Source organism: Gracilimonas sp. (assembly GCF_014762685.1).
Lineage (GTDB): Bacteria > Bacteroidota > Rhodothermia > Balneolales > Balneolaceae > Gracilimonas.
Map to the genome: position 1 here is coordinate 403,701 of NZ_JABURM010000005.1, position 57,671 is coordinate 461,371.

Sequence of the window (57,671 nt, forward strand, 5' to 3'; positions counted from 1 at the left end):
CCATATAAACATGAGTGCTATTATAAAGATGTAAGCACTTAATTTTGGTTTGTAGCTTTGTTGTGTCATTGATAACTAATTTTATTAAAGATTTGCTATAAGGCGGATACGATTAATGTATAAAAAAATACAGCGGGTCCGCGTAAAAAAATGTGAATGAAAATCACAGAAACAGATAGGCTGGTATTATATACAAAAAACCCCGGCTATTAAATGCCGGGGTTTTAAATTAATAGGCTGATTTACAGATTAATTGTAAGCAGAATTTTGCTCAAGGTTTTCATTCGCATCTATATCTCTGGATGGAATAGGAAAAACCTGGCGGCCGGCATCGGTAAGTGATACAGGATCTCCGTTTAGTCGGTCAATATTGGTAAGAGTATTTAGGGCATTTCCGGTGCGAACCAAGTTATACCAGCGATGGCCTTCCTGAATGAACTCAATACCGCGTTCATGCTCAATGGCTCCTAAGATTTCATTGGCATCCACACTGGTTACAAGTGTATCTGCAAGTCCTGCACGGTTTCTGATCTCATTAAGATCAGAAACGGCTCCTGAAAAATCAGGAGTAGCCTTACGTACGCGAGCTTCAGCCCTGTTCAGATACATTTCAGCAAGCCTGAGAATCTGAATATTATCATCACCACCGGCTTTTGAATATTTGGTAGAATAATAAGCGCCAACATTTGAGTCAAAACCGATAAGGTCTCCTCGCTCATCATCTGACCGCGAATTCACCATATTCACAAAATCTTCGTGCAATGCAATATCGCCACGACCACCACCACTTGAAGGGAAATACCAGAAACGGATATCGTTACCGTCAGTAGTATTATATGTTAATTCAAAGATGGCTTCAGCTGTATTTTCATTAGCGAAGATACTGGCAAAATCTTCAACAAGGTCGAATCCATAGTTTTCAATAACTTCTGTAGCGTAGCTTTCAGCTCCTTCAAAATCTTCAGTGTAAAGATCCAATCTTGAAAGTAAAGCTTTAACTGATGCATCAGAAGCACGATTAGGTGTGGAAAACCCTGCTGTTGCCAAAAGAGTTTCTGCTTCTTCAAGGTCATCTCGTACCTGTTGATATGAATCCGCAATGGAAGCTCGAGAAGGAAAACTGCTTTCGTCGATTTGACGAGAAGGAGTGGTTACAAGAGGTATTCCCTGCTCACCATAAACACCTTCAACACCACCAAAAGTACGAGTCAGATCAAAAAAGGCAAGAGCCCGAATAAAGTAGGCTTCACCAAGTATTTGATCACGTACGGTTTGTGGTATGTCATCAACGTTTGGTAATTCAGCAATGATATTATTTGCGTGATTTACTGTGGAATACATTTGCTCCCACATATTACGGACCTCCAGGTTACCGGCTGAGGTTACATAGGTATCCATTTCCCGGTAGAAATCCCAGGTACCAATACTTTGCGAGATGTCTGCAGAAACGTCACCCGAAATCTGCAGGTTACTCCCGTAATAATCAGTTGATTGAACTTGACTATAAAGACCGTTAAGAGCTGCTTGAGCACTTTTTTGATCCCTTATAGCAATTTCGTCCGATATTGCTGTTTGCGGTTGTTGATCTAATACATCACAACCTACCGCTGCCACCAATGTAATAAGTAGATATTTTTTAAAGTTTTTCATGATCAATAATATTTTCAATTAAAATGAGATGTTGATACCGCCCATGATAGACCGTGCCTGTGGCATGGTATAAAACTCAATACCCCGGGTTAAGGGCGAGGTAGCAGTTGCTGTAACTTCAGGATCTAAACCACTGTAGTTGGTAAAGGTCAACAGGTTTTGCCCGGTTACATATATTCGGGCACTTGAGATTCCTGCGCCTAGTTTGTCAAGTATCTCAACAGGAACTGAATAACCTAAAGTGGCATTTTTGAGCCTCATGTACGAACCATCTTCAACAAAACGTGAAGGGCGCAAGTTACCGGCATAGTTAGAACTTGTCATACGCGGAACCATTGTTTGGTCTCCGGGTTGTTGCCATCGATCTAACTGAGAGCTTAAGTAACCGGTATTACGAGTTCCTCCGTGCTCCTGGAAAAATCTGTTCCAGTGAAGCTGATCATTTCCGTAACTGTACTGGAAGAAGATGGAAAAATCGAATGCTTTGTAGTTAACTTTGTTGGTAATTCCTCCAAAGAAATCAGGATTTGCATCTCCAACGATCTTTCTGTCCACATTAGGATTGAAAGTACCGTCACCATCAACATCAGTGAAGATTGGTTCACCGGTATCGGGATCTACTCCGATCTGCTCATGGAAGTAGAAAGAATACATTGGAATTCCTTCCTCATAGCGATAGATGTCACGGTTATATACATTGAATGGCGCTGCAAGTTTGGTAATCTTATTACGATTACCTGCAATATTGAACATTACGTTCCAATTCATATCAGTATTTTGGATGATATCTGCGGCAATACCAAGTTCCATCCCTTTATTTTCTACTTCACCAAAGTTCTGCACAAGCTCACTGAAACCTGTAGACATTGGTACGGGTACGGCAAGCAACAAGTCTTCTGTTTTCTTGTCATAGTAGTCATAAACAATGTTTAGACGGTCATCAAATAACCCGATGTCAATACCGATATCAAGTTGTTTGGTTGTTTCCCATTTAAGATCAGGATTGGCAAGCTGGTCAGGACTTGTTCCGGGACTGTCGCCATAACTTTCTCCCCCCCAAAGGCCACGGGCCTGGAAGTTGTTAATGCCACTTTGATTACCGGTGATGCCGTAACTTGCACGAAGTTTCAGTTCAGAAATTTGGTCAATAGTGAAGAAATCTTCTTCAGAGACAACCCATCCCAAAGCTGCAGAGGGGAAAGTACCCCAGCGATTATTTTCACCGAATCGTGAAGAACCATCTCTACGAACAGTAAAAGTTGCAAGATACTTACCATCATACTCGTACTTCAAACGTCCGAATAAAGATGCAATTCCCCAACTTGTTCCTGATGAGGAAGCAGACTGCACTGCGGCATCCTGAACTCTTCTGAAGTCATTACTTGGAAATTGCTCACCTTCGGCAGTAGTTCGCTCAAAAGTGGATTCTTCAACACTGGTACCTAATAGGGCACTAAAGCTGTGGTTAGATCCAACGTCGAGCAGGTAGCTCAGCGTGTTTTCACCGGTCCATGTCTGAATTATAGCTACGGTTGAAAGAGCACTTCCGTTTACTGCAGATCCGTTATTCAGCAGTGTATTGTCATAGCGATCTTCTTTAATCTGGTTATAATCTAAACTCCAACTGGTTCTGAAAGTTAAACCTGGCACAAACTCATAATCTGCAAAAACATTACCGATGAGCCTGTTAACATCCATATTGAAATCTACTTCATTGGCTGCTGCAACAGGATTTTCAAAAATACTGAATTTAGTATAGTTACCATCATTGTCATACACAGGCAGATTTGTTGGTAAAAAATAAACTCCACCCAAAACACCTGTAATATTATCGTTATTACGAGCCCGATTACGGTTCGAGTAGGAATAGGTAGTGCTGGTTCCAAAAGTTAGTTTTTCAGAGGCGAGAATATCAAGGTTTAACCGGGCACTGTTTCTGGTATAAGTAGCCGGCTTTACAACTCCATCCTGATCAAATGCTGAACCAGATACAGAATATTTAATTGCTTCATTTCCGCCACTTACTGATATATCATAGTTTTGAACAATTCCCGTTCTGAAAACCTGGTTTGCCCAGTTAGTGTTGGTAGTATTGGATGGATTCGCATAAGGTTCAGGCTCTCCATTATTAGCTGCAGCTTCATTCATAAGCATTTCAAATTCCGATCCGCTTACGAGGTCAGGCATATTAACGGGCTCTTCAACTCCTCTGTACATGTTAATGTTCACACGAGGTTCTGTAAATCCGCCACGTTTTGTTGTTATTAAAACAACACCATTTGCTGCACGAGCTCCATATATAGAAGTAGCAGAGGCATCTTTCAATACTTCAATAGATTCAATATCTGATGGAGCAATATCGGCAAGGGCACTGGTTGTTTCACCACCAAGACCTAAACCAAAGTTACCGGTTTGGATTGGTATTCCGTCAACAACGTAAAGAGGATCGCTTCCACCTGAGATAGACGAGGTTCCGCGGATTTTTACAAAAATCCCTCCACCGGGGGTACCAGAATTGGCACTTACTTGTACACCTGCGGCTCGACCTTGCATGAGCTGATCGGTACTGGCCGAAGGAGTATTGGCAATATCTTCAGAAGAAATTGAAGAAACAGCACTTGTTAATGTTTTACGATCTTGTTCACCGTACCCCACAACAACGACATCTTCTAAGAGCTGTATATCTTCTGCGAGTTGCACATTAATGGTTTCTCGGTTACCAACTACAATTTCTTGAGTTTGAAAACTAATTGAGCTAAACACCAGTACAGCTTCAGAATTTGAAACTGCGATCTCATAGTTTCCGTTGGCGTCGGTGCTGGTACCATTATCGGTGCCTTTCTCCAGTATTGTTACACCGGGGAGAGGCTCTCCGTCAGAAACAGAAGTCACTGTTCCGTTAATAGTTATTTGAGCATATGAAACGGCGGTAATGCCGAACATAAATAAAAAAAGGCATGCTAATTGCCATACCCTGCTCACTACACTTAATAATTTGTTTTTCGAAGGAGACACAGCTTGCACCGTGTCCGGTTTGTATCTGTAGGTCATATAGTTCTTCCTTGTTGATTTTAATATTAATTCTAACATTCAAATACAGGTATGATAATTAGATAGTATTTGAATCTTATGAGATAGTTATGCTCTCTCGTTAATTGTGTATTTGATGATTAATACGTTTAGAAATTATATTTCTATTGTAAGAGCTCATTCAGACTACTTAATCAAAAGGTGAATTTCAATTCGATTTATTTTTTTGAAAAAAAAGATGCTCTTTCATCAAATCTTCATAAAACAGTAATCTATGAATAAAGATGTCAGAATGGATCTTAGGAATTACTGTTAATTGTTGTAAACCCATTTTTTGGGGTTGCAGATTATTTCCCGTAAATCATAAAAATGGTGGGGCGTTTGTGGAGATCCGGAAGTTTATCTGATGCCCATTCTGAAACATATTTAGAAATGATTTCTTCGGAGGGCAAGGTAATATCGGTAGCTGTACAAACTCTTGTTGTTGATGAACAGGTGGAAAGTATATCTTTTAAGAGTTCATTATTTCGATAGGGAGCTTCCATAAAGATTTGGGTTCGGTCATGCCGGCGGGATTCTCCTTCAAGTTGAGTGATCATGGATTTTCGTTTGTTTTGATCCATGGGCAAATATCCGTGAAAAGCAAAGTTTTGTCCGTTAAATCCGGAAGCCATTAAAGCCAGTAAAATAGAAGAAGGCCCTACTAAAGGAATTACTTTTATACCATTCTGATGAGCCATTTTAACCAATTTTGCTCCCGGATCTGCTACTGCAGGTGCACCGGCTTCAGAAAGAATACCCGCATTTTTGCCTTTTTTGATTGGCTTTAAAAAGGAATGAATTTCTTGGTCAGGGGTATTTTTATTGAGATGGTAAAACTCAATTTCGTACTCCGGAACCGTATCGCCGGCCCATTGCAAAAAAGAAGTGGCACTCCGGATGTTTTCGACCATTAATACATCCAGCGACCGAAGAATAGTTAAGGTATGTTCGGGGAGGGTGTTATTATCAGGAGTGTTGCCCAGTGTGGTGGGGATGAGGTATAAAGTACCAGCCATTAATCTACTCTTTCGATTTCAAATTTTTCGTCATTTTCATCTGCAACTTTACGGCGGATGTATCGGTTCACAAAAAAGCCAAATATCACGGTAACCGTAAACCCAATGAAAGCTACACTCATATTAAAAAAGGAAGTGCTTTTTTGAATCTGAAATGTAGGGTAGAGTACAATTTCCTGGAAATTCCCTTTTTTATAACGAATGGGAATATTGGAGCTTTCCATGAGTTCCTGAGCCATTTGAATTGAGAGGGAAAGCCGCCGTTCTATGACTTCCTCATCTACTTCAAACTTGATATCAACATATCCATTGCTTTGAGCTGCAATTTGTTTGATATCAAAGTCAGTAACCTCTGCCAGATAAGTGGTCCCATTTTCGTAGGTATCAATAGAACCCTGATAAACCAATCCCTGTTGTATAATTAGAAAAAGGAGATAGGCCGGAACCACCCAGTAGAGGGTTAAAAAACGGTATTTATTCATTGTTCATTCCTATTTTATCCAATGTGGTTTCGTAAAGGGCCGGATCCCAAATAAGACGTTGCTGATAATCTTCCTGCATGTGATTGGCTGACATATGTACCCAAAAGCCTACCGGCAGCTGATCAAAAAAGATAGCCTGTACAGAGGTATGACCGTCATAAATAGAGGTGCCGAAATCGATGCCGCCTAACAACCCCATACGATTATCATAAATGGCTCCGTAGTCTTCAAAACTCCGAGCAATCGGTTCTGACCCCATCGGCCATCGCAATTTTTGTTTTACTTGTTCAGAGACACTTTGAGATATAATGTTATTATCAAGCAGTTCAGCCATTAATGCAGTGAGTTGGTTTGTGGTAGCTCGGGGGAAATAAGCCAATGCATCTCGTTCCTGCATAAAGGTGATAGACAAGCGGTCATCTTTAAATTGTTCTTTAATTTTTTGATTGTAATCAGGATCGTTCTTCAGTTTCAAAGTTTCATCAATAGCTCTTTCTGCAAATGACGAAAAATTGCTTTCATCCAGCTTTGAAGTATCATTTAGAGAGGGATTGATGGTTATATACATTCCGCTGAATGGAAGTGGCCGGGAGGTTTCAGGCATATTCAGGGTATCCATGACCGCCCGTATATTTTCTTCTCCCAATCGAAACCAAAGATAATCAGCGGCTACCAAATCACTGTTTTGAAGCATGGCGAGAACTACATCATCGAGCGGAGCGGTTCCATCTTCAAATTCTTCCACTAGCTTCTGGTGATTATTTTCACTGATTTCAGGTAAGGCAAACTGCTTTATTTCTTCGAGATTTATAACCTCCGCCGGATCAAGCATTCCTTCCGCAACCTGTCGCTCATATTCTATCAGGAGAAATAAATTGGATGTTGCCCCCAAAGCTCTTGGCATTTCAGCCTGATAATATATTCCTGAATCAGGATTATTGACATTATAAGAAGTAATGGATACCCATTCCGGGTGCTCTCCGACAAATTGGGCAAGCCCTTTTAATGAATAAGTATTTTCAATGTATTGACTCCCTTCGGCCATACCTCTTTTATTTTCGAAAAGGGTTTTAAAGCCGGAATAATTAAGGCCAATGACCATCGCAAAAACAGCGGCTGCAGCAGTCAGAAAAACGAGTAGAAACTTGAGTGCTCTCTTCAATAATTGGAGAATTTAACAGGATTGAAATTTATGGTTCAAAGATACAAAGAAGAAAAGAGCTTATCCTCTGTTTGTTGGCGGTTATTTCTTATGAAAGTTAATCAACTTCAAATAAGGAAATAACCCGAGCAATCATCAATTTTAAAAGCCTGATACGATTCGCATCATCTCAGCACTTAGCCAGGCTCCATAGGTTCCGAGAGCATATCCCAAAACAGCTAGTAAAACCCCAACCGGAGCTAAGGCTGGATGAAATGCTGAAGCTACGATTGGAGCGGAAGCGGCACCGCCAACATTGGCCTGGCTTCCAACCGCAACAAAGAAGAACGGAGCTTTGATCACTTTCCCAACCAACAGTAATATGGTTACGTGAATAAGTATCCAAACGGCACCAATAACAAAATAACCGGGCGCATCCAGCATTGAGGCAATATTCATTTTCATCCCAATTGTCATTACTAAAATGTAGAGAAATAAGCTTCCGATTTTTGAAGCTCCGGCCCCTTCAAGGGTGCGTAATTTGGTAAATGAAGCGATGAGCCCGCCGGTAGTCGCGACTACAATAATCCAGAAAAAATTGGAGTTCAGGCTCAGGTCTGCCAGGGAAGGAGCATTGGCATCAATCCAGGGAGCAATGGAATCGCCTGCTAAATGACCAAGTGCTGTAAGTACAAAAGCCACAGCTATGATTTTAGTGAAATCAACAAGGGTAGGAATGCGGGCAATATTTGCCTGATAATCCGCAATCTTATTTTTTAATTCGGTAATGGCTGAAGCATCGGCTTTAAACCAGGTATCTACCCGGTCCGAGATTCCGGCTCCATATAACAGGAAGGCCATCCAAATGTTGGCTACAATGATGTCCACAGTCACCATGGCTCCAAAAAGGTCCGTGCTTGGTTCATAAATTTCCAGCATCGCGGTTTGATTGGCACCACCCCCAATCCAACTGCCGGCTACGGTTGCAAGCCCGCGCCAAACTTCATCGGCTCCTGTTCCTCCAATTATCTCAGGACTGATGGTTCCTACGATCAAAATTGCAATTGGACCACCAAGCATAATGCTGAAGGTTCCTGCCAAAAACATGATAATTGCTTTTGGGCCAAGATTCATGATTCCCTTCAGATCAATACTCAAAGTTAGCAGCACCAAACTTGCCGGCAGTAAATAACGGGATGCGATGTAATATAAATTTGAGTCTGCTTCGGAGACAACACCGAAAGTAGTTAGCAGTGAAGGCAAGAAATAGCACAGCAACAGTGAAGGGACAAACTTGTAGAATTTTTTCCATTTTGGATTGTCGCTGTGGGAGGTGATAAATATCCCGGCTAAAATAGCCATCAAAAGTCCAAAGGTGACTGCATCGCTTGTAATTAGTGCTGAGTCCATGAATGTAGAATGATTTCAGATTTCAAAGTCGTGTGAGAATACAAAATTCTAAGCAATGTGGCATTCCTGATTTTAGGCATTCAATATAAATTGCAACCTTGCTTCAATTTCGATGCTTAGGCCAATTTGAACAACAGTGACTTAAATCCAATCATAAAAGGATGTGAAAATCATCCTGATAAACTATTTAAATAAGGGATTGGGTGGATTTGTGTTTATTTTTGGCTCTCTCACTTCATCAATTCAATTATTTAATTAAAGAATGATCGTATCTAAATTTGGAGGCACCAGTGTCGGTACATACGAAGCCATGCAGCGAAGTGCCAAAATCGTGGCCGCTGATTCTGATCGCCGGTTAATTGTAATCAGTGCTACTTCAGGCACAACCAATGACTTGGTAGCTCTATCGGCAAGTCAACTTAATTCGACCATGCGGGAGGAGCTTCTTGGTAATATTGAGAAGCGTCATCTTGAGATTATAGGACATTGTAAGGATCAGGAGCACGTCAGGGATCGTTTTTATACTGAATTCTCCAAACTACGGGAACATTTGGATTTTGTGGGAAGGGATAAGCGCTGGAAAGATCAGTTATATGCTTATGGAGAGATGATGTCGACACGGATTTTTGTTGAAGTGTTGAAAGAAAATGGAGTGGATGCCGAATGGCTGGATGCCCGTGAAATTATGAAAACGGATTCTACTTTTGGAAATGCGGAACCCAATTTGGTCTCTATTAAGAAAAAGGCTGATAAGCTCCTTCAGAAAGAGAAAATATATTTAACTCAGGGCTTTATCGGTTCAGATGTATTTGGAAACACGACCACATTGGGACGCGGGGGGAGTGATTTCTCAGCCTCACTTTTTGCAGAGGTGGTGGGTGCAGATACACTTGAAATTTGGACTGATGTAGCCGGGGTATTTACCACGGATCCGCGCATCGTGCCAAATGCACACCCTATCTATGAAATTACTTTTGATGAAGCAGCTGAGCTGTCTGTGTTTGGTGGAAAAGTACTACATCCTGCCACATTAAAGCCGGCTATTCGGGGTGGGGTAAATGTGAGGGTGGCTTCAAGTTCAGATCCCGATAAACCTGGAACTTATATTGTAGAAGATGCAGAAAAAAAGCCGCCGATTCGAGCAATTTCGCTTCGAAAAGATCAAACGCTCCTTACCGTAAACAGCCTTGAAATGCTTCATCAGCATGGATTTTTGGCTCACTTGTTTAAGGTTTTAGCTGAACATAAAATCTCAGTAGATTTGGTAAGTACCAGTGAGGTAAGTGTAGCCCTTACATTGGATACAGCTGTTAATGCAGCTAATAAGGTTGAATTAACTGATGATGTATTGGATGAGCTGGGACATTTTGCAGAGATCATTGTTGAAAAGGATTTGGCACTTATAGCTTTAATCGGTAATAATCTTCAAAAAACGTCAGGTATTGGCGGGCCTTTATTTACTGCTCTTGAAAACTATAACGTGCGTTTAATTTGTCATGGAGCCAGTCCAAACAATTTGTGCTTCCTGATAGATCTTGATCAAGCAGAGGATGTTGTGCGTATGTTGCACGAAAAATTTATTACAGAATAAAAAAGAAACACATGAAAATTGCAGTTATTGGAACCGGGAAAACAGGTGGGAGAGTCGTAGAGTTGTTAGGTGATGAATTAGCCGAAGCTTTTGACAGCACGAACCCACCAACCGCAGATAAACTACGAAAAGCAGATGCGGTCATTATTTTTGTGCCGGGAGATGCAGTGCCTGAAATACTGGACACGGTGCTAGAATCAGGAATTCCGGCCGCTTGGGGAAGTACGGGTTACGATTGGCCGGATAACCTGGAAGATCGTTTGAAAGCCAATGATACGCAGTGGGTACTTGCTTCTAATTTCAGTTTAGGGATGAATATTATCCGAAAAAGTATTGAAGCTATATCCGCAGGATCGGCTATTTTGAAGAACCCAGAATTCCATATTCACGAAGTGCATCATATTCACAAAAAAGATGCCCCCAGCGGAACGGCTCTTTCATGGAAAGAATGGCTGGATAGAGAAGTGGAAGTTACCTCAGCTCGGGAAGGTGATGTGAAAGGAATTCACGAATTAACCCTCAAAACAGAAACAGAAGAAATAACTTTAAGACACAAAGCCCTGAACCGGGCTTTGTTTGCGGAAGGAGCCATTTGGGCAGCCAAACAGTTGGTTGAGCACTCGAAGATGGAAGCGGGAATTCGTACCTTTGGAGAGTTATTTGATCAAATTATAAAAGAACAGGAATAATGGAGAAATTTCCACTTTGGACCGCAATTGTTACCCCGATGAATGCAAACGGGAGCGTAGATTACGATAGTTTTGAATACATTCTGAGAAAACAAGAGGAAGCCGGAAATGGAGTTTTGGTGTTAGGGAGTACCGGTGAGGGATTAAACCTGAATGAAGAAGAAAAACGAGAAATTGTAGAGTTTACCAAAGGATTAAACCTGGATGTACCCATGATGGTAGGGATCGGTGGTTTTAACCTGCCGGCTCAGGCAGATTTCATTCACTTTTGCAATGAAATTCAACCCGATGTGTTGTTATTAGTGACCCCGCTTTATGCTAAACCCGGCGCTGAGGGGCAATTTGAATGGTTTAGTGAGCTGATGGCAGAAACAGATATACCATGCATGCTGTATAATGTACCATCCCGAACCGGCGTAAAAATGCATCCTTCTGTTCCGGCAAGACTAAAGCAGGAATTCGATCATCTGTTTGGTGTGAAAGAAGCAAGCGGAAGTGTAGAAGAATTTAAAGCATTCCGCCGGGAAGCTCCGGATGTGAAGTTCTATAGTGGTGATGACGGACTAACCCCCGCTTTTGCCAAAGAAGGGGCAGTGGGATTGGTTTCGGTCGCCTCAAATGTATGGCCGAAAGCTACTCATAGATATACTGAAATGTGTATAGAAGGGAATTCAGATAATCTGTTCCCCCTTTGGAAAAATGCTACGGATGTTCTATTTAAAGCTCCAAATCCGGTTCCTGCTAAAGTGTTGCTTAATCGAAAGGACTGGATCACCAATGATACCGTTCGGTTGCCATTATCACTGGGTGATATTTCCGATAAAGTAGAGCAAGAGCTTCTCAAAGCAGACAAAGAGATCAGTAATTGGCTGGAAGATCAGCAATGATTACTAGAAAGTCATTTTGAGCTAAAGTGAAGAATCTTCACAGAGTTATCTGAGCAGATCCTTCAGAAGTATCCTCAGGATGACACAATTAATGAATTCAATAATCAAAAACACAGAATGAATTACGAAGACGTTTTAGACCAATTAGAAGAAGGAACCTTACGAGCCTCGAATAAGACGGAGAATGGCTGGAAAGCAAATGTTGAAGTGAAGGAAGCGATCCTTGCTTCCTTCAAAAGTGGGGAGAATACATCTTATGAAGGTATTTACGAGGGGTTTGTGGATAAACACAATTTGCCGCCCCGATTTTTTGCTCCCGAAGACGGTGTACGTTTAGTGCCCGGTGGGTCTTCTGTACGTCGGGGAGCCTATGTAGCATCCGGTGTAATTATTATGCCACCTGCTTATATCAATGTTGGAGCATATGTAGATGAAGGCTCAATGGTGGATAGTCATGCTTTAGTAGGTTCTTGTGCCCAGATAGGGAAAAATGTGCATCTTTCAGCCGGAGTTCAAATTGGTGGGGTTTTAGAGCCGGTTGGCATGAACCCGGTAATTATTGAGGATGATTGTTTTATCGGCGCAGGTGCTGTTATTGTGGAAGGGATTTTGGTTAAGAAAGGAGCGGTGATTGCACCCGGTGTAACGCTGTCTAAAGCTGTTCCTGTTTATGATATCGTAAATCAAAAAATGCTGGATCGCGGAGCCGATATCCCTGAAAATGCAGTGGTGATTCCGGGTACCCGACCGGTTAATAACGATTGGGCTAAAGAAAAAGGCCTAAGCATGGCATGCCCGATTATTGTGAAGTATCGAGATGAAGGAAGCAATGCCTCGCTTGAGTTAGAAAATGCTCTTAGATAAGTGATGATTAATGAAGTGATGAAGTAATCTTAGAAAACTACTTCATCACTTTTCACTTTATCAGCCTTCAAACCGCCAGAGCCTTATTAGCTACGGCAAGTCCTTTCACAAACGCTTGTATTACTGCTTCCAACGTATCAGGGGAGGCTCCTTTGGAAGTAAATTTGTGGCCTTCTTTTTCCATAGTAAGTGTAACGACTACCAAAGAATCCGTATCAGGGCTTAGAATTTCTACTTCGTGATTGGTTACTTCAAGGGGGATAAAGGAATCAGTTTCAGCTTTTATAGCTGTAAGTATAGCATCAATAGGGCCAACACCCTGGTCTAGTGAGATTACTTCATCACCGCCATTGATTCGCAGTTTTACAGCAGCACTCACAAGGCCGTGTTTGCGCATGGTCAATTTGTAATCAACTACTTCCACAGGATATTCAAGATCAGCGTCTTCGTTATACACTAAAGACCTCAATACTCTGATTTCTTCTTCTTTTAAGGTCTTTCCCTTCCGGTTGATGTTATGCACGTATTCATCATACAGTTTTGTATGGCCTTCATCCATATTTACGTTTTCAAACCCGGTATTGCGTGTTTGTCCCCAGCTATTTTTCTGCATATCCACAAAGCCGGATTCAATGTACTGCTGAACACGGTCCAGGTTGGGAGGGAGTACCGGAGAGGAAAGGGAATATTTGGCCACAATGTGGGAACTCTTAAGTCCGGTTCCCGTCAACACAAATAAACACTTTTTCCCTTTAAATTGGTCGAGGTTGTTTTTGAATGTCGCTAATGGAATGGCACAGGCAGGTTCAGTAAAATAGCCTTCCTCAACGGTCATCTCTTTCATGGAATCAAGGAGCTCATTTTCGGTAGCGGTAAAAGCAAGTCCGTCTGTTTCTTCAATGCCCCTCAATACCTTATAGAAATCAAAGGGGTCACTGACTGCGACAGCATCAGCCATGGTATTCACGTGATCTTTGACAATTTTTTCTTTCTTGAAAATACCCTCAACTACCGGAGAACTTTGTTCGGGCTGAACTGCCACAAATTTTGGGATCATATCGATCATCCCGGAGGCTTTCATTTCCTTATAACCCTTATAAATGGCAGCGAAATTAGTTCCTGCACCGATCGGAACAAATATATAATCGAATTCTGTATCTCCTTGCTCATAAAGCTCATAAGAGAATGATTTTTGGCCTTCTTGCCGGAATACATAATCTCCGGCCAGGTAATAATTCCCTGATTTGGCGAATTCCCTGCAAAGTTTTTCGCAGGCTGTAAAATCTCCTTTTATTTTGAGAATGGTGGCATCGTAGATGGTAGCCTGAGCTAATTTTACCTCCGGCGTTTTTTCAGGTACAAAAACGAAACAAGGTATTTTAAAATAACATGCATAAGCAGCCACCGAGGCTGCCATGTTTCCGGTTGAAGCCAGGCAAATGGCATCCGCACCCAACTCGAGGGCTTTCTGAACTTCAATATAACTTCCACGATCTTTAAAACAACCGGTGGGGTGTTCAAATTCAAGTTTTCCATATAATTCAGCTTCATATTTTTCCGAAAGCCGGTTTAGTCTTTTTAAAGGGGTAAAATGATTTTTCAGGGGATCCGGCAGTATTTTTTTGAGAGGATACTGTATATTTTTTCCCGATTGATGGTATTCTATTTCAAGCACTCCTCCGCAGTGGGTACAATAGGTACTCGTCTCTCTCTCGTCATTTTCCCGGCCGCACATGATGCAGCTCATAGTATATCCGGAATTAGTTGCTTTCATTATAGAGTATGATTGAAGATTCACTCAAATTTTATGAGTCTGAAGTTATCAAAAAATTAAGAAAAAAGCGCTTTTTTAGCACTCCTGATTATAATGGGAGAAGAATAATTTCCTCAAAATCAAGATCTAATTCAGAGAGAATTGGTTCAGCTATTTCTTCAATTTCCTCTTCGCTGTAATCATTCAGGCCTTCCAGTTTTACATATAGAATCTCATTTTGCTCGTCAATGAAAAATTCAACATCATCTGATTCAAAACTATCTTTAAGTGTATGTATCAGGAATTCGACATCTTCTATAAATGCCTTAATTTCGTCTTCGGTAGGTTCACTCATTTTGTGTAGGTTCTTACTTAAATGTTTAGCTTGAAACTATGAATAAATACATAGCAAAACTCCGGGAAATTTCAGGAAAACCGGAACGACTTATTCTTGGTCTAATGTCCGGAACTTCCCTTGATGGACTCGATATTTCGCTCTGCAAAGTATCTGGAACCGGCCGATCCATAGATATCGAAGTAATTCATTTTACGACCATTGAGTACGATACCGAATTGAGGGAAAAACTTTTTGCCATTCAATCCAATGATAAGACCGATACACGATTATTGACTTATCTTCATTCTGAATTGGGTGATCTGTATGGAGGGTGGATCCTGAATTCTCTGGACGATTGGGGAGTCAACACGGGAGATGTTGACCTGATCGCCAGCCATGGGCAGACGGTTTACCATGCTCCGGCTGAAACTGGAGGCAGTCTGAACGCGACTTTTCAAATAGTTGATGGAGATCATATTGCCCAAAGTACCGGAATCATTACTATATCAGATTTTCGCCAAAAACATACAGCGGTTGGAGGGGAAGGTGCTCCGCTTGCAGGCATTTTTGATGAAATGATATTTCAGTCAGAATCTGAAAACCGAATGCTGTTAAACCTTGGAGGGATTGCAAATTTCACTTGGCTGCCCTCTAAGAACAATGGGGGTAAAATAATTACAGGTGACACCGGTCCGGCTAATACGCTCATCAACGAAGCCATGAAAAAGTATTTTGAACGTCCGTATGACGAAGGTGGTAAGGTTGCGGCCAAAGGAACGGTTCACTCCGAATTGGTTCGATACGTGCTTCTTGAGCCTTATTTTCGCAAACCTTTTCCAAAAACAACCGGACAGGAAGATTTCCGGCTGACATACATTGAAGAATTAATGGAGGGGCATCAAATTAAATTAACCCCGGAAGATCTGGTGACTTCTCTGACAGCCATAACTTCCCAAAGCATTAGCAGAGCGGCAGATGAAGTTGTCGGAGATCAAGATTTCGAATGCTATGTAAGCGGTGGCGGAGTCCATAACAAAACTTTGATGGATGATCTGCAAAAAAGATTATCACAGGCCGAATTCAAATCCTTTGACGAATTAGGAATCCCCGCCGATGCCAAAGAAGCCGCTATGATGGCCTTTTTTGCTAATGAGTTGGTAGCGGGTGAGGGGTTTCCCATACCTGAGATTACGGATGAAAAAATACATTTAGGGAAGATTAGTTTGCCGTTTTAGAGAATTTAAAATTCAAGATTTAAAATGAAAAATTGGGGGCTTAAATCTTGAATAGTTTTCTTAACAAAGATCACAGCATATCAAGAAGATAACACCCCTGAAAGGCTGAACTATAATTAACTGGATGAAAGGATTAACATGGTTATTTAATCAGTGGCGACCGGAAACATCTGCGTCATCCGCGTTCCATTACTCAGTTTGATTTAAGGATAATACCAACACTTCAACCACCCGCTCAATTTGTTCTCTGGTGATGACAAGCGGGGGCAGGAATCTAACTACGGTCCCGTGTGCGGCATTACCCAATACTTTATGTTCAAACATCTTATCTACGACCGGGCGAGCAGGACGGTTAAGCTCTACTCCGATCATAAGCCCAAGTCCGCGGATATCTTTTACTGAGGGGTTTCCGGCTAAATTCTTTTTCAGTAACTCCATCATAAAAACTCCCTTTTCGGCGGCCTGCTCCACAATATTTTCTTCTTCAATTGCATCGAGAGCTGCATTTGCTACATGAGTCGCGAAGGGGTTTCCACCGAATGTAGTTCCATGATCACCGAACCCAAGGGCCGATGCCACTTCTTCCTTAGCCATAATGGCCCCAATCGGAATTCCGCCGGCCAGAGCTTTAGCGGTAGCCACGATATCCGGCAGCACATCAAAATGTTGGTAAGCGTAGAATTTACCGGATCGCCCAACTCCACATTGCACTTCATCAAGAATCATGAGGATATTGAGTTCATCACAAAGTTTTCGGGTTTTTTCCATGAACTCGGCATCAATTACGTTTACTCCGCCTGAACCCTGGATGGTTTCAAAAACGATGGCAATGGTATCTTTGGTAGCAGTCTTTTGCAGAGCCTTAAAATCGTTAAAAGGAACATGGTCGAAGCCGGTGGGCATTGGGTCAAATCCTTCACGGTAACTGGGCATTCCCATAGCGATGGTGGTTACGGAACGCCCGTGAAAGCCTTCACTCAGCGTAATGATATTCCCGGATTTTCCGTTTTTTTTACCCCATTTTCGAGCCAGTTTTACACAACCTTCCATGGCCTCAACGCCGCTGTTGCAAAAAAATACCCGATCTAATCCGGAAACTTTAGAAAGCTTTTCGGCCAGTAAACTCTGTGGCTCGTTATAAAAGAAATTAGAGGCATGCAGTAACTTCTCTGACTGCTCTTTAATGGCTTCCACAATTCGCGGGTGGCAATGTCCGAGATTATTAACCGCTAATCCCCCAAAAGCATCCAGATATTCATTTCCTTCGGTATCCCATAGGAGTGCTCCTTTTCCATGCGATAAGGTAACCGGCAGGCGATTGTACACCTGGAAGTGATATTTTTTTTCGAGTTGCTGCGCTTTGTCCATTTTTTGCTAAATAAAGTTAGTAAGTCATTCTGAGCGAAAGCGAAGAATCTTCAAGAGTTAAATCTGTATAGATCCTTCGGAGGTATCTTCAGGATGACTCTCAAGTTAAACTAATTTGAGGCCAATCCGTCCTCGTTCCAAATCTAAGGTAATAATTTCGATGTTGATAATATCACCAACACCAACCACATCATGGGGATCTTCAATTTTTCTATTTTCAGCCATGTTTGAGATATGAAGCAGCCCGTCTTGTTTTACGCCGATATCGACAAAAGCTCCAAAGTCAACAACGTTCCGAACCGTTCCTTCCAGTTTTTGGCCTTCTTTCAGGTCTTCCATTTTCATAACATCGGTTCGAAGCAGAGGTTTTTGGAGCGACTCACGAGGATCGCGACCGGGCTTTTGCAGGTTCTCAATGATAAGTTCTAAAGTCGGAAGCCCTACGCCAATTTGCTCAGCCGTTTCTTTCAGGTTGATACCCTTAAACTTAGAGACAATCTTATCTTTTTCGGCCGACAGATTCTCGAGATTAATCCCAAACAGGTTGCAGAGTTTTTCCGCAGCTTCGTAACTCTCGGGGTGAATAGCAGTATTGTCCAGCGGGTTTTTGGATTCGGGGATACGCATAAAGCCGGCGGCTTGCTGGAAGCGGAAGTCACCCACTCCATCAATGCTTTTAATTTGCTCACGATCCATGAAAATACCTTGTTCTTCGCGACGCTTCACAATGTTTTGAGCAACTTTTTTACTCAATCCAGAGATATGAGCAAGCAGGGGGGCGCTGGCGGTATTCAAATTTACTCCAACTTCATTCACGCAGCTTTCCACCACATCATCCAGCTTTCCGGCCAATTGGTTTTGGTTTACATCATGCTGATACAATCCCACACCAATCGATTTTGGGTCTATTTTAACCAATTCTGCCAAAGGATCCTGTACACGACGTGCAATAGAGATATTTCCGCGCTGAGGCGCATCAAGTTCAGGGAATTCTTCACGTGCAACGGACGAAGCAGAATAAACGGAAGCTCCGGCTTCGTTCACGATCATATAATGAAGCTCTTCATCAGGATGTTTTTCTTTTCGCTTTTGAAGAAATTCAGCTACAATTTGCTCCGTTTCACGACTTGCCGTTCCATTCCCGATAGCTATTAAGCTGACACCATATTTATCAATCAATTTTTCGAAAATCGCTTCAGCTTCAGCCACCTTCTTTTGGGGAGGGGTAGGATAGGTCGTCGTGCCCTCCAGATACTTCCCGGTTTCGTCCACTACGGCTACTTTACAACCTGAACGGAAGGCAGGATCAAGTCCCATAACTACCTTTTTGTCCAAAGGAGGCTGCATCAGCAGGTTGCTGAGGTTGGTGGCGAAGGTTTCGATGGCATGTTGATCAGCCCGGTCGGTAAGTTCATTTCGTAGCTCCCGCTCCAAAGAAGGAAAGAGCAGACGTTTGTAGGCATCTTCTACGGCATCCTGTAAATGTTCGGTAAAAATACTGCGGTCATTTTTTATGATAACGTCGTCTATATTTTCGAGTGTGCGCTCTTCCCACAGCTCTGTGTTCACAAATAAAATATTCTCTCGCTCACCACGATTGATAGCCAAAATCTGATACGGTTTTAGCTTATTGGCTTTATATGAGAACTCGTAATAATCTTCAAAATTGGTACGCTCTTTCACCGTAGGATTTTTCTTTGTGGTGATATTAGCGTGCTCAGAAAATACCTTTCTTAACATTTCCCGCACTTCAAGATGTTCGTTGATCCATTCTGCAACAATATCGGTTGCGCCTGCATAAACGTCTTCCAGCGATTCTACTTCTTTCTCGGAATCAATGTATTCCTTGGCGTACTCATCCGGATCGCCTTCGTTAATTTCCTGATCCCAGATTAGTTGGGCCAGGGGTTCCAATCCTTTTTCTTTGGCCTTGTCTCCGCGGGTTTTCCGTTTTTGTTTGTAGGGGAGATAGATATCCTCCAGGGTGGTAAGGTCGGTGCAGGCTTTAATTTGAGCTTCCAGTTCAGGAGTCAGTTTTTCTTGGTCTTTGATGGATTTTAAGATAGTCTCTTTACGAGACTCCAGTGTTCTTTGCGCTTCCAGTCCGTCACGGATGGCACGTATCTGGACTTCATCCAACCCGCCGGTGGCTTCCTGTCGGTAACGGGCCATGAATGGAACGGTTGCCCCTTCATCTAAAAACCCGGCTACGGTACTAATTTGTTTAGGAGAAAAATTGAGTTGGCTGGCTAAATAGCTAAAAATCTTGGTTTCGCTCATTGATGATATTCGGTTCAAATTTGAAAGTTGAAAATAAGGAAGGTTGCGGGAAAAATTGAGTTTTATATGAGGAAATTTTGAATGGGTTTGTTATTAGTTTAATCGTACTTCGTTAATGGTAAGCTCTATTATTTAATAATCATTAACGATCAACAAAAAAAATTGTAACCTTTTCCCATCTTATCAGTGTATAAGGGTGAAAACACAAAACCCGGGAAAATTAAGGTGGATTCAACTTCGGATAAGGCATTAATGATGAAAGTGAAAAACGGGGATCTGGATAAGCTGGGTCTTCTTTTTGAGCGATATAATCGACCATTATTCAGTTTTTTCTACAGGATGTGCAAAGAACCCGAGGTGAGTGAGGATCTTGTTCAATCCGTTTTTGAGCGAATCCTGAAGTATCGTAATACTTATACCGGAAGTGGAAATTTCAGTACTTGGTTATTCAGTATTGCACGAAATGCACATATTGATCATTACCGAAAGCAAAAGAGAAATGGCATACCAATCGAAATTGATGAAGAACGGTTGGAAGTTGAAGAGCCTGAATCAAAAGGGTTGATCAATAAAAGAGAAAAGAAAGAGTTGCTGGAAATGGCACTCGACCGCCTGGATGAAGATAAGAGAGAAATTGTGATTTTAAGCCGTTATGAAGGTCTAAAATACAAGGAAATTGCTGAAATTCTGGATACCTCAGAAGGAGCAATTAAAGTGAAAATGTTTAGGGCCATGAAAGAGTTAAAAGATTTGGTAATCACGTTAAGTGAGGAATGCAGCTATGAATGAAAAACATGAACAATTGATTGCTGATTACCTGGCCGGAAGTTTAGATCCGGCAGGTAAAAAAGAAGTTGAAGAGTTAATTGCCGGCGGCGAAATTGATTTTATGGAATTTCGTGAACTGGAGAAGATGCATGAAGATTTGGGGGCTATTTCAGTGCCTAAACCGGGCAAAGCGTTGAGCCCGCGCTTTTATGCGATGCTGGAAGAGGAAAAGAAATCCATGAGAGCATCATGGTTCCAAACTGTAACAGAGCAACTGAGAAAAGTGGCTTCTGAACTCACGATGCCACGCTTGGCTTATGCGTTTATGTTGTTGATTGTCGGTGGTTTTATCGGTTCACAACTGAATGGAAATCAGTCAGAAATTGAACAGCTAAGCCAGGAAATGCAGACAATGAAAGAATTGATGATGGTGAATATGCTTGAAGGAGCTTCGGCTGCCGATCGCCTGAAAGCAGTAAATATAAGCTCTGAGCTTCCAAGGGCTGATACAGAAGCAATTCACGCTTTGCTCTTTACTTTAAATAATGACCCAAGTGTAAACGTTCGTGTACAAGCTATTGAAGCCCTGAAGCGTTGGGCGGAAAATGAGCGAGTGAGGGAAGGATTGGTTCAGTCTATTGCAAAGCAAGAATCCCCGATTGTGATCATCGAGCTGGCTGATGCAATGATTGAACTGGAACTCAAAAACTCCGCTCCGGAGTTTGAGCGGCTATTGGAAGAGCGGGAACTCGACTTTACCGTACAACAGAAATTACAAAGCAGCATTGCTGTATTAATGTAACAGATTCATGAAAACTATCCTTTTTATTTTAATTTTGGTTTTAAATACGGGTATTCAGGCCCAAACACCGGTCGTTTCTCAGCGGACAAATGAAGAAGTAAAAATGCGTATACCTGCTTCCGAGTTTAATGCGCAAACGATTTTTCATTTGAACAATATCAATGGTGATTTGAATGCAGAGGGTTACGATGGAAATGAAATCCTGATTACCGGTACTAAAATAGTAAAGAGTAAACCGGCGGCTTTGGGTGATTTTGATCCGGATGAAATCTACCTGGATCGACTGGAAGGAGAAAACAGTCTTTTTGTATTTGTAAGGCATCCCGGCGTTGTTGCGGAAGTAAGGAACGATGAACTGCACTATACCTCAACCCGACAAAGCAGGAAGAAGTCTTGGGAGGATAATCAGCTTGAGTTTGAATTCAACCTGCAACTGAAAATCCCTCATTATCTGATGGCGCATATTTCAACGATTAATGGAGGAGAAGTAGTGGTAGGGGGAATGAGTAACGGAACTGAGGCTACCAATGTTAACGGAAGCGTATTTATCAATAATGTGAAAGGAGCGGTTACTGCTCAAACCGTTAATGGTAATATTCGGGTAGAGTATGATGAGAGACCTACTGAAGGGGCTGATTTTCATACCGTTAATGGCACTATTGAAGTATATGCACCAAAGAATTTATCCGCTGTTGTAACCTTTAAAAGTTTACACGGTGAATTATATACCGACTTCGAACAAATCAAGTATCTGCGGAATCGAGTTAGAAAAAATTCGGATGGGATGAACCGATTAAGCATAGAGAATTCAACTCCGATACAATTTGGCGAAGGCGGCCCTGAAATGCGGATCCAGCTTTTAAATGGAAACGCCTATATCAAACAAAGAAAATCATAAAATAAATACCATGAAAATATTTAAAATTCATTTACTGCCGATAATAATATTGATCCTTTTATCCATCCCTGTAGTTGCACAGAATAACAATATAGAAGTACCACTCTCAAATCCCGGAGAACCCGGTAAGTTGATTGTCAGTGCCATGTTTTCAGATGATATCGAAATTCGAAGCCACAACAAGGAAAATGTAATTGTTAATTATGATGGGGAGGATATCAGAGATGATGACAAGGATGCCATGAAAAACGGCATGCGCCGGATATCCAGCGGAGGGCTTGGTTTAGAGGTAACGGAAGATAATAATGAAGTGCGGATTTCTACCGGCCCAATGCCTAATCAGGATTTTGAAATGGTGGTATATGTGCCGCGTAATTTTTCATTGAAATTGAATACCATGCAAGGAGATGTAAAAGTTTCGGGACTGGCCGGTGAGCTTGAAATAAGCGCCGTTAATGGGGACATCGAACTGGTTGATATCACCGGAACCGTATTGGTGAACAGTGTGAATGGAGATATGGAAATTGATTTCACCCAAATAAATCCCAATTCCCCGATGTCGTTTACAGGGGTAAATGGAGATATCGAAGTCTCTTTTCCTGCGAATGCCAAATTTACAGCTAAAATGAAAACTGAATGGGGCGATGTGTATACCAATTTTGATATGGATATTGATCGCAACAGCTCCCGCTCAGAGTCTGGTGATAATGATGGTACTTTTAAAGTAGCGGTTAACAGATGGATTATTGGTGAGGTCAATGGTGGCGGCCCCGAGTTTCTCTTCAAAACCCTGCATGGAGATATTTCAATTCGTAAAAAATAAATAAAAGGGTAACTTTTTCTTTTGCTTTTCGTGTAAAGAGAAACAAAAAAAAAGGAGCTGTAACCACAAGCCTAATATATGGTTACAGGGATAGGACTCCTTCAATAAAAAAGGAAAATACGATGAGAAGAATATTACTAACCCTGCTATATCTATGTCTTGTAACGAGTGTTAATGCCCAAAATTCCTATAAGAAGAAAGGGGATACGATCTCAATTAAAACAGCTGATATTCGGCCCGGCACGTCGGATCAGCCAACCATGGAAGCTATACGACTAGCTGCATCCAATGAAGTAAAATTAGACGGAAAATTGTCAGAATCAATTTGGATGGATGCACCGGCAGCAACACAATTTACCCAGCGTTTCCCAAATGACGGAAGCAAGCCAACGCAAAGAACAGAAGTTAGGTTACTATACACCGATTCCCATATTTATGTTGGGGTGATCGCATTTGAGTCAAACCCCGATTCCATTAAAGCTCCATTATTCAGGAGAGATGGGGGACAGGCAAGTGATTGGGTTTACGTAAGTTTTGATAGTTATAATGATCAAAGAACCGCCTTTACATTTGCAGTAAATCCAAAAGGAGTGCAAAAAGATGTTCTATATTTTGATGATACTGGTGAGGATATTCTATGGGATGCCGTTTGGGAAGCAAAAACTCATATAGGAGAAAATGGGTGGACAGCGGAGATTAAGATCCCGTTATCGCAGCTGCGATACAGCTCTAAAAATTCTGAACAAGAATGGGGGATAAATTTTCAAAGACGATTATCAAGAAATGGCGAGATATCCATGTGGGCACCTGTATCGCAAAATGAGAATGCCATGGTTTCAAAATATGGTCGATTAGAAGGAATTCATGACCTGTCAAGTTCGAAACGCCTGGAAATTACTCCCTATATTTCGGGAGATGTAACACGGGCTCCCAAGCCGGGAACCGGCAATCCTTATTACAGTCAAAACCAATTTGCCGGTAATGTCGGGGGAGATATTAAATATGGAGTTACATCAGACCTTACCCTGACGGCAACCATTAACCCGGATTTTGGGCAGGTTGAAGCTGATCCCGCCGTAATCAACCTGACTGCCAATGAAAACTTCTTCTCCGAAAAACGACCATTTTTTCTTGAAGGCAATGATATATTTCAATTTGGAAATACCAAATCGTTTAGCCCAATGGGGAATCCGGTTACCTTTTATTCCAGAAGGATCGGACGAACTCCTCAGGGCAGCGCTAACCGTGCCGGGGTAAATGCCGAATTTGTGGATAGACCTGACTTTACCACCATTGCTACTGCTGCAAAACTGAGCGGTAAAACCAAAAATGGCTGGTCTATTGGTTTTTTGGATGCTTATACCCTTAAAGAAGGAGCACAGTATTCAACACCCGGTGGAGCTGAAAACACGTTCGCTATAGAGCCGACTACAAATTATATGGTGGCGCGTACCAAAAAGGATATAAACTCAGGAAACACCTATTTTGGCGGATTCGCAAGTGCCGTGAACAGGAATATTGAAGACAGTTATTTTGAAGATTTTCTTCGTACGTCCGCTTATTTGGGAGGCGTTGATTTTGAGCACAGCTTTAATAATCGAAACTGGGTCACCAGCGGTGTGATCTCATTGAGCACCATTAATGGAAGTAAAGAAGCTATTGAACTAGCCCAGCGTTCTCCGGTTAGGTATTACAATCGTGTAGATTCAGAAAAGTTAACAGTTGATCCCGACAAGACGAGTTTATCAGGTTTTGCTACGGAATTAAGTATTCAGAAAAGAGGCGGTGATGATAACTGGATGACTTCACTGACCTATTCCGAAGTCAGTCCTGGCTATGAAACCAACGATCTCGGTTTCCAAAATAGAGCAGATTACCGATCCATAAACGGTGTACTTATCTATCGCGAAACAGACCCGAGTTGGTTGCGTTCCTACGAATTTTTTGTCTTCCATGCACATGCCTGGAACTACGATGGTAATGTAATCAAAAACGGATATGTACATGGCGGATTTATGCGTTTTGATAACTTGTGGAACATCAATTACAATATAAACTACGGTAGTGGTAATCAATATTCAGATCGTTTTACAAGAGGCGGACCAATTCTTAAGACTCCTCAAAGTTTAGGTTTTAACATGAACGTTCACTCGAACCCTAATAAGAGAGTATCTTTCAATGTGGGAACGTTTCAGAAGAAAGATGCATCCGGAGAATTTGACAATAATATATGGGTTGGGTTGAATCTTAATCCGGTTCCATATCTGCAGATCAATATATCACCACAATATAGTCATCAGAAAGATACAGATCAGTTTGTAACGTCTGCAGCCGATGCCAATGCTTCGAATACATACGGCCGACGATATGTATTTGCAAATATCAAACAGCATACTTTAAGTACTAGTTTCCGACTTAACTGGACGTTCTCACCAACGATGAGTCTGCAAACCTATGTCCGACCTTTTATCTCTACCGGGTCATATAAAAACTTTAAGGAATTTGCCAAGCCGGGAACTTTTGATTTTGATATCTACGGTGAAGATCGAGGAAATATTTACAAAGCAAACGGTGTATATACGGTAGATCCTGACGGTAGCGGAACATCACCTGAGATTAGTTTTTCTGATCCTGATTTCAATTTCCGCGCAGTGCAGGGCAATGCCGTTTTCCGATGGGAATATATGCCCGGATCTACGCTATATTTCGTGTGGCAGCAGCAGCGCAATGATTTTGCAGATATGGGAGATTTTGATTTCACCCGCGACCTAAAAGGATTATTCCAATCCAAGCCTACCAATGTATTCTTGGTGAAGGTGAGCTATTGGTTTGGGGGGTAATAACAACTAGTGTAAGTGATAATAAGTAAGGGTGTACTGTATCGCCCTTGCTTTATCATCCAATTGTGATAATGCAAATTCGCTGAGAAACTTACACCGAAAGGTCTGCTTTATTATTCTACTGAAGTTTTACACGTACTTAACCCAAAAGGGGCGTAAAGCGGGCAAAAACTAATCAGGCTTGTCAAAACAAAAACTCCGGCCAATACCAATAATACAACTCCCCATGTTCCGACTACCGTGCCGGTAAAGTATAAAGCCACAAAAATGGCGGCTAAAATAAAGCGAATGATTTTATCAGTGGATCCCATATTTTTTTTCATAACAACCTCGTTATATTTATTGAAAATCTATTCAATCAAAAAATGCCAAAAATGTAATTATTAGTTTATAAAGTGCACAAACGGGTATTACTTTTGGTATTTTCACCACACAATAAACATGGTTCATGAAGGTTTAGTGAATTTGTAGTCGCAGGAAAAATTTTCAATCTAAATTATTATCAAAAAGAAAAAATGAATACACAGCATTTAACGGCAGAACAGGTTAAGTCTATCCAGGTTGGTTTTATTAACAAAGTATATGGCTGGATGGCTTTAGCGCTGGCTATTACCGGGTTTGTGGCATTACGCACTGCCAATTCAGGGCTGATCGATGTGATTGCAGGAAATCAGATCCTGTTCTTTGGAATTATTATTGCTGAACTGGGACTTGTAGTATGGCTTTCAAGCAGAATTGAGAGCATGAATGCTACCAAGGCTATTTCTTTATTTCTATTATATTCGGCATTGAATGGACTCACTTTTTCAATCCTGTTTCTGGTATATACTGCAGGATCTATCGCTTCTACTTTCTTCATTACTGCCGGGACATTCGGGGTGATGAGTGCCTACGGTTATTTCACCAAAACTGATTTGACCAGTATTGGTAACATTGCGTTCATGGGTTTAATTGGTATCATCATTGCCAGTGTGGTGAATATGTTTTGGCATAATGAAACCCTCTACTGGGGCATTACTTACATTGGGGTGTTGGTGTTTGTAGGCTTGACAGCCTATGACACTCAAAAAATTAAAAAAATGAGCTTGGAAATGGATATCAATTCAGAAGAGGGCAGCAAAGGTGCAATCATGGGGGCTTTAGCGCTATATCTGGATTTCATCAACCTGTTTATTATGCTGTTGCGTATTTTCGGTAACCGAAAGTAAATTTCATAATTGTAGTGGTATCTATTGGTATGGCACTGTAGTTGAATTTACTTTTTTGATTTTAATAAGCTGAAATTCACAAGTACCGGGAGATGATCGGAAGGAGTTCGGTTGTCCTTTATTTCATTGACAACGGTGTATTTCCGAATCTCTACATTCTTGCTTACAAAGATATAGTCTATTCGCTTGTCTAATGGATGAGAAACATCGAAACCATTAAATGTTCCTTCCGGACCGATGGGTGGAGTGGAACTGACAGTTCTTGCATCCCTCAAGTATTCAGTTAGATAAAGGATAGGTTTGGAGTCCGGCTCTGCATTAAAATCACCCATCAATAAGACAGGGTAATTTTTAGTATTCAACTTTTGAATATAGGATCGAATCAATTTTAGAGACTCTATGCGGGATTCTGTTCCCATATGATCCAGGTGGGCATTAAACACCCAAAGATGAGCATTGTTGGAAGGATCAAAAAGGAGGGTATAACTACAGATACGGATGTTAGCGGCATCCCACCCAATAGAGACACTATCCGGGGTTTCTGATAGCCAGAAAGTTCCTTGATCTATGTTTATGAATTTCTCAGTATTAAAGAAAATAGCTGCATATTCTCCGGCATGGATTCCATCTTTACGACCAACGCCCACATAATCGTAAGAAGTCAAAGTACTATCGAGGTAAGTGATTTGATTATGTAATCCTTCCTGAGTTCCAATAATATCCGGAGAATATTTTTGAAGTTGATTAGTAAGCCATTCCTTGCGATGGTCCCAGCGGTTAATCCCATCACTTTCCAGGTTAAGACGCACGTTATAGGTAGCTGCTGAATAATTTTGGCAAAATCCAGCAGTAGAAAAAACGATCAAAAATAAAAAAGCAGAATAGAATTTCATGACGATATTTTGTGGAATATAGCCTCTTAGGTTTAAAAATACTTGTCATTGATAAACTAATACAAGCTTTTAGTTCTATTGGTTGAGGTAGAACAAATACAGATTATAATCTCATAGCTATTCTAAAAATTTTTTACCTTTGGTGTTCTGTAAAATTCACTAACTACACGACGTTTCTAAATATATAGATGAGCATCAAAAACGAGCAAGACAAAGGGTTTTGGGACAGGATGGGCATAGGCCTGTCCGGTTTATGTGCTATTCATTGTCTGTTGGTACCGGTATTTGTATCCTTAATCCCTTTATGGCCTGCCTTAGAAGAATTTCATGAATACACCCATTTGGTTTTTTTTCTGGCTATTGCTCCGGCCGTAATTTTGTCCATAAAAAATAGAAAAGACCTGAAATCGGTTTCCGGCTACTTATATATTGGGTTGGGTATTATTTTCCTGGCTTGGATTTTCAACAATCAACTGGGTGAATATGGAGAGGCTGGGGTAACTTTAATCGGCAGTACTTTGCTTATTCGCGGACACTGGCTGAACTACAAATCAAAAATGGGATTTAGCTAAAAAGCCTCTTCCAGGAGATCGGCTGCTTTTAAGGCGCAACCCCAGCTAAGTGTTACACCAGCTCCACCGTGGCCATAATTATGTATAATCAGTTTATCATTGATCTCTTCAGTTTCAAGCCGTAATCCATCTTTAGTTTTTCGGATATAACGGTAACCCAGTTTGGATTTTATATTAGAGTAATTACCTGGGTTTATTCCGAATGTATTTTGAATAATCTTAGAATTGAGTTCAAGGATTTGGGAAGGAACTTTCATCCCATTAATTTCAGAAACGGGTTCAATATTCACTTCACCAGTCCAGTTTCCTGACCAATCCAGTTCACCCTGTTGCCGGCTGCCTCCCAAAACCCAGCCATTGCTTCGCGGGTAACAGTAGACATCTTGCTGATTTCCAGCCTCGCTTTGATAAACATCAGCTCCCGGAGAGAAATTATAGGAAACGGTTTTACCCTCAGGATTTAAAAGCAGGGGAGCATCAATAACATTCAAAATATGCCCTCGCTGAATGAGGTTATCATCATCCTGAAAAAGCTTCATGGAGCCCAATTCAGAACAATTGATAATATATTCAAAGGGTAATTGAAGTAAGTTACCTGGGGATAAATCCTCAATATGAAGTTTGGCTCCATTTGCAAGTACCCGTTCAATTAACGCCGGAAAATACAGGGTCCAGTCCGCAAAGAAGCACTCAAATTTCCACCCGCTTTGAATAGTTATATCAGGGTGAAATGGATGAAACCCGGATCTAAAATCATCTAAAGACTGAAAGTTATTCATCATTGATGCATATTGAGGAAAAGACCGTTTGTCAGCAAAGAGCTCGAAATGTTCATGCACTTTTAGCCCGGGGAATCTTTGCTCAAAAAGGTGGTTAAAGTATTGTCTGCTTTGCATAAAAATTTCATGCAGCGCATCATAATAAATAGAATGAGGTATTATTGATGCAGCAGGAAACAGGCTGCAGAAATCCGGTTTTAATATAGTTTCCCGGGGTTTGTCTTTGGAATACAGGGTTACATCCCAGCCTCGTTCCTGCAAGAGGTGAGCGGTAGATAAACCACTTACGCCGCAACCGATGATACATACCGTTTTTCTTTTTGCCATGCTAAAATATAAAAGCTTTAAGCTTAGAAAAAACTAATATAAGAGAGGCTGATTTACATTGTATCAGGGTTCTATTTTTGGTAGTTTTATTTTAACCAGACAGACTACAACAACGTGCAAAAAAACACTTTACTTGTAATATTATTGGGTACTTTTTTCGGCATGTTTTCATGCGATTTGCTTACCATTAGTGATGAAGCCCTGGAATATCCCACCAAATATCCTCAGCTTGAAATTGGTGAATTAGAATCTTTGAATGCGGAGTACCAAAGTGTAAATAACGGACGTTTATGTTCTACATTAAATGAGTACGGTTTTACCGGTTTCAGTGAAATATTATTTGAAAATGGGGAGAATCCCTGTGAGAGAACTAACCGGGGAGATGATGTAGTACGGGTAGAGATGGACAATCCGGATACTTTGGCCTCTGCAGCTAAAAAAATATTACTTAAAAACAGCAAATATACCGGCGTTCAGGATACCAATAAATTGGTTTTAAACGAATTACTTCCACAGCCCGGATGTATTAATTGCGGCCGACCCGATGAGTATAGTGCCAACATTGAATGGAAACTCACTTTTAAAAATCAGGTTATTGATTCTGCTGAGGTATTAGGAACAGAAATCACTGTTTTTGTAGATGCAGAGGGAGTTAATCGAATTTGGGGTAATTGGTATCCTGATTTTAAGATACCTGACTTTGTAAACTTTGGATACTTAGATGTGATGCAGGGCATGGTTGGCTGGAAAATTCATATGAGTGATTATACGGGAGAGGACAGCACTTATACCGTGCAGGAAGAAGATATAACAGAAATACCTGAGAAAGTCCATTTACCAATTGTTGATGAAAACAGCAATGACCTGGAAATAAGGACTTGTTGGGCCGTACCCATATTGAAAAGCAAAGATGAGAACTTTTCAGGCTGGATTGCATATATAGATATTGAGGAAGGTTTTTTAGTGGATTTAGTTTCCATGCAAGAGATAGCTCTTAAAGAAAATTCACAAATTGATCATAAAATTGTAACATTTTAGGTTTTGGATACTCTTGGTTGTCAGGGTAAGTAAAATTTAATCTCAAGCTGAAAAGGACATATCATTGGCAGAACCAGTAATGAAAGTACTTATAGTTGAAGACGACATGATTATTTCATTAGTCGTCGAAAATATGATAAATAAATTAGGACATAATTTAGTTGGTAAGGCAGCTTCCGGGGATGAAGCCATTGAGCTGGCAAAAGAACATAAGCCCGATATTATCCTGATGGATATCCGTTTAAAAGGGGAAATGGATGGGATTGAAGCCGTAATTGAGATCAAAAAACATATCGAAACAGCTGTGATTTATTTGACCGGAAACTCAGATAAAGTGAATTACGATCGAGCTAAGGCTACCGAATGTGTTGATTTGATTTCTAAGCCTTTTACCATTGGAGAACTTACCCGATCCTTAGATTTGGTTTCCTAAGTATTTTGCATCTTTCTTGGGAGAATAACGTAGGTTATACCCTATATCAAAAAATGGGCAATAGCTATGAGTACAAAATTTAAAAACCTGAGAAATGACTTAGAAGACCTTGAACAAGAAGGACAGTTTGATATTGGTGAAAGTTCAACGGGTTCCGGTGGCACTACAACCTCAAAGTTGGCGAACTATATTCTGCTTTTTGCATTTATAACTACGCTTACCTTTTATGCCGGCTCAAAACTGAATTTTTCAAGTATCCAGTTAAACCCAATCGAAAATTTTGTGCAGGAACTCAGCCAGCCAAATGAAGATCTGTTGAATAGAATGGGAGCCTGGATGGAAGAAATGGGTTACGGAACCCTTACTCACGAACAGCTTACCGAATTAAGAGAGGAAGGAGTAACGGCAACCTATACTTCCCAAATTAGAGAAGCAGGTTATACTAATGTAACTTTGGAGGAATTGGTAGACCTGCAAAATGCTGATGTAAGCGGTACTTTTGCCCGAATGATGCGGGAATTGGGATACGAGTTTACAGTTCAGGATTTAGTTGATATAAGACGGGCAGGGGTAACAGCTTTCTTTACCAGTAATATGATGGATTTAGGGTATACTTTAGAAGAACTTACCAAAGAGAGCCTCATTCGGATGCGCAATATTGGGGTCACACATCAGCAGGCCGAACGATTAATTGAAGAAAGAGGGGCAAAACCTACTGTAGATGAACTTATACGTGACAGAATCAGTAACCAGTAGTAAGATTTTTTTCGGAACATAAAGTGATTTAATGATTTACAAGTAGTGAACTTAAATAAACATATAACTTATAATGAGAAAATTAATCACTTTTATATCTGTAATAGCCATCACGGCACTTTTCAGCCAGGCAAATGCCCAGCAATATATGATTGAAAATGCTTCGGGTATTGGGCCCAAAGTGGGTTTCTATAAAGCTCCTGACGCTGAGGATGGAACCATGTTTATCGGCCTTCAATCTCGAACCAAAGGAAAATATGTTGGGGCTGAATTCAGTCTGGAATACCGTGGTGAGCAGGGCTACACTACTTCCGGTGGAAGTGAACTAACTGTAAGGCAAGTTCCGGTAACCGGTTCACTGCTGCTCTTTGCGCCGCTCGCAGAAAATTTTGCTCCCTATGGACTGGCCGGCTTAGGTGCCTACTATACTTTTTATGACTACGACGGTGGCTTTGTAAATCCCGGCGACGACGCTGAAATAAAAATTGGATATCATTTAGGATTTGGGGCCGATGTAGCTTTTTCTGAGTCGGCTGCATTCAATATCGATTACCGTTATTTATTTCTTGACGGCAGCGAAGACCTTTCGGATAAGGAATTCAGCGGGAATGTAATTTCTGCCGGACTCACGTTTTATTTCTAAGTTAAAAAAGTCCTATTTTTAAATCCCGCGCTTTACGGTGCGGGATTTTTTTTGAACTAAATAACCTGAAAAACAAAAATGGCGGAAATAACTCTTCCTGAAGTTGAGCTAAACATCTACTCACCTAAAGACCCAACGGAAATAACAGTAGTTGAAAATTATATTTGTACAAAAGAAAGCAGTCCGAATTTTGTCCGGCACGTAACTTTTGATGTATCAGGAACGGATTTAGAAGGAAGAGTTCGAATCGGGCAGTCGATAGGTATTCTGCCTCCGGGAGAAAATGAAAGGGGCAGGCCGCATAAACTCAGATTGTATTCCATATCATCGCCAACAAAGGGGGAAGGGGGAAAGCCTCATCTGGTTTCCACTACGGTCAAAAGGACCATCGAAGAACTAGACGGGAAATTATATACTGGGGTATGCTCAAATTATTTGGCAGATTTAAAACCCGGAGATAAAGTGACGGTTACCGGTCCAAGTGGAAAACGGTTTCTGCTTCCTGAAAATGAAAAAGATTTTAATTATGTGTTTTTTGCTACAGGGACAGGAATAGCTCCGTTTCGAGGTATGATTATGGAGTTGCTGGAGTCTGATTATAAAGGAAAGGTGGTTTTGGTTTTTGGCGCAGCCTATCGTACCGATCTTATCTATTCAGATTTTTTTATGGAGATGGAAAAAAAGCATGATAATTTTCGTTATATCGCTAAAATATCCCGTGAAGATCGCCGTCCGGATGGCAGTAAGTATTATGTGCAAACGGCTATAGAAGATGAAGAGGAAATTTTAGACCCGCTTTTCAGTCAGGAAAATACATTGATCTATATCTGTGGTATCAAGGGAATGGAAGCCGGGATCTATAAAAGTCTTGCCAAAAAAGGATATCCTGAGTACCTGCTGCTAAAAGGAGATTATATGGATGTGGATCCTGATGAATGGGACTGGGAAGACATGCGCCGCAATGTAAAACCCGGCTCCCGGACCTTCGAAGAAGTATACTGACTGCAGGGTTTTTCCGGTACATCTATTATGAATAGGTTATTCAGGAATGAATTTTAGTAACTCCGCCTGATACAATAAACCGCATAAAGTTAGTCGTATCTGTTTTTATTGGCGTTATTTTGTCGCGCGGAACGATATACAGGTTTCCTGAGAAGTTGTAGGAATGGGGGCAATAAACGGCTACTTCTTCTTTAAGTCCGTAATGCTCCAGCGACTCTTCCGTGATAAATCCAAAACGCTTCATGCCTGCCGGTTCACTGAATTCAACGTAAACCGGTTTGGTGAATTTTTTTTTATCTCCCACAAACGCCTCTGTCAAATCTTTCAAAGACGAATAGACAATATTGACGAAGGGTGTTTTAGTCATCAATTTCTCAAAAAGAAAAACGATAGGTTTGGCAAAGGTTCGGGTCATCATAAAACCAAAAAGGGTTATTAATACAAACCCTGTAATAATGCCCAATCCGGGAATTTCATACTTAAACCAGCTAAATAGTAAGTTGTTGAAAAGATCATTCATCCAAATGAGGACCGAATAAATCAGGTAAATGGTAGCTGTTACCGGTAAGATGATCAGCATTCCTCGAAAAAAGTAGTTCAGAATCGTCTTCATTATCACATAATATTTGGGTTTCAATTTGTTTGAAATCTATTATTTAATACTGAAAGATGTGCAGTCCTTTGTTACAGGAGAATTGAAAGCAGAACAAGGAACATCCAATTTCCACCGCAGAAGTTTTTTTAATGTTCATTCCTGCAAAGGCAGAAATCTAATTCTTGGCTTTCCGACCCTGTAGGTATCAGACTTCCCAGCCTTTTCGATAAGTACGCCCAACAAACTGATTGGCTTCTTTGAGATTTGTGATCTCCATATTTTTACCATCCCAAAGTAGTTTTTTACGGCCATAGTATTCCATCCGCCCCTCGCTATTTTCTCTTCTCAATAAGTAGCTTCGGATAGCAAGATTTCCCATCAGCACGGTTTCGGTCATTGGCCCGGCATAATCAAATGATGAGGTTAAAGCCCGGTGTTCTTTACTGTCAAAACCGGCTTTACAGGCATCAATCCATTTTCTGTGATGCCCGTATTCGGGTTCTTCATTTTCTTCCGTTTCAGGGCCAAATTCTGTGGTACCATCATTCAGGTACAGTTTTGGCATAATGGGTGAGCTGTCATTGATATTGGTTGATATAACACCATTTTCTCCGATGATTAAAACACCGTTTGCACTGTTCGGGCCGCCCATATCATGATCGGCGGGTATAATCTCGGGACGGGACGGTTTGATACCTCCATCACTCCAGGTCATTTTAATAGGTGATTTTGTTTTATCAGTTGCTTCATAGTTCATGGTAATGAATGAGGAAGCGGGGCAGCCCTCGGGATGATAATCTGGAGTCCACATCTGTGTGTAAATAGTACCCACACTGCATTCCGCATCGGTGGGATAGGTGAGGCCCAGTGTTCGATATGGAATATCGATCAGGTGGCATCCCACATCTCCCAAAGCTCCGGTTCCGTAGTCCCACCATCCTCTCCAGTTGAAAGGATGTAAATTGGGGGTGTAAGGTCTGTATTCGGCAGGGCCCAGCCACAGATTCCAGTCTAAGGCGTCAGGTTTCTGACTTGGATCGGGTTCCGGCATGGCAAATCCCTGAGGCCAAACGGGTCGGTTCGTCCAAACTTTTACTTCTGATATATTTCCCAAGACTTCCGTATCGATCCAATCCTGCACCATATTGAGTAACGGGTTTGAGGCTCCTTGATTTCCCATTTGGGTCACTATTTTCTGTTCCCGAGCCATTTGCGTTAAGAGGCGTGCTTCTCTGATATTGTGCGTCATTGGCTTTTGGACATACACATGAATTCCACGTTCCATGGCATATTTAGCGGCAGGGGCATGGTTATGATCCGGAGTTGAAATGGTTACAGCATCCAGATCGGGCTCGGCCTCCAGCATTTCTCGATAGTCGCTGTATCTTTTTGCTTCCGGGAATGCTTCAACAGCACGTTGTGCCGACCCGGAAAAATCCACATCACATAAAGCAGCTACTCGCTCTCTTCCGTTTACGGAAGCATTTCGAATATCGCTGAATCCTTTTCCACCTGCCCCAATAGCGGCAATATTCAACTGATCGCTGGGTGCGGTATAGCCAACCCCTCCGAGTACATGCCGGGGTACAAAGAAGAAAGAAGAGGCAAGAGCACTTTTCTTAATAAAGGATTTGCGGGTTATAGACGAGGATTTTTTTTTGTCATTCTTCATAACTGAAAGGCTGTTTTTTTGAACACCATAAACAAAATGGCAATCAGTTGGTCTGTTGTCTTTGTTGCTCGGAATATTCAATAATTCAATCAATTTTAAAAATGGAAAGTTTAAAAAGGGAACTTTCGAACTTCGAACAAGGAACATCCAACATTCAACGCAGAAGTTTTTTAGTGGTCATTCCTGTGGTGGTGGGAATCTAATTGTTTGAACCGCGGATTTGGCTGTTTTTTTATACTGGTGTGTTAGATAATGGATTTATATTTAAAACCTAGTATTCAGGCCATCTTAAAATCACTATTCTGTTCGAAATAATTTTCGATTAACTGAGTTACGATTCACGATTAACGAATCTCAAACCACGGATGAGTTCAAACCATATTTTTCCTATCTTCAAGGCTCTGTAAAATTGAACACTCACACATCATATTAATGTCGCACAAGACTTCCGCCCAGATTCGTCAGGAATTTTTTGATTTCTTTGCTGAAAAAGATCATGCTATTGTTGACAGTGCTCCCGTAATTCCCAAGAATGATCCCACCTTGTTATTTACCAATGCGGGGATGAATCAGTTTAAATCCATTTTTCTTGGGGAAGAGGATGCCCTCAAACACGATGGAAAGCTCTGGAAACGTGCGGCTGATACCCAAAAATGTATTCGCGTTAGCGGTAAGCACAACGACCTGGAAGAAGTAGGCCATGATACCTATCACCATACCTTGTTTGAGATGCTGGGGAACTGGTCGTTTGGGGATTACTTCAAAAAAGAAGCCATTGGCTGGGCATGGGAGTTGCTGGTGGACAAATGGGGACTAGACCCCGACCGGTTATACGCCACCGTATTTGAAGGGGATGAAGCAGACGGACTGCCCGTAGATGACGAAGCCATTGAACTTTGGAAAAGCGAGACGTCAATCTCACACGATCACATACTGAAGTGCAGTAAGAAAGACAATTTCTGGGAGATGGGTGAAACCGGACCGTGCGGACCTTGTTCAGAAGTTCACATTGACCTCCGTTCCGATGAAGAACGCAAAGAGAAACCCGGTCGGGATCTGGTGAATATGGATGATCCCCGTGTGATGGAGATCTGGAACCTGGTATTCATTCAGTTCAACCGAAAGCAAGATGCCAGTCTCGAAAAACTCCCTGCTCAACACGTAGATACCGGAATGGGTTTTGAGCGGGTTTGTGCGGTGCTGCAGGAAAAAACATCTAATTACGACACCGATGTCTTTACCCCGCTGCTAAACGAAATTGCCGATATGGCCGGACTGAAATATGGCGAGGAAGAAGAAAAAGACATCGCAATGCGGGTGATCGCGGATCATATTCGTGCGGTGACATTCTCCATTGCTGATGGAGCTTCTCCCGGAAATGACGGTCGCGGTTATGTGATTCGCAGGATTTTACGTCGTGCTATTCGTTACGGTTGGGATGTGCTGGATTTCAAAGAACCGTTCTTCTACAAGCTGGTAGATGTTTTGGCCGGGCAGTTCAAGGATGTATTCCCGGAGATCAAGGCACAGAAAGAGTATATCGTAAATGTGATTCGCTCCGAAGAAAAGAGTTTCCTGAAGACTTTGGGTCAAGGCATCGAGCTGTTCAACGAGATGGTAGAAGGGAAGAAAAAGCTGTCCGGTGAAGATGCTTTTAAACTCCATGATACCTACGGTTTTCCCATCGACCTAACGGAGTTGATGGCTCGCGAACAAGGGGTTGAAGTGGATGTAGATGGCTTCAACAAACACATGAAAGAGCAAAAAGATCGCGCCCGTGCCGCCGGTAAGTTTTCGGTGGATCAGAGTGATTCAAATAAATGGAATGTGATTAAGGAATCCGATGATTTTGAGTTTGTGGGCTATGATGATGCTGAAGCCGAAGTAGAAATTTTAGCCTATCGAAAAGAAGGCGAGCGATTTGCACTCCAGCTTTCCCAAACCCCGTTTTATGCAGAAAGTGGGGGGCAGGTTGCGGACACCGGGCTCATCACCAATGGCGATGAGTATATCAAAGTAGTGGATGTACAAAAAAATAATGGGCAGTTCATTCACTATGCAGATAAACTTCCCGAAGATCTTTCCGGAACATGGACAGCTTCCATTGATCTGGATAGAAGAATTGAAATTCAAAAACATCATTCCGCTACACATCTGGTTCACGCCGCACTGCGGGGAATTTTGGGAGATCATGTTGCCCAAAAAGGCTCGTTGGTGGATGAATATCACCTGCGTTTCGATTTCTCTCACTATGAAGCCATGACGGACGAACAGCTGGATGAAGTGGAGCAGTTGGTTAACGAGAAGATCCAGGAGAACATCCCACTACAGGAAGAGCGCGACGTTCCGATTGATGAAGCCAAAGAACGCGGTGCTATGATGCTTTTCGGTGAAAAATATGGGGAATCCGTACGCGTAATAACCTTTGATGAAGATTATTCAGTAGAGCTTTGCGGTGGAACTCACGTGGGAGCCACCGGCGAGATCGGTTATTTCCGGTTCACACAGGAAACATCCGTCGCTGCAGGAATTCGCCGGATCGAGGCTGTTTGCGGAACTCAGGCTGACAAACTTCTCCGTGATGAGAAACGACTATTACAACAGGTGAAAGGAGCTATCGGACAAACTCAAAACCTGGCAGCTGATGTACTGAAGCTGGTTGAAGAGAAGAAAGCCCTTGAGAAGGAACTCGAAAAAGTGCAGATGCAAAATACCGGCGCCAAATTGGATGAACTGATTCAAAATGCAGGTTCACTTGATTCGGGCATCAAACTGGTGAAAGGGGAAATTCTCGGCGCTGATATGGATGCATTGAAGCAATTGGGTTATGATGGCCTTCAAAAGACCAAAGAAAATACCGCTATTGTGCTGGGCAGTAAAGATGAGGAAGAAGGAAAAGTGTACCTGATGGTAGCTTTAACTGACGATCTCATAAAGGAAAAAGGACTCAAAGCCGGTGCATTAGTAGGTCAGCTTGGACGATTGGTTGGCGGAGGTGGAGGCGGTCAGCCGAACCTGGCTACAGCCGGCGGACGTCAGCCCGGAAAACTGCCTGAAGCCCTCGAAAAAGTGAATGAATTGATCGAGGAATTTATTGCTTAATCAGAGTAAGGAATAGAACGCGGATAGCACGGATTGTTCGGATAATCGCGGAAAGGTGTTGTGAGTCCTGTTTAATTCTAAATCAGTGACCATCCGCAGAATCAGCGTCATCCGCGTTCCATTCGGTCGCATATTAATGAGCGGAATCAAATAACAAAATCTTCATAAAAAATGGATATATTTGCGTCCCTTTTACAAAAAGTATGATCTCAACAAATAATTATGGCTAAAAAGAATACAGACGAAGTAAATTTTGCCCCTCGGGGAATCGGAGATGAAAAAGACGGTGCCGTACAGAAAGGCGTGGATCTTCCGGCTCCCACAAAAAAGAAACATAAATCCCTTGGTTTAAGTGAAGATGATCTCAAAGCCATGTATGAGCAGATGTACCTGCAGCGCCGTTTTGAAGAACGTGCCATGCAGCAGTACCAAAAAGGAAAATTTGGCGGATTCTTACACTTGTATATTGGGCAGGAGGCAGTTTCTACAGGAACCGTTTATGCATTGAATGACGATGATGATATTATCACAGCTTATCGTGACCACGGTTGGGGTTTGTGTCGTGGCATTACACCCAATGAAGGAATGGCAGAGCTATTCGGTAAGAAAACAGGGTGCTCAAAAGGGAAAGGCGGCTCCATGCATTTTGCCAAAACCGAGAATCACTTTTGGGGCGGATACGGAATTGTAGGTGGTCACATTCCTATTGGCGGCGGACTGGCATTTGCGAACAAATACAATCAGAATGGGCGTATCTCAGCCACCTTTTTTGGAGACGGAGCAGTAGATCAGGGAGCCCTTCATGAGACCTTTAATATTGCCAATCTTTGGGGATTACCGGCTATCTTTGCAGTGGAAAACAATGGCTATTCTATGGGTACCGCTGCCCGGCGCCACACGGTAAATGAAATTGTGGACCGTGCCAAGGGATATGGCATGAAGAGCAGAGTGGTTAACGGAATGGATGTATTCTCTGTTTATGAGGCTATGAAAGAAGTAGCTGAAGAGGTTCGCAAGAACTCTGAGCCTTACTTCCTTGAAATCAGAACCTATCGCTATCGTGGTCATTCTATGTCAGACCCTCAGAAATACCGAACTAAAGAGGAGTTGGAAAACTATCAGAAAAATGATCCAATTGAGCGTTTGAAAACTTATTTGAAGGACAATAAGATATTGAAAGACGATGGAATTCAGGAAATAGAAGAGAAGGTAGAGCAGGAAGTACTGGATGCCGTGGAGTTTGCGGATAATTCGGACTTCCCGGATGAGTCGGAACTTTACGATGACATGTTTGCCGAAGACGAACCTTATTTCCACAATTAATTTTAAAACTGACTACATAAAGTAATGGCTGAATTACAATTTAGAGAAGCAATACGAGAGGCAATTGACGAGGAAATGGCCCGTGAAGAGAAAGTCTTCATCATGGGTGAGGAAGTTGCCGAATATAATGGCGCATACAAAGCCACCGAAGGACTTTTAGACAAATACGGTTATAAACGTGTAATTGATACTCCAATTTCTGAGCTTGGTTTTGCGGGCATTGGAGTAGGGGCCGCGATGAACGGGCTTCGTCCCATTGTGGAATTTATGACCTTCAATTTTGCGGTTTTGGCGGCCGATCAGATCATCAATCACGCTTCCAAGGCAGGCTATATGACCGGCGGACAGATTTCCATGCCGATTGTATTTCGCGGGCCTAATGCCTCTGCAGGTCAGCTGGGAGCAACCCATTCCGTAGCATATGATTCTATGTACGCCCACTTTCCCGGACTGAAAGTGATCTACACTTCTGAGCCGGATGATGCCAAAGGCTTGTTGAAATCTGCCATCCGCGATGACAATCCTGTATTGTTCATGGAATCTGAGCAGATGTACGGAATGAAAGGCGAAGTTTCTGAGGAAGAAGATTATATCATACCGATCGGAAAAGGGAAGATTAAGCGGGAAGGAAGCGATGTTACGGTAGTAGCTCACGGAAAAATGTATCATGTGGCAAAACAAGCCGCTGCCCAACTTGAGAAAGACGGAGTAGATGTGGAAATTATCGATCCGAGAACGGTGAAGCCTTTGGATCTCCCGCTGATTGTGGAATCTATTAAAAAGACCAACCGCTGTGTGGTGGTGGATGAAGCGCATCCGTTTGCAGGATTTGCCGCCGAAATCGGATTTTTGATACAGCGTGAAGCATTTGACTATTTGGATGCCCCGGTTCAGCGTGTTACACTTCCGGATGTAAATGCACCGTTTGCCAAAAACCTGTTTGACGCATGGCTTCCGGATGCTAAAAATGTGATCGAAGCAGTTAACAAGGTTACTTACAGAAATTAATAACTCACTCAACAGAACAGATTAAGAATTATGGCGATTAAGATTGAAATGCCGAAGCTCAGCGACACCATGGAAGAAGGGGTGATTGCGTCGTGGAATGTGAAAGAAGGGGATAAGGTCTCTGCCGGTGATATTATTGCCGAAGTAGAAACCGACAAAGCCACGATGGAAGTGGAAGCCTTTGATGAGGGTACTGTCCTTAAAATTTTAGTAGATGAAGGCGATGCTGTTCCCCTGGGCGGACTGATGGCTGTTTTGGGTGAAGAAGGTGAAGATATTTCAGATATATTGGAAGGAGCCGGCAATGGTGATTCCGGGGAATCTGAAGAAAAAGCTGAAGCCAAAGAATCTGCAGCTGAGGACAAGGAAGAATCCAAAAGCAGTGAAGATTCGACGACGCTGACTTCTCCGAAATCAGAGACTTCTTCAAGCTCATCATCCGATGATGGACGAATCAAAGCGTCACCGCTTGCCCGAAAAATGGCCGAAGACAAAGGTATTAATCTTGAAAACGTTCAAGGCTCAGGTCCGGGCGGCAGAATTATTAAGGTGGATATTGAAGAATATAAAGAAACGGCACAGCCTGCAGCTGCCTCAGCAGCAGCTTTCCAAAGCCTGGAAAGTAGAGAGGTGAAGGTTTCTCAAATGAGAAAAACGATAGGCCGACGACTTTCTGAAAGTAAATTCAGCAGCCCGCATTTTTATGAAACCATTGATATTGATATGAAAGCCGCAATGGCTGCCCGTTCTTCCATGAATGAAGCCAATGACGTGAAAATCAGTTTTAATGATATTGTTGTGAAGGCTTGTTCCATCGCACTTACCCGTCATCAGGCGGTAAACAGTTCCTGGTACGGAGATATAATCAAAGAGCACGGCGATGTGCATGTAGCTGTTGCTGTGGCTATTGATGAAGGATTGATGACCCCGGTTATCCGTCACTCTGACAAAAAAGGCCTCCTGCAAATTTCATCAGAAACCAGAGAACTGGCCGGACTTGCCCGCGACCGCAAACTCCAGCCTGAACAGATGGAGGGAAGTACCTTTACCATCAGTAACCTGGGGATGTTTGGCATTGAGGAATTTACCGCAATCATCAATCCACCAAATGCATGTATCTTAGCGGTAGGTGCTATCCGCGACGTACCTGTTGTGGAAAACGGAGAAGTAGTTCCCGGCAAGCGCATGAAAGTAACACTGTCCTCCGATCACCGAATTGTGGATGGAGCGAAAGCAGCAGAATTCCTGAACACCGTGAAGAACCTGTTGGAAAACCCGCTTTCGATGCTGCTTTAATAGTTGATTAATTTATTTGAAAACCCTGCTTATCTTTGATAGGTGGGGTTTTTATGTTTTATATAGAATTATTCTAAATAAAGGTTGTGCTTTTTTAAAGATCCCCTTATCATTGCATCGCTATTTAGATGAAGTCTAAATAGACTTGATATTAACATATTTAACCTATTAGCGATGCAATCTTCAAACAAAATATTCTTAACCGCTTTTCTATTCTTTTTCTCCCTGACAACTTCTATTTATGCCCTGAACCTAAATGGTAAAATTACTGGTCAGGTTGTAGATGAAAACAATGAACCTTTGACCGGTATCAACCTTCGTCTGGAAGGCTCTACGTATGGAACTGCTTCTGGTATTGACGGAAGCTATGAGATAACAGGTGTGCCGGCAGGGCGTTATACCTTTGTAGCATCGGGTGTTGGCTTTGAGACGGAAGAGAAATCGATCACCATAGATGAAGGTGAAACGCTTACAATAGATGTGATACTGTCAGTTTCGAATGAGGAGCTACAGGATATTATTGTACGCAGTTCCAAGATGAATAAATTCAACAGAGAGCGTTCTTCATTTGTAGCTAAAATGCCGATCGAGAATATTGATAATCCGCAAGTATATAACACCATCAGTGCTGAACTGTTGCAAGAGCAGGTGGTAACAAATTTTGATGATGCCATTACCAATGCACCCGGGATTTTCAAACTATGGGAATCAACAGGCCGTGGGGGTGATGGAGCGGGATATTATGCTCTCCGGGGATATTACGTCCAGCCGTCCATTGTGAACGGGCTTCCTTCACTGACTAATGGCAGCCTTGATCCTCAGAATATTGAACGTATAGAAGTACTTAAAGGCCCTTCCGGTACACTTTATGGCGGCAGTTTGGTATCGTATGGAGGATTGATAAATGTGGTTACCAAAAAGCCCTACAACTATTTTGCAGGGAATATCTCATACAAAACCGGAAGCTTTGGATTGAACAGAATCTCAGCCGATGTTAATACCCCAATCAGCAGTGAAAATGAAATTGCATTGCGTGTAAATACTTCTTACCACAAACAAAATAGCTTCCAGGATGCCGGTGAGAATGAATCAATCTTTATTGCACCTTCTCTTTCTTATAAGGTGGATGATAAGCTTTCATTCTTGGTGAATACGGAATACCTGGAGTCAGAAATGACTAATCCTACGATGCTATTCCTGAACCGAAGCGTGCCGTTGGTTTCTTCAAACCTGGATGAGCTGAATTATGACTTTCGAAATTCATATACCAGTAATGATCTGACTATCACAAACCCAACACTGAGCTTGCAGGGGCAAATGGAGTACAAGCTTTCCGATCATTGGACTTCTCAAGCTTCCATTTCACGCAGTAATGCAAAAACGGATGGTTACTACACTTATTTGTGGGACCTGGCGGATGGAAATTCAACCTATGCCCGGTATATGAGTAAGCAAAATTCCACGAATCTGGGTACGGACATTCAGCAAAATTTTGTCGGTGAATTCGAGATTGCCGGCATGGATAATAAAATGGTAGCCGGACTCGACTATTATCAGGAACAAACTATCAATAACAGTACGGGCTATGTAGGATTTGGAACGGTAACCGTTGGCGATGGAAGTTCAGGGGCGGGTCTCTCACGTCCTGCAGCCGACCAAGCCCTTGCAGGAGCTGCGGTAACTAATACAAAAACCGAGCAACAAGTGTACAGTGCTTACATCTCGGATGTGATTAATTTCACCCCGGCACTTTCTGTAATGGCCAGCTTACGCCTTGATCGTTTTGATAATGCAGGTAACACTACCACCGAAGCAGATGACTATCAGCAAACGGCACTTTCACCAAAATTCGGAATCGTATTCCAGCCCATCGTGGATAAGGTTTCCCTGTTTGCCAATTACATGAATGGATTCAGCAACGTTGCTCCCCGTATTCAGGATGACGGCTCAACCAAAACGTTCTCCCCCGAAAAAGCTGACCAATGGGAAGCCGGAGTGAAGACTAACCTTATGAACGGCAGAGTGACTGCAACATTGAGCTACTACGATATCAACGTTTCCAACGTGGTGCGTCAAGATCCGGATAGAGTGAACTTTTTTGTTCAAGATGGTGAGAACTACAGCCGTGGTTTTGAGGGAAGCGTGACTGCTTCTCCGTTCGACGGACTGAATCTGATCGCCGGGTACAGCTACAACGAGAGTGAGGTAACAAAAACCGACAATGCAGATTACCTGGGCAGGAGACCGGAATCAGCCGGCCCCCAAAGCTTGTTCAATATTTGGGGAAGTTACCGGGTGCAGTCAGGCACTTTAAGCGGACTGGGAATCGGGCTTGGCGGAAATTACGTGAGCGAAAATATGATCCTGAACCGCGCTTCCACCGGAACCTTTACACTTCCATCATACACCATTGTTAATGCCTCCGTGTTCTATGATACCGATGCTTACCGTATCGACTTCAAGGTAGATAACCTTACCGATAAGGAATACTACAAAGGCTGGAGCACCATAAACCCGCAGAAGCCACGCGTCATTAAAGCCGGATTTTTATATAAGTTTTGAGCTTTGAGAAGCTGATTAATGATGTTTAAGCAAGCCATTTTATTTTTGCACCGCTGGCTCGGACTGATTTCCGGGCTCGTGGTTTTAATCTTAAGTATTACAGGTGCCATTTTTGTTTTTGAGAAGGAGATAAGTCATTGGCTTCGCAGTGATCTGATGCATGTTGAAAGTCATGATCAGCGACTTTCAATGGAAACGATGTATGAAATTACATCTGATGCGCTGGAAGTTGATCAGCTTTATTACGGGCTTACTACTTATCAAAATGAAGATCAGGCCTGGTCGGCATTTAGCTTCGTTCGAAACCCGGAACCTTCTTTGACCTATTTCGGGGCTATTTCTGAATATAAAACGGCTTATGTAAACCAATATACAGGAGAAACGCTTTCTGTAATAGATGAAGAAAAAGACTTTTTCCAGATCGTAAAAGGCATTCATTGGAGTTTGCTGCTTTCAACTCCGATTGGTCAACCCATTGTGGTTTGGAGTACGGTGATCTTTATTATTTTGTTGATCTCCGGACTTATTCTCTGGTGGCCCAAAAAGTGGAGTAAGGCCGGTAGAAATAAGAGCTTTAAAGTGAAATGGTCGGCCAAATGGCGTCGCGTAAATTATGATCTGCACAATGTTCTTGGGTTTTATGCTTTGATTCTGGCTTTGATTGTGGGAGTAACCGGATTGTATTGGGCCTTCCCGGTAGCCCAAAAAGCGCTTTATTTTATTGGAAGCGGGGAATTCAAGCTGCCGGAAACAAGCGCACCACAAGTAGCTTCGACACCTCCGGTTTTACCCGAAAAAGAAAGCCCATTGGAAATAGCATATCAAAATGCCTGGCAAGAATTCCCCGATGCTTACAGTATTGCTTTCATCACTCCAACCGATTCGGCTGGAACCATTAACGCTATAGTTCGGGGAGATGGCAAGACTTATTATGAGAAGAGTGAGATGAAATTCGACCAATACTCCGGAGAGGTTTTGTATGTAGATGCTTATGAGCATAAGAACGCAGGAGAGAAATTAATGGCTATGAATTATGATATTCATGTAGGCGCCATTTGGGGAATTTCAGGAAAGATACTCGCTTTTCTGATCTGTTTGATCTCTGGAAGTCTTCCCATAACGGGATTTATTATTTGGTTTGATAAGAAAAGAAGATCAAAAAATTCGAGTGAAAAGAAGAGCAAGCTGAAAGTATATTCCAAAAATCGCTCTGAAAAAGAAGAACGTGAATTGGAATTCGCAGGCTGAGTTTTAATTACAATTTTATACAAACTTCTCTGATTTATTTCCGTAATTGGGGTTCAATTTTGAACTTCAATTAATGGAACCATGAAATCAATTCTTTTAGCCACAACCATTTTTTTAACAGCCTTATCCGGAGTAGTAAAAGCTCAAAATTCAACGAAGCAGGAAGTCCAGGCTACCATTGAAACACTATTCGAAGGAATGCTTGAAGCGGACGGACAAAAGGTTACTGCTTCTTTCACATTGGATGCGATCATGCAAACCATTGTGAAGAATGAACAGGGTAAGGTTACAGTCAGAAATGGCAGTCTTGAGGCCTTTGTGAGCAGCATTGGTTCAGCTGAACCGGGAAGACTGAATGAAAAGATTGGAAGATATGAGATCAAGGTTGATGGAGAGCTTGCTTCAGCATGGACGCCCTATGAATTTTATGTAGGCGAGGAGTTTTCGCACTGCGGGGTGAATTCGTTTCAGCTTATGAAAACTGAAGACGGCTGGAAGATCTTCCATATTGTAGATACCCGCCGAAAAGATAATTGTGCAGAATAACTTCAGACTTCAGCTTTAAATTGCTGATCGCTGAAAAGAAAATAACTCGAAATTAAAGACATCAGTCCATGAAAAAACTATACGTACTGCTTCTACTGCTTTTTGGAGCGCAATTTGCAACCGCTCAGGTAAGTGAAGAACAACGACAGCGTGATGTGCAAAGCATCGATAATTTGATCGAAGCGCTGTATGCATCCATCTCCGGAGAAAAGGGAGAGCCAAGGGACTGGGATCGATTCCGAAACCTGGTGATCCCTGAAGCACGGCTCATTCCGACAGGTAAAAATGCGCAGGGTAATAATGTTTATAAAGTATATAGCCCCGAAGAATACATTGAAAGCAGCAACGATTACTTTCTGGAAAATGGATTTTATGAATATGAGATCCATCGGGAAGAGCACCATTACGGAAGAGTGGTTCACCTATTCAGCACCTATGGCTCAAAACAAAGTAAAACGGATGCTGAGCCCTTCAACAAAGGGATCAACAGTATTCAGCTTTTTAATGATGGGGAACGCTGGTGGGTGGTTACTATTTACTGGGCGCATGAATCTGAGAGCAACCCAATTCCGGAAAAGTACAGTGGGCAGTGAAATGATCAGCTTTGATCTTTGAGAAGACGATCTATCAGTTTCGCCTTTTCGGGATCAACGTACATTCCGTAGGACATAATGAGGGTGCCTTTCACTCCTGTATTTGATTCTATGGCATACACTGTTGATTCACTTCCGGGGTCAGTACCCTGATCAAAAGAATGGGTTTCAACAATCTTAAGGTCATCCACAGTGTATTTCACAGCCAACTCTTTACAGGTTATGCAATTTTCGCCTAACTCATAGGTATGATTGAATCCTTTGTCTTTTAGTGATTCTACAGCTTCGGCTAAGTCAGTGTACATTATGATCGTTTTGCCTTTTGAGTTTAATATATAATACAAAATAAAAAAGCCGCTCGTTCAAGCGGCTTTTTAAAATAAAAATAGAGCTGTGAAATTAGCCGTTATTTTTAATGTCTTGGATCTCAAGGCGAATTTCTTGGGCCAATTTCTTTAGTTCCTGAAGGCCTTTGCGAGCACGTGTACCGGCTGCTTTATTGCCTTTGTCGTAGAATTTAGTCATTTCTTCTGTTGCTTCTTCTACGAGGTTTTTGATTTCGTCAACTCTACTCATTATGTAGCTCCGTTAAATTAATTATTAGTTAAAAAACTTCCTGTATTCAGAAAGTGCGTTGAAGCTATTCAATCGGGACTCTTGAGTCAAATTAAAAGTGCGTTTTTTACAGTAAAAATGATCTTTTTTTTAGTTTTCATTGGATAATGGTCACTTTTTCCAATTTTGGCCAGTTTTTGAAGTCGTTTGCAGTAGTTAATTTCACCGGATAATTAAAATCCTGGAATTCATCGGGGATGGATTCTCCTAAAAATTCGTCCGTCAAATGATCCCATAATAATTTTTCTTCAGATTTAGAGATTAAGATTTCATCTTTTTCATTCTTAGAGAAAAGCAGAATTTCAACTTTACTCAGTGCTTTTGAAATGGATTTAGTAAAATCAGGAAGAGGAACATGAGAGGCTTTTCCATTTTCATCAACAAGATTTGAAATCAGTAGATTTGGAGTAGCATGAAGTGATTGCAGGGCGTCGGTATCGAGATCTATTTTCCCGCTCTTTTTTTTAACAAGTCCTTTTTGAAACCCGTGTATTCCAATGGTGGCTACTCCCTGATCAGCAAATAACCCAATCAGGCGTTTATTAAGATCTTTAGTGGCGCGGAGCCGAGCATCTTCCCGCATCATTCCTGTTTGAATAAGCCGATCCGTATAAGGGCTGTCTCCATGAATAATAATTCCTTTTCGATCTCCCAATTTGGCCAGGGATTTTGCAAAGGAGGTGAGGAAGATAGAATTTTCAAGATGATGATGATCAAGAACAGCGATATAATTTATGGACATGTTTTATGCGTATTGTGATTCACATTAAATTACCCAATGTTTGGCTTAGTTGAATAACTAATTCACCTCTAAATTCATTTGGTGATTCAAATTTTCTTCATTTATTGTACAATTTAAAAACCTCAGAATAGTTTCATGTATCACCAAAGTTCGAACATACGAATGAAATGGAATCCCAATAGTTTTCGGAACAGGCCGCGGATTACCTACACCCGGTCCGTCTCTGTATACGACAGATCAGCCCTGAAAGTCATGGTTCGTTTGTTGCTATGCTCGATCTTGTCTTCATCATCTATGTTTGGGATGTCGGTGTGATGCACATTGCATTTCACTTCTTCATTAAGGTACTCGCTGATGCTTTTGGAGATGAGAGTTTCAAGCTGAGAATTTGAAAGAGTCTTTAATTTGTTGCTCATGACTATAATATTTCTTTTGAATTACTTGAGTTAGTCGGCTAAAAAAACATATTTGATGGATTCATCGTTTTGAAACCAAAGGGTGGGAATTCGCCGGCCATTTTTAGACTTCTCAGCTTCAGCTTTGTTAAATAGCTCCTGCTGTGTAACTTCGGGTAATTCCATTAGTAGATAGGACCTTCGGATGCATCAAGGTTACTCCGGATTATCACGAAATCCATCTGCGGGATTATCCTTCTGATGGATGAACAAGGGCTGTTTTGCTCAAATTCAACCATTGGTCGGATAAGCTTTGAGCCGTCAGACCCATAATCAACCTTGTTTCTTTAAGGATGCTGATTTAAAATTAAAGGGAAGCAAATCGATGGAAAGGTGTTCAGAAAGTGTTCCTTCAGCATGATGTAATTTAATTTCATGATAAGGCAGAAATTCTGCAATTACTTGCCGGCAAGCTCCGCAAGGACTGCTTATTTCACCTTTTTTGGTGTGTATTTCCAATTTCTCGAATTCAGTTATACCTGCAGTAATTGCTTTGGCGATAACAACTCGCTCAGCACAGAGCCCTTTGGTCCAGTCACTGACTTCTATATTAACACCTTCAAAATATCCGTCATTAGTAAAAAGCATAGCCGAAACGGGAAAGTCCGAATTTGGAGTAACTGCTTTTGTAAGCAGAGACTTAAGTTTTGGCAGCGTATTAAAATTATTATCAGCAGGATGAAACAGATCTTCTGTATTTTCAATAGGGGGGCTTTCGACTTCATGAACTTTCAGGTTAAATTCTTTGACCCAAAAGTCCAGTTGATCAAACTCCCTGTTTTCGATATATAACCCGGCAGGGATCTCGCCCTCACTTAAACATATAGCACAGGCCGATTGAACAGCAGGTATCGTAATCGGATATGAAACATTTTCAATCCGTACCCCGGCATAAAAGTGACCGTTTTTACTTTCAACTACACAAGCAGCCGGTCTCTCGGAATAAGGGATATAGGCTCGTTTGTAAAGTAAATTCCAGTTCATATCAATTCATTATCGCTTTGTATGCGGCATCTGCAACTTTGGCTCTGATTTGGCTAATTCTTTTCCCATACGACCGGTGAGGGAAAGTTCGGTTGGTTAGCAAAATGACAGCCATATTTTTTTCACGGTCAATCCACAAACTGGTACCGGTAAACCCAAGATGGCCAAAGGTGTCATCACCGGCAAGGCTTCCGGCTGTAGAAAACCCATCTTCACTTTTGCGGTCAAAGCCCAATCCGCGCCCACTGTGCTTTGATTGCTCGGTAGTGAATTTTCTGATAATCTCGGGTGAGAGGTATTGTCTGCCGGAATAAGTTCCATCATTAAGCAACATGGTACTGAATTTAGCCATATCAATACTGGATGAGAATAAGCCGGCATGTCCTGCAACTCCGTCCATAAAATAAGCCCTTTCATCATGAACCCTGGCCTTGACCAGCCCTCGTCCGAACACCGTGTCAATTTCAGTAGGAGCAATTCTATTTACAAGCCATCGGCTTTTAGTGGCGGGATTAAAAAAGGTACTGTACATATTCATAGGAAAGAAAAGCTCACTTCTTGAATATAGATCCAGGGATTTACCTGAAACTTCATGGATGATTTCCCCCAGAAGAATCATACCTAAGTCGCTGTACACATATTTACTTCCCGGTTCATATGTAAGCGGTTCATTTTTAATTGCATGAATAATTTCCTTGCGGGTTTTGATTGAATCCACATATACTCGGAATGGGGGGAGTCCCGATTGGTGCAATAAAATATCACGGACAGTAATTTTTCTCTTTTTTCCGGTATCAAATTCCTTAAAGAATTTTGAAATCCGGTCATCAAGACTCAGTTTTCCTTCATCAATTAATTTCATTGTTGATGCTGTTGTAGCCATGACTTTTGTGATGGAGGCAAGATCATAAACATCAGTATTTTTAACGGCTTCGGTTTTGGTATAATCCTGGTATCCATATCCCTGATTGTAAGCCAGCACTCCATCTTTGACAATTCCGACTACCGCTCCGGGAAATACAGAATCACGAATAGCTTCATTTATTATATCATCAATTTCAAAAAGTTTATTGTGGTCTAATCCTACCTCCTCAGGATTGCCGAAACGTAAGGTTGTATGATCCATATGAATACCTGAACCAAGTTCATATAGGCCCGGTATTTCAATAGGTAAATTTGAAGTTACTTTGGAAGCTCCAAATAAGGCCGGAACTACTCCATTTACTTGTTGTCGGGAATTATACCAGCCCAAGACATGGGCATCGGCTTCTTTCAAATCCGACAGTACATATGGATTCCCAAAAGAAACCAAAAGGGAAGGTTTCTTCATCTTCAATACACGCCGCAAAAAAGACAGTTGGTCGGAGGAGAGGTGAATAGACTGCCCGAACCTCAGGTAGATAAAAGAACTGATAAGGACCAAATCAACTTCTTTAGCTTTTCTAAGCATTTCACGTTTGTCTTCCTCACTGGTACGTTTGTCGTAAATGTATGAAGAGACATTGGGGTGGTAGTCTCTGAGTTGACGAACAAATGAATTTCCTGTATCTCCTGATCGGTCATCAGCCACAGAAATCACCATTATCCTGGGATATTCAGAAGGAAGTAATGGAAGAATGCTATCCTTATTCTTAAGAATGGTAACCGACTCCCGGGCAATGCGGTCAGATTCGGCACGGTGAAAAGCCGTGTTAATTTTGGTGTCCAACGATTCGATGTCCACTTGGTTATTACGATCAAAAAGTCCATACTGCTGTTTCCAGAGCATTAATTTTGTAAATGACTTATTGATTCTTTCTTCGGTGATTTCTCCTGATTCAACGGCCTTTTCAACTTCATTAATGGCCGTATAAACGTCAGGACTGATAAGCATAATATCGGCACCTGCATTTAATGCGCGAACCACTGCTCTCCCCGGTGAGTATTGCGAGGTGATTCCACTCATTTCAAGCCCATCAGTTACTACCATACCGTTAAAATTCAGAGAATCGGTGAGTAGGTCAGTAAGAACAATCGGGTCGAGTGTAGCCGGAAGGAACTCATTTATATTAAGTTTTGGGAAAGCGATATGGGCACTCATTATACTTGAAATGCCCCCATTTATGACAGCCCGGAATGGGATAAGTTCGAGGGAGTCGAGACGATTGTAGTTGTAATTTACCACGGGTAAATCACTGTGTGAATCAACATCAGTATCCCCATGACCGGGAAAATGTTTGGCGGTGGCTATCATGCCTTCACTTTGTACGCCCTGCATGAACGCTGTTCCAAACTCAGCAACCATTTCAGGATCGCCGGAAAAGGAACGAACATTAATTACAGGATTATCCGGGTTGTTGTTCACGTCCAAAACTGGGGCATAAATCTGGTGAACTCCAAGAGCTTTTGCTTCAATGGCAGTGATTTTGCCCATCATAAAAGCATTTCGCTTATCTCCGGTAGCAGCTACTCCCATGGCAGGTGTAAACCGGGTGGTTCCGGAAACACGCATGGCAGCTCCAAATTCCATATCCTGCGAAATCCATAAAGGAAATTTCGACATTCGCTGCAATTTATTGGTCATCACCGCCTGGCCGTATATATCCCCACGCATAAAAATGATACCGCCAATATTATGTTTTCGCACCAGCTCTTGTAATTGCTTGAAACTACGGGAGTCTCTGTTTGTGAATTCACCTTCGGCGGGTACAAAAAACAATTGCCCGATTTTTTCTTTTAATGAAGTATTCACCACCAAAGAATCGAGATATTCTTCTGATACTTTATCGAGCTTTATATCAGAAAAATTTTTGTTTACACGTTGTCCGAATAGAAACTCGGAAATGCTTTGGGCCTGAATTGGAGTGATACCCAGTATCAAAACTCCAACAATAAATAAGGAAGCTGCTCTAATAATGCCTTTCATAAAATGATAACTGTAATGATATAATTTTTGTAACCATGTAAATGTACGTGTTACTAACAGTCTACGCCAATGATTTATTTTAGCCTTGAGTACATTACTTTAAATTAACCTATTGTAAAAAAGACCGTAAAAATAAGTTCTGAATACTATATAACTCACATCTCGGAAATAATCTCAATGAATTCATAATTTCACTTTATTTCCAGTCAGTAAATGCTCATTATTAGCTATGATAAGTGACGAAAAAAAGGAAGAAGTACGCGCCGCTGCAGATATTGTGGAAGTAGTATCGGACTATGTAAAACTGAAGCGTTCGGGCAGCGGGTTTGTAGGGCTGTGTCCTTATCATGATGAGAAAACTCCTTCTTTCAATGTTACCCCCAGGTTGGAAATTTTTAAATGCTTTGGGTGCGGTGAATCAGGAGATGTTTTTAAATTTGTAATGGATCAGGAAGGAGTTGGGTTTACCGAAGCCATTCGGCAACTTGCTGACCGCTATGGTGTATTTATCCCAGAAGAAGATAATGATGAACCCAGTGAAACCACACAACTAAGGGAAGGCATTCTGCATGCGCTGAAGTTTGCAGGTGTTTTTTATTATCGAAATTTGATTGAAAATCCGGAAGCGGAAACAGCCGTTAAATACCTGGAAGACAGGGGATATAATCGTGCTGTGTATAAAAAATATGGGCTTGGTTATGCGCCCTCCGGCGGTGAAGAACTGTGGAAAGCGGCTAAAAATGCCGGGATCGATGAACAGTATTTGGTTGAAGCCGACCTTATCAAACCCAGTAACCGGGGAAGCGGTTATTATGACACTTTCAGGGGGCGGCTGATGTTCCCTATTTTTAATCCCACGGGTAAAGTAATTGCTTTTGCGGGAAGGGTCTTGGGAAATGAAAAAACAGCGAAATACATCAACTCCTCCCAAACCAAGGTTTATAATAAAAGTGAGGTGGTTTATGGAGTGAATTTTGCCAAAAATGAAATCCGGAAGCATAAGGAAGTTATTTTGGTTGAAGGCTATACGGATGTTATTACACTGATGGAGCACGGGATTAGAAATGTGGTAGCCAGCAGCGGAACGTCACTTACTCCTGGGCAGATGAAAATTTTACATCGGTATGGTGAGCGTATTTTAATGATTTATGATTCGGATAGTGCCGGCCAAACAGCCATGAAGCGCGGAATCAATATTGCATTGGCGGAAGGTATGGAAGTTGAGTTGCTGGAGCTGCCGGAAGGTCAGGATCCGGATTCATTTGTGAAGCAGTTTGGAAAGGAATCATTTGAGGACTTGAAAAAAGAAGAAGCCGGTGATTTTGTTGATTTCTTGCTTCTGAAAGCCGGTGAAGAGGGACGCCTGGATAAACCCACTGAAAAGCCTAAAGTAATTACCGAGATTTTGGAGTCTATAGCCAATATTAAAGACTCTATACAGCGTCAGGTGTATGTTCAGTACCTGCATCAAAAAATGCAAAAGTTCCAGAAAGTAAAAGAGAGTGATTTGTACGAGCAGCTGGAGCGCGTAATGAATGACAAACGCTGGGAAGAAAAGCGTTCAGAAAGAAGAGAAGAGGCTCGGCAGCGGGTTCAGGAAAATAAGGATGACGCTTCATCTGGAGAAGAACAACCACCCCATCCCGGACAAAGAACTTCGGCGGTTGCATCCCGAAAAAAACCGCATTTTGAAAAAGAGCTGATTCGTCTGATGATTTCCTATGGAAGGAATATGGTAGAATATGTTTGCTCTTTTACCAACGCCAAGCTTTTTGAAGATGATGAACTTCGGGTGTTTTATGAGGATATAATTGACCGTTATAAAAAGGAAAAAGATTTTTCGATAAATACGTATACTGGCGAAGATGACCCTTTCCCAAGGTTGGTAGGGGACGTGCTGTTAGAACAGCACACGGCAAGTGACCGCCATGAAGAAAAAGTGGGATTAAAATATGAGAAGGATAAAAATCCTTATAAAACCGCAAAGAGCTCTATTCGGGCTGCTCAAATCAATTTTTATAAACGTAAACTGAATGAACTGGCTGATCTTATCGGATCCGCAAAAGCAGATGAACGTCTTGAATTAATGGAACGCCAAAAAGATGTGAAATCCAAACTCACCCGGAGGGAAACATCTGACCCTGATGATTTATACCCCGATCCGGAAAAGGGACTGAGTAACGAAGTCAATGAGAAAGTTTTTCAGTACAAAATGAAGAATGAGAAGTGATAAAGTGAAAGTTGAGAGTTGATGGATGCATGTCTAATATTGTAAGCCAAATTTAATAACTGTGGCAGGTCAGGATTGGGGGTTATACCCAATCTCTATCACTTTATCAACTCTCAACTTTCATCCCTCAATCTCACAATTTCCCCGAAAATATATATGGCACAATGATTTTCATAGTGATGCAAGGTTAATTACGGGTGAGGGCATATACTAAAACATTGAGGCCCATTTGCAGAGCTTTTTGGCGTAAGGATTCCGGCGTGTTATGAACTTCGGCATCTGTCCATCCATCGCCGAGATTTGATTCATAGCTGTAAAAAACAACCAGCCGGCCTTCATGAAAAATCCCAAAACCCTGCGGTGGTTTATTATCGTGCTCGTGAATTTTTGGGAGACCGCTTCCAAATTCAAACACTTGATCATAGATAGGGTGATTAAAAGGGATTTCAACAAATTCCTCGTTTGGGAAGACTTGCTTTATGACCGGACGGATGTATTTATCCAAGCCGTAGTCATCATCAATATAGAGGAATCCTCCATTCTCAAGATATTCCCGCAGATTGTTTGCCTCAGCTGAATTCAGCGTAATATTCCCGTGACCGGTGAGAAATATAAATGGGTATGAGTGCAGCTCAGCACTGCCCAAAGATACATCCTTATATGATTCAGAGATAGGAATAGGTACGTTAGCTTTAGCAAAGAGAATTAAGTTTTGTAAAGCAGAGGGATCATTATACCAATCGCCGCCCCCGCGGTATTTGGCGCGTGCAATTTCAAATTCCCCCGATGCCTGTGCAGATACCGGATCGGAAAAAACTAAAGTCACCAATAAAATAAGTGTAATTCGGGATATCATATCAAAAAAGGGCTCGCTTTACGTAAGTTTGAACGGTATCAGAAGCTACGGAACCGAACACCCCGATACCACCTCTGACATGAGTTATAATATTTTGCATTTCTCCCGGTGAAAGCGTGGATCCTCCCAATTGAACTTCCTGAGAACGAATAAAGTCATAAATATTGTCATCCATAGTATTTGCCACTATTAAATTATCCTGATAGAAGGCGATACCAATCCATGGAAATTTAATAGTAAAAGAACCATCAGGGTTTACATCGAAATTACCTTGGTTAATAATTCCAGAACTGTTATTAGCGAAATTAAGCAGGCTTTCTTCGGTTTGGTCTCCATCTTTATATAATTCTGAATAAAGGGGTGTCAGTAACCGTTCATCCGGGTTCAGGCTCAGAGCATTAAATACGAATATGTTTTGACGGCCGGGATATGAGCTTTCGCTTAAGGTAATTTCAAGTTGTTCTGAAGACTGATAAACCACAGTATCCTGAACTCCGGATAGTATTTGGAAGGTATCCGGGACCACAGTATGTGCAGTAATTATATCCGGTAATTCCGGAAAGGTAATTTCAATTTTATAAGTTCTGGCCGGGAGTACTTCGTGGATGACTTGTGGAAAATAAAGACCGGGAAATTCGTTGGCGTAATTAAAAGTTTCAGCGACGTTGCTTTCAGGGCCTGCTTCCAGTAATTGAATTTCGACGTTAGCATCGTTGATGGCTAACTCTTCAAAATCATACAATTCAGTTGCCTCAGAGGTTGTGGATAATCGAACTTTGGGGAGTTCACGATTAGCCACTAAATAAGATTCCACTACATAAAATTCTTCATATTCATCCTGAGGATAAGTTTCACAGGAAGTTATAAAAGCAGCAGTCAGGATCAGTATTACAAATAATTTATTCATTGCTCAAAAATTAACGGTGTAAGAAATTGAAGGCAATATGGGTAAAAGAGCTACTTCGTTAATATCTACCGGGTTCTCATTGAAGTCATAGTTATAGAACCAGATATTACGCCGCGAATATACATTAATCAGTTGCAGTTGAAGTTCAGAATCTCCAAAGTTGAAGAAGCGTCCGGTCCTTGAAAAAGAAAGGTCCATTCGGTGGTAGTTGGGCAGGCGGGATGCGTTCACTTTACCAACAGTAAATGCGTTGCGATTGTCGTTAGTCCACGGCAGGTCGAACTGAACGTATCGCCCCAATACCTCTGTGTAAGACTGGCCGGTGGCAAAATTAAAAGAACCGGTCACTTTCCATTTATCACTCAGCTGATAATTTCCAACTAAATTAACATCGTGCCGCCGATCATATTTTGGAGGATAGAAACGAGCAGTTTGATCTCCCTGTGTTATCTCTGTATTGAATCCCGGGAATCTT

52 protein-coding genes (2 of these 52 cut by a window edge) are annotated in these 57,671 nt (G+C 41.7%); 26 read left to right on the forward strand and 26 right to left on the reverse strand.

What is annotated here, in order from left to right:
- The 7 genes from HUJ22_RS01915 to HUJ22_RS01945 all read right to left on the reverse strand — a co-directional run.
- Positions 1-69 carry the 5' portion of a glycosyl hydrolase gene (locus tag HUJ22_RS01915; RefSeq protein ID WP_290872935.1) on the reverse strand. 3,141 nt of this gene lie to the left of the window's left edge, so 69 of the gene's 3,210 nt are visible here — the first part of the coding sequence; it begins with the start codon at positions 67-69; its stop codon lies beyond the left edge, outside the window.
- A gap of 180 nt (positions 70-249) precedes the next feature.
- Positions 250-1,650 carry a RagB/SusD family nutrient uptake outer membrane protein gene (locus tag HUJ22_RS01920; protein WP_290872938.1) on the reverse strand — a complete coding sequence of 467 codons (1,401 nt, stop codon included), beginning with the start codon at positions 1,648-1,650 and terminating at the stop codon, positions 250-252.
- Positions 1,651-1,668: 18 nt separating this feature from the next.
- Positions 1,669-4,701, reverse strand: coding sequence for a TonB-dependent receptor (locus HUJ22_RS01925; protein WP_290872941.1), 3,033 nt, complete (start codon positions 4,699-4,701; stop codon positions 1,669-1,671).
- Between the two features lie 326 nt (positions 4,702-5,027).
- Entirely contained in the window at positions 5,028-5,738 is a 711-nt protein-coding gene (locus HUJ22_RS01930; RefSeq protein WP_290872944.1) for an SAM-dependent methyltransferase, read from the reverse strand.
- Positions 5,738-6,220: a hypothetical protein gene (locus HUJ22_RS01935; protein WP_290872947.1), complete on the reverse strand. Its 483-nt coding sequence runs from the start codon at positions 6,218-6,220 to the stop codon at positions 5,738-5,740. Before HUJ22_RS01935 ends, HUJ22_RS01930 begins: the two co-directional genes overlap by 1 nt.
- A complete protein-coding gene (locus tag HUJ22_RS01940) occupies positions 6,213-7,382 on the reverse strand; it encodes a serine hydrolase (RefSeq protein WP_290872950.1) in 1,170 nt (389 codons plus the stop codon). The genes HUJ22_RS01935 and HUJ22_RS01940 overlap by 8 nt, the downstream gene beginning before the upstream one ends.
- A 141-nt stretch (positions 7,383-7,523) precedes the next feature.
- The gene (locus tag HUJ22_RS01945) at positions 7,524-8,771 is read right to left on the reverse strand and encodes a DUF819 family protein (RefSeq protein ID WP_290872953.1); all 1,248 of its coding nucleotides are present in this window, start codon (positions 8,769-8,771) and stop codon (positions 7,524-7,526) included.
- A gap of 262 nt (positions 8,772-9,033) precedes the next feature.
- Between HUJ22_RS01945 and lysC the strand changes: the two genes are divergently transcribed.
- The 4 genes from lysC to HUJ22_RS01965 are packed head-to-tail and all read left to right on the forward strand — an operon-like array spanning position 9,034 to position 12,802.
- On the forward strand, positions 9,034-10,362 hold the full coding sequence (lysC, locus tag HUJ22_RS01950; RefSeq protein ID WP_290872956.1) for a lysine-sensitive aspartokinase 3: 1,329 nt from the start codon (positions 9,034-9,036) through the stop codon (positions 10,360-10,362).
- 11 nt (positions 10,363-10,373) lie between these two features.
- The gene (locus HUJ22_RS01955; protein WP_290872959.1) at positions 10,374-11,051 is read left to right on the forward strand and encodes a dihydrodipicolinate reductase C-terminal domain-containing protein; all 678 of its coding nucleotides are present in this window, start codon (positions 10,374-10,376) and stop codon (positions 11,049-11,051) included.
- Positions 11,051-11,938, forward strand: coding sequence for a 4-hydroxy-tetrahydrodipicolinate synthase (dapA, locus tag HUJ22_RS01960; protein WP_290872962.1), 888 nt, complete (start codon positions 11,051-11,053; stop codon positions 11,936-11,938). The genes HUJ22_RS01955 and dapA overlap by 1 nt, the downstream gene beginning before the upstream one ends.
- Positions 11,939-11,995: 57 nt before the next feature.
- Positions 11,996-12,802 (forward strand): 2,3,4,5-tetrahydropyridine-2,6-dicarboxylate N-succinyltransferase, encoded by an 807-nt coding sequence (locus HUJ22_RS01965; protein ID WP_290876619.1) that lies wholly within the window; start codon positions 11,996-11,998, stop codon positions 12,800-12,802.
- 67 nt (positions 12,803-12,869) lie between these two features.
- On the opposite strand, the gene thrC is transcribed toward HUJ22_RS01965, so the two are convergent.
- Together thrC and HUJ22_RS01975 are read right to left on the reverse strand one after the other, a co-directional pair.
- A complete protein-coding gene (gene thrC / locus HUJ22_RS01970; protein WP_290872965.1) occupies positions 12,870-14,576 on the reverse strand; it encodes a threonine synthase in 1,707 nt (568 codons plus the stop codon).
- An 88-nt stretch (positions 14,577-14,664) separates the two neighbouring features.
- The gene (locus tag HUJ22_RS01975; protein WP_290872968.1) at positions 14,665-14,910 is read right to left on the reverse strand and encodes a hypothetical protein; all 246 of its coding nucleotides are present in this window, start codon (positions 14,908-14,910) and stop codon (positions 14,665-14,667) included.
- A 38-nt stretch (positions 14,911-14,948) separates the two neighbouring features.
- Between HUJ22_RS01975 and HUJ22_RS01980 the strand changes: the two genes are divergently transcribed.
- Positions 14,949-16,127 carry an anhydro-N-acetylmuramic acid kinase gene (locus HUJ22_RS01980; protein ID WP_290872971.1) on the forward strand — a complete coding sequence of 393 codons (1,179 nt, stop codon included), beginning with the start codon at positions 14,949-14,951 and terminating at the stop codon, positions 16,125-16,127.
- A gap of 189 nt (positions 16,128-16,316) precedes the next feature.
- On the opposite strand, the gene HUJ22_RS01985 is transcribed toward HUJ22_RS01980, so the two are convergent.
- Positions 16,317-17,495: an aspartate aminotransferase family protein gene (locus HUJ22_RS01985; RefSeq protein ID WP_290872974.1), complete on the reverse strand. Its 1,179-nt coding sequence runs from the start codon at positions 17,493-17,495 to the stop codon at positions 16,317-16,319.
- 105 nt (positions 17,496-17,600) lie between these two features.
- A complete protein-coding gene (locus HUJ22_RS01990; protein ID WP_290872977.1) occupies positions 17,601-19,775 on the reverse strand; it encodes a Tex family protein in 2,175 nt (724 codons plus the stop codon).
- Between the two features lie 252 nt (positions 19,776-20,027).
- Here HUJ22_RS01990 and HUJ22_RS01995 point away from each other — a divergent pair, with 252 nt between their 5' ends.
- The 5 genes from HUJ22_RS01995 (at position 20,028) to HUJ22_RS02015 (ending at position 25,906) form a co-directional block, all read left to right on the forward strand.
- On the forward strand, positions 20,028-20,564 hold the full coding sequence (locus HUJ22_RS01995) for an RNA polymerase sigma factor (RefSeq protein WP_290872980.1): 537 nt from the start codon (positions 20,028-20,030) through the stop codon (positions 20,562-20,564).
- The gene (locus tag HUJ22_RS02000) at positions 20,557-21,345 is read left to right on the forward strand and encodes a hypothetical protein (protein ID WP_290872983.1); all 789 of its coding nucleotides are present in this window, start codon (positions 20,557-20,559) and stop codon (positions 21,343-21,345) included. The genes HUJ22_RS01995 and HUJ22_RS02000 overlap by 8 nt, the downstream gene beginning before the upstream one ends.
- Positions 21,346-21,352: 7 nt before the next feature.
- Positions 21,353-22,243, forward strand: a complete 891-nt coding sequence (locus HUJ22_RS02005; RefSeq protein ID WP_290872986.1) for a hypothetical protein — start codon at positions 21,353-21,355, stop codon at positions 22,241-22,243.
- Between the two features lie 10 nt (positions 22,244-22,253).
- Positions 22,254-23,066 carry a DUF4097 family beta strand repeat-containing protein gene (locus HUJ22_RS02010; protein ID WP_290872988.1) on the forward strand — a complete coding sequence of 271 codons (813 nt, stop codon included), beginning with the start codon at positions 22,254-22,256 and terminating at the stop codon, positions 23,064-23,066.
- 122 nt (positions 23,067-23,188) lie between these two features.
- Positions 23,189-25,906, forward strand: a complete 2,718-nt coding sequence (locus tag HUJ22_RS02015) for a DUF5916 domain-containing protein (protein WP_290872991.1) — start codon at positions 23,189-23,191, stop codon at positions 25,904-25,906.
- Positions 25,907-26,019: 113 nt separating this feature from the next.
- Here the strand turns inward: HUJ22_RS02015 and HUJ22_RS02020 are convergent, their stop codons facing one another.
- Positions 26,020-26,229 carry a DUF2892 domain-containing protein gene (locus HUJ22_RS02020; protein WP_290872993.1) on the reverse strand — a complete coding sequence of 70 codons (210 nt, stop codon included), beginning with the start codon at positions 26,227-26,229 and terminating at the stop codon, positions 26,020-26,022.
- Positions 26,230-26,421: 192 nt separating this feature from the next.
- On the opposite strand from HUJ22_RS02020, the gene HUJ22_RS02025 reads away from it, so the two are divergent.
- Complete coding sequence (locus HUJ22_RS02025) at positions 26,422-27,114, forward strand: Bax inhibitor-1/YccA family protein (RefSeq protein WP_290872996.1); 693 nt, start codon at positions 26,422-26,424, stop codon at positions 27,112-27,114.
- Positions 27,115-27,161: 47 nt separating this feature from the next.
- Here the strand turns inward: HUJ22_RS02025 and HUJ22_RS02030 are convergent, their stop codons facing one another.
- Positions 27,162-28,007 (reverse strand): endonuclease/exonuclease/phosphatase family protein, encoded by an 846-nt coding sequence (locus HUJ22_RS02030; protein WP_290872999.1) that lies wholly within the window; start codon positions 28,005-28,007, stop codon positions 27,162-27,164.
- 188 nt (positions 28,008-28,195) lie between these two features.
- Between HUJ22_RS02030 and HUJ22_RS02035 the strand changes: the two genes are divergently transcribed.
- Positions 28,196-28,579, forward strand: a complete 384-nt coding sequence (locus HUJ22_RS02035; protein ID WP_290873002.1) for a MerC domain-containing protein — start codon at positions 28,196-28,198, stop codon at positions 28,577-28,579.
- Here the strand turns inward: HUJ22_RS02035 and HUJ22_RS02040 are convergent.
- The gene (locus tag HUJ22_RS02040) at positions 28,576-29,685 is read right to left on the reverse strand and encodes an FAD-dependent oxidoreductase (RefSeq protein ID WP_290873005.1); all 1,110 of its coding nucleotides are present in this window, start codon (positions 29,683-29,685) and stop codon (positions 28,576-28,578) included. The two genes, HUJ22_RS02035 and HUJ22_RS02040, sit on opposite strands and share 4 nt — an antisense overlap.
- 162 nt (positions 29,686-29,847) lie before the next feature.
- Between HUJ22_RS02040 and HUJ22_RS02045 the strand changes: the two genes are divergently transcribed.
- From HUJ22_RS02045 to HUJ22_RS02065, 5 genes are all read left to right on the forward strand, one after another.
- Positions 29,848-30,723, forward strand: a complete 876-nt coding sequence (locus HUJ22_RS02045; RefSeq protein ID WP_290873008.1) for a hypothetical protein — start codon at positions 29,848-29,850, stop codon at positions 30,721-30,723.
- Positions 30,724-30,802: 79 nt separating this feature from the next.
- A complete protein-coding gene (locus HUJ22_RS02050; RefSeq protein ID WP_290873011.1) occupies positions 30,803-31,156 on the forward strand; it encodes a response regulator in 354 nt (117 codons plus the stop codon).
- 66 nt (positions 31,157-31,222) lie between these two features.
- Positions 31,223-31,912: a hypothetical protein gene (locus HUJ22_RS02055; RefSeq protein WP_290873015.1), complete on the forward strand. Its 690-nt coding sequence runs from the start codon at positions 31,223-31,225 to the stop codon at positions 31,910-31,912.
- A gap of 73 nt (positions 31,913-31,985) precedes the next feature.
- Complete coding sequence (locus tag HUJ22_RS02060) at positions 31,986-32,555, forward strand: outer membrane beta-barrel protein (protein ID WP_290873018.1); 570 nt, start codon at positions 31,986-31,988, stop codon at positions 32,553-32,555.
- 78 nt (positions 32,556-32,633) lie between these two features.
- Positions 32,634-33,557: an FAD-binding oxidoreductase gene (locus HUJ22_RS02065; protein WP_290873021.1), complete on the forward strand. Its 924-nt coding sequence runs from the start codon at positions 32,634-32,636 to the stop codon at positions 33,555-33,557.
- Positions 33,558-33,597: 40 nt separating this feature from the next.
- Here HUJ22_RS02065 and HUJ22_RS02070 read toward each other — a convergent pair whose 3' ends face one another.
- Both HUJ22_RS02070 and HUJ22_RS02075 read right to left on the reverse strand, forming a co-directional pair.
- A complete protein-coding gene (locus HUJ22_RS02070) occupies positions 33,598-34,170 on the reverse strand; it encodes a DUF502 domain-containing protein (protein WP_290873023.1) in 573 nt (190 codons plus the stop codon).
- A gap of 187 nt (positions 34,171-34,357) precedes the next feature.
- Positions 34,358-35,824 carry a Gfo/Idh/MocA family oxidoreductase gene (locus HUJ22_RS02075; protein WP_290873025.1) on the reverse strand — a complete coding sequence of 489 codons (1,467 nt, stop codon included), beginning with the start codon at positions 35,822-35,824 and terminating at the stop codon, positions 34,358-34,360.
- A gap of 432 nt (positions 35,825-36,256) precedes the next feature.
- On the opposite strand from HUJ22_RS02075, the gene alaS reads away from it, so the two are divergent.
- The 8 genes from alaS to HUJ22_RS02115 all read left to right on the forward strand — a co-directional run bounded on the left by alaS (position 36,257) and on the right by HUJ22_RS02115 (position 47,502).
- A complete protein-coding gene (gene alaS, locus HUJ22_RS02080; protein WP_290873028.1) occupies positions 36,257-38,926 on the forward strand; it encodes an alanine--tRNA ligase in 2,670 nt (889 codons plus the stop codon).
- A 222-nt stretch (positions 38,927-39,148) separates the two neighbouring features.
- Positions 39,149-40,249, forward strand: a complete 1,101-nt coding sequence (pdhA, locus tag HUJ22_RS02085) for a pyruvate dehydrogenase (acetyl-transferring) E1 component subunit alpha (RefSeq protein WP_290873031.1) — start codon at positions 39,149-39,151, stop codon at positions 40,247-40,249.
- 24 nt (positions 40,250-40,273) lie between these two features.
- Positions 40,274-41,257 (forward strand): pyruvate dehydrogenase complex E1 component subunit beta, encoded by a 984-nt coding sequence (locus HUJ22_RS02090; RefSeq protein WP_290873033.1) that lies wholly within the window; start codon positions 40,274-40,276, stop codon positions 41,255-41,257.
- A gap of 30 nt (positions 41,258-41,287) precedes the next feature.
- Positions 41,288-42,553 carry a pyruvate dehydrogenase complex dihydrolipoamide acetyltransferase gene (locus HUJ22_RS02095; protein WP_290873036.1) on the forward strand — a complete coding sequence of 422 codons (1,266 nt, stop codon included), beginning with the start codon at positions 41,288-41,290 and terminating at the stop codon, positions 42,551-42,553.
- A 174-nt stretch (positions 42,554-42,727) separates the two neighbouring features.
- On the forward strand, positions 42,728-45,115 hold the full coding sequence (locus tag HUJ22_RS02100) for a TonB-dependent receptor (RefSeq protein ID WP_290873039.1): 2,388 nt from the start codon (positions 42,728-42,730) through the stop codon (positions 45,113-45,115).
- An 18-nt stretch (positions 45,116-45,133) separates the two neighbouring features.
- Entirely contained in the window at positions 45,134-46,363 is a 1,230-nt protein-coding gene (locus HUJ22_RS02105) for a PepSY-associated TM helix domain-containing protein (protein WP_290873042.1), read from the forward strand.
- An 81-nt stretch (positions 46,364-46,444) separates the two neighbouring features.
- Positions 46,445-46,909, forward strand: a complete 465-nt coding sequence (locus HUJ22_RS02110) for a nuclear transport factor 2 family protein (protein ID WP_290873045.1) — start codon at positions 46,445-46,447, stop codon at positions 46,907-46,909.
- 68 nt (positions 46,910-46,977) lie between these two features.
- Complete coding sequence (locus tag HUJ22_RS02115) at positions 46,978-47,502, forward strand: hypothetical protein (RefSeq protein ID WP_290873048.1); 525 nt, start codon at positions 46,978-46,980, stop codon at positions 47,500-47,502.
- A 5-nt stretch (positions 47,503-47,507) separates the two neighbouring features.
- On the opposite strand, the gene HUJ22_RS02120 is transcribed toward HUJ22_RS02115, so the two are convergent.
- The 7 genes from HUJ22_RS02120 to HUJ22_RS02150 all read right to left on the reverse strand — a co-directional run bounded on the left by HUJ22_RS02120 (position 47,508) and on the right by HUJ22_RS02150 (position 53,203).
- Positions 47,508-47,807 carry a hypothetical protein gene (locus tag HUJ22_RS02120; RefSeq protein ID WP_290873051.1) on the reverse strand — a complete coding sequence of 100 codons (300 nt, stop codon included), beginning with the start codon at positions 47,805-47,807 and terminating at the stop codon, positions 47,508-47,510.
- A gap of 94 nt (positions 47,808-47,901) precedes the next feature.
- Positions 47,902-48,078: a histone H1 gene (locus HUJ22_RS02125; protein WP_290873054.1), complete on the reverse strand. Its 177-nt coding sequence runs from the start codon at positions 48,076-48,078 to the stop codon at positions 47,902-47,904.
- A gap of 136 nt (positions 48,079-48,214) precedes the next feature.
- Positions 48,215-48,859 (reverse strand): hypothetical protein, encoded by a 645-nt coding sequence (locus tag HUJ22_RS02130; RefSeq protein ID WP_290873057.1) that lies wholly within the window; start codon positions 48,857-48,859, stop codon positions 48,215-48,217.
- 206 nt (positions 48,860-49,065) lie between these two features.
- Positions 49,066-49,275 carry a hypothetical protein gene (locus HUJ22_RS02135; protein ID WP_290873060.1) on the reverse strand — a complete coding sequence of 70 codons (210 nt, stop codon included), beginning with the start codon at positions 49,273-49,275 and terminating at the stop codon, positions 49,066-49,068.
- A 30-nt stretch (positions 49,276-49,305) separates the two neighbouring features.
- Positions 49,306-49,440: a hypothetical protein gene (locus tag HUJ22_RS02140; protein WP_290873063.1), complete on the reverse strand. Its 135-nt coding sequence runs from the start codon at positions 49,438-49,440 to the stop codon at positions 49,306-49,308.
- A gap of 147 nt (positions 49,441-49,587) precedes the next feature.
- A complete protein-coding gene (locus tag HUJ22_RS02145; RefSeq protein WP_290873066.1) occupies positions 49,588-50,298 on the reverse strand; it encodes a cytidine deaminase in 711 nt (236 codons plus the stop codon).
- Position 50,299: 1 nt separating this feature from the next.
- Entirely contained in the window at positions 50,300-53,203 is a 2,904-nt protein-coding gene (locus HUJ22_RS02150) for a glycoside hydrolase family 3 N-terminal domain-containing protein (RefSeq protein ID WP_290873069.1), read from the reverse strand.
- Positions 53,204-53,432: 229 nt separating this feature from the next.
- Between HUJ22_RS02150 and dnaG the strand changes: the two genes are divergently transcribed.
- Entirely contained in the window at positions 53,433-55,433 is a 2,001-nt protein-coding gene (gene dnaG / locus HUJ22_RS02155) for a DNA primase (RefSeq protein ID WP_290873072.1), read from the forward strand.
- Positions 55,434-55,620: 187 nt separating this feature from the next.
- Here the strand turns inward: dnaG and HUJ22_RS02160 are convergent, their stop codons facing one another.
- The 3 genes in view from HUJ22_RS02160 to HUJ22_RS02170 are tightly spaced (at most 3 nt apart) and all read right to left on the reverse strand, a layout consistent with a single transcriptional unit that may run on beyond the window.
- Positions 55,621-56,289, reverse strand: coding sequence for a DUF4159 domain-containing protein (locus HUJ22_RS02160; protein WP_290873075.1), 669 nt, complete (start codon positions 56,287-56,289; stop codon positions 55,621-55,623).
- Position 56,290: 1 nt separating this feature from the next.
- The gene (locus HUJ22_RS02165) at positions 56,291-57,196 is read right to left on the reverse strand and encodes a DUF4249 family protein (RefSeq protein ID WP_290873078.1); all 906 of its coding nucleotides are present in this window, start codon (positions 57,194-57,196) and stop codon (positions 56,291-56,293) included.
- Positions 57,197-57,199: 3 nt separating this feature from the next.
- On the reverse strand, positions 57,200-57,671 hold the 3' portion of the coding sequence (locus tag HUJ22_RS02170; RefSeq protein WP_290873081.1) for a TonB-dependent receptor. The gene runs 1,799 nt beyond the window's last position; only the last 472 of its 2,271 coding nucleotides appear in the window; its start codon lies off the right edge, out of view — the gene reads right to left on this strand; the stop codon is at positions 57,200-57,202.

What these genes read in the sequence shown, in the direction of transcription:
- HUJ22_RS01920 (WP_290872938.1), bottom strand. Translation starts at nt 1,650, where the DNA reads ATGAAAAACTTTAAAAAATATCTACTTATTACATTGGTGGCAGCGGTA.
- HUJ22_RS01925 (WP_290872941.1), bottom strand. Translation starts at nt 4,701, where the DNA reads ATGACCTACAGATACAAACCGGACACGGTGCAAGCTGTGTCTCCTTCG.
- HUJ22_RS01930 (WP_290872944.1), bottom strand. Translation starts at nt 5,738, where the DNA reads ATGGCTGGTACTTTATACCTCATCCCCACCACACTGGGCAACACTCCT.
- HUJ22_RS01935 (WP_290872947.1), bottom strand. Translation starts at nt 6,220, where the DNA reads ATGAATAAATACCGTTTTTTAACCCTCTACTGGGTGGTTCCGGCCTAT.
- HUJ22_RS01945 (WP_290872953.1), bottom strand. Translation starts at nt 8,771, where the DNA reads ATGGACTCAGCACTAATTACAAGCGATGCAGTCACCTTTGGACTTTTG.
- lysC (WP_290872956.1), top strand. Translation starts at nt 9,034, where the DNA reads ATGATCGTATCTAAATTTGGAGGCACCAGTGTCGGTACATACGAAGCC.
- HUJ22_RS01955 (WP_290872959.1), top strand. Translation starts at nt 10,374, where the DNA reads ATGAAAATTGCAGTTATTGGAACCGGGAAAACAGGTGGGAGAGTCGTA.
- dapA (WP_290872962.1), top strand. Translation starts at nt 11,051, where the DNA reads ATGGAGAAATTTCCACTTTGGACCGCAATTGTTACCCCGATGAATGCA.
- thrC (WP_290872965.1), bottom strand. Translation starts at nt 14,576, where the DNA reads ATGAAAGCAACTAATTCCGGATATACTATGAGCTGCATCATGTGCGGC.
- HUJ22_RS01975 (WP_290872968.1), bottom strand. Translation starts at nt 14,910, where the DNA reads ATGAGTGAACCTACCGAAGACGAAATTAAGGCATTTATAGAAGATGTC.
- HUJ22_RS01980 (WP_290872971.1), top strand. Translation starts at nt 14,949, where the DNA reads ATGAATAAATACATAGCAAAACTCCGGGAAATTTCAGGAAAACCGGAA.
- HUJ22_RS01985 (WP_290872974.1), bottom strand. Translation starts at nt 17,495, where the DNA reads ATGGACAAAGCGCAGCAACTCGAAAAAAAATATCACTTCCAGGTGTAC.
- HUJ22_RS01990 (WP_290872977.1), bottom strand. Translation starts at nt 19,775, where the DNA reads ATGAGCGAAACCAAGATTTTTAGCTATTTAGCCAGCCAACTCAATTTT.
- HUJ22_RS01995 (WP_290872980.1), top strand. Translation starts at nt 20,028, where the DNA reads ATGATGAAAGTGAAAAACGGGGATCTGGATAAGCTGGGTCTTCTTTTT.
- HUJ22_RS02000 (WP_290872983.1), top strand. Translation starts at nt 20,557, where the DNA reads ATGAATGAAAAACATGAACAATTGATTGCTGATTACCTGGCCGGAAGT.
- HUJ22_RS02005 (WP_290872986.1), top strand. Translation starts at nt 21,353, where the DNA reads ATGAAAACTATCCTTTTTATTTTAATTTTGGTTTTAAATACGGGTATT.
- HUJ22_RS02010 (WP_290872988.1), top strand. Translation starts at nt 22,254, where the DNA reads ATGAAAATATTTAAAATTCATTTACTGCCGATAATAATATTGATCCTT.
- HUJ22_RS02015 (WP_290872991.1), top strand. Translation starts at nt 23,189, where the DNA reads ATGAGAAGAATATTACTAACCCTGCTATATCTATGTCTTGTAACGAGT.
- HUJ22_RS02020 (WP_290872993.1), bottom strand. Translation starts at nt 26,229, where the DNA reads ATGAAAAAAAATATGGGATCCACTGATAAAATCATTCGCTTTATTTTA.
- HUJ22_RS02025 (WP_290872996.1), top strand. Translation starts at nt 26,422, where the DNA reads ATGAATACACAGCATTTAACGGCAGAACAGGTTAAGTCTATCCAGGTT.
- HUJ22_RS02030 (WP_290872999.1), bottom strand. Translation starts at nt 28,007, where the DNA reads ATGAAATTCTATTCTGCTTTTTTATTTTTGATCGTTTTTTCTACTGCT.
- HUJ22_RS02035 (WP_290873002.1), top strand. Translation starts at nt 28,196, where the DNA reads ATGAGCATCAAAAACGAGCAAGACAAAGGGTTTTGGGACAGGATGGGC.
- HUJ22_RS02040 (WP_290873005.1), bottom strand. Translation starts at nt 29,685, where the DNA reads ATGGCAAAAAGAAAAACGGTATGTATCATCGGTTGCGGCGTAAGTGGT.
- HUJ22_RS02045 (WP_290873008.1), top strand. Translation starts at nt 29,848, where the DNA reads ATGTTTTCATGCGATTTGCTTACCATTAGTGATGAAGCCCTGGAATAT.
- HUJ22_RS02050 (WP_290873011.1), top strand. Translation starts at nt 30,803, where the DNA reads ATGAAAGTACTTATAGTTGAAGACGACATGATTATTTCATTAGTCGTC.
- HUJ22_RS02055 (WP_290873015.1), top strand. Translation starts at nt 31,223, where the DNA reads ATGAGTACAAAATTTAAAAACCTGAGAAATGACTTAGAAGACCTTGAA.
- HUJ22_RS02060 (WP_290873018.1), top strand. Translation starts at nt 31,986, where the DNA reads ATGAGAAAATTAATCACTTTTATATCTGTAATAGCCATCACGGCACTT.
- HUJ22_RS02065 (WP_290873021.1), top strand. Translation starts at nt 32,634, where the DNA reads ATGGCGGAAATAACTCTTCCTGAAGTTGAGCTAAACATCTACTCACCT.
- HUJ22_RS02070 (WP_290873023.1), bottom strand. Translation starts at nt 34,170, where the DNA reads ATGAAGACGATTCTGAACTACTTTTTTCGAGGAATGCTGATCATCTTA.
- HUJ22_RS02075 (WP_290873025.1), bottom strand. Translation starts at nt 35,824, where the DNA reads ATGAAGAATGACAAAAAAAAATCCTCGTCTATAACCCGCAAATCCTTT.
- alaS (WP_290873028.1), top strand. Translation starts at nt 36,257, where the DNA reads ATGTCGCACAAGACTTCCGCCCAGATTCGTCAGGAATTTTTTGATTTC.
- pdhA (WP_290873031.1), top strand. Translation starts at nt 39,149, where the DNA reads ATGGCTAAAAAGAATACAGACGAAGTAAATTTTGCCCCTCGGGGAATC.
- HUJ22_RS02090 (WP_290873033.1), top strand. Translation starts at nt 40,274, where the DNA reads ATGGCTGAATTACAATTTAGAGAAGCAATACGAGAGGCAATTGACGAG.
- HUJ22_RS02095 (WP_290873036.1), top strand. Translation starts at nt 41,288, where the DNA reads ATGGCGATTAAGATTGAAATGCCGAAGCTCAGCGACACCATGGAAGAA.
- HUJ22_RS02100 (WP_290873039.1), top strand. Translation starts at nt 42,728, where the DNA reads ATGCAATCTTCAAACAAAATATTCTTAACCGCTTTTCTATTCTTTTTC.
- HUJ22_RS02105 (WP_290873042.1), top strand. Translation starts at nt 45,134, where the DNA reads ATGATGTTTAAGCAAGCCATTTTATTTTTGCACCGCTGGCTCGGACTG.
- HUJ22_RS02110 (WP_290873045.1), top strand. Translation starts at nt 46,445, where the DNA reads ATGAAATCAATTCTTTTAGCCACAACCATTTTTTTAACAGCCTTATCC.
- HUJ22_RS02115 (WP_290873048.1), top strand. Translation starts at nt 46,978, where the DNA reads ATGAAAAAACTATACGTACTGCTTCTACTGCTTTTTGGAGCGCAATTT.
- HUJ22_RS02120 (WP_290873051.1), bottom strand. Translation starts at nt 47,807, where the DNA reads ATGTACACTGACTTAGCCGAAGCTGTAGAATCACTAAAAGACAAAGGA.
- HUJ22_RS02125 (WP_290873054.1), bottom strand. Translation starts at nt 48,078, where the DNA reads ATGAGTAGAGTTGACGAAATCAAAAACCTCGTAGAAGAAGCAACAGAA.
- HUJ22_RS02130 (WP_290873057.1), bottom strand. Translation starts at nt 48,859, where the DNA reads ATGTCCATAAATTATATCGCTGTTCTTGATCATCATCATCTTGAAAAT.
- HUJ22_RS02135 (WP_290873060.1), bottom strand. Translation starts at nt 49,275, where the DNA reads ATGAGCAACAAATTAAAGACTCTTTCAAATTCTCAGCTTGAAACTCTC.
- HUJ22_RS02140 (WP_290873063.1), bottom strand. Translation starts at nt 49,440, where the DNA reads ATGGAATTACCCGAAGTTACACAGCAGGAGCTATTTAACAAAGCTGAA.
- HUJ22_RS02145 (WP_290873066.1), bottom strand. Translation starts at nt 50,298, where the DNA reads ATGAACTGGAATTTACTTTACAAACGAGCCTATATCCCTTATTCCGAG.
- HUJ22_RS02150 (WP_290873069.1), bottom strand. Translation starts at nt 53,203, where the DNA reads ATGAAAGGCATTATTAGAGCAGCTTCCTTATTTATTGTTGGAGTTTTG.
- dnaG (WP_290873072.1), top strand. Translation starts at nt 53,433, where the DNA reads ATGATAAGTGACGAAAAAAAGGAAGAAGTACGCGCCGCTGCAGATATT.
- HUJ22_RS02160 (WP_290873075.1), bottom strand. Translation starts at nt 56,289, where the DNA reads ATGATATCCCGAATTACACTTATTTTATTGGTGACTTTAGTTTTTTCC.
- HUJ22_RS02165 (WP_290873078.1), bottom strand. Translation starts at nt 57,196, where the DNA reads ATGAATAAATTATTTGTAATACTGATCCTGACTGCTGCTTTTATAACT.